This window comes from Burkholderia sp. lig30 (assembly GCF_000687455.2).
Lineage (GTDB): Bacteria > Pseudomonadota > Gammaproteobacteria > Burkholderiales > Burkholderiaceae > Burkholderia.
In genome coordinates this window covers 1-44,176 of the sequence record NZ_JGVW01000071.1, presented here as the reverse complement: position 1 = coordinate 44,176, position 44,176 = coordinate 1, and the positions used below count along the sequence as shown (strand labels likewise).

Sequence of the window (44,176 nt, the reverse complement as noted above, 5' to 3'; positions counted from 1 at the left end):
CGCGCGGGCCGCTGGGCGCAGGCGGACGGCGTGCATTTCGTCGCCGCGCCGGAAGATCCGCAGGCGTACGCGCGCGACCTGTACGGGATGCTGCGCACGCTCGACCGCGCTCAGGTGGCGCGCATCCTCATCGAAAAGCTGCCGGACACCGTCGAGTGGATCGCGGTCAACGACCGGCTCGGCCGGGCAGCGGCCGCGTTCGAGGCGCAGGGGTAGCATCGCGGCGCCTGTCGCACCGCGGCCGGCCTGACCGCCGGCGCAAGCCCGTCATGAGCGTGAACATCCGCTAGCGTTCGCCTCGCGATGTGGCGAGGGGCGCGGCGCCATGTCCGCTCGCCGCGCCGCCGCCGGCGGCGCGCGCGTGATACGCGCTCGCCCATTCGGGCGGGCCGAACACTGCGCGCAGCTTGTTGCGCCAGCCGGCGACACGCCACGCGTCGGCCGCCATCGAAAACCATTCGTGGAACGTCGCGACGAGCGGATTGTTCGAGCCGAGCGGCTCGACGATCCCGTAATCCGGCGGATCGTCCTGCGTTTCCTCGACGAAGCTGCCGAACAGGCGATCCCAGATCACCAGCACGCCCGCATAGTTGCGATCGATGTAGCGCGGGTTGCGCGCGTGATGCGCGCGATGGATCGACGGCGTGTTGAGCACGTATTCGAGCCAGCCGAGCTTGCCGATCGCCTGCGTATGGACGAAGAACTGGAACGCGAGGTTGACGAGCACGATGCCGACGATCTGCTGCGGGGGAAAGCCGAGGAAGGCGAGCGGCAGCCAGAACGCCCACATGCCGGCCACCGGATACATGAGGCTCTGGCGCATCGCGGTCGAGAAATTCATCCGCTCGGACGAGTGGTGCACGACGTGTGCGGCCCACAGCCAGCGCACGCGGTGGCTCGCCCGATGGAAGACGTAATAAAGCAGATCCTGCGCGACGAACAGAACGACGAACGACAGCCAGGTGTCGTGCCAGGTGAGCAATCTGTAGTGCTGGTAACAGTACGCGTACAACGGGATCACGAACAGCCACGCGATCTTGTCCGCGCCCTGGTGCATCAGTGCGAGCGCCGCGTTGCACAGCGTATCCCGCCAGCCGTAGACGCGATCCTGCGCGCGCGTGCGCGCGAAGTGCCATGCTTCCCAGCCGATGCACATCAGGAAAACGGGCGCGAGCGCGAGCAGCAGCCATTCGACGTCGAATCGCATGATGGTGTCTCCTCTCCTGTCCCCTGGCGAATCTTGTGACCGGGCAGCGCGCCCGGTGGTCGTTCCCGGGTCAGCTCGACAGCCTACGCAATCACGACGCGGCACGCGAGAGACGAGCGTAGAGGGTTCCCTCTGAGGACCGGGTTTCCACCGAACCCGCGTGGCGGGGGGCGGGGCGCCCGGGCCCCGCTTCGACGCTCAGCGCGCGCCCGCGTAAACCCATTCGAGCAGGCTGTCGTGCGCGGCGCGCGCGGCCTCCGCGTGATCGTCGTTGATGAAGCTGACGACGACGTAGCTCGAGCCGTCCGCGCCCGCGACGTAGCCGGCGATCGCGCGCACGTCGCGCAGCGTGCCGGTCTTGATGTGCGCGTTGCCGAGCACCGGCGCGTTGGTGAGGCGGTTCTTCATCGTCCCGTCGATGCCGGCGATCGGCAGCGAATCGATGAACACCTGCCCGACGGGGCTCGCGTTGGCCGCCTGCAGGAGCGCCGCGAGCGACAGCGCGCTCACGTGCTCGTCGCGCGACAGGCCCGAGCCGTTGTCGAGCGCGAGATCGGGCATCGGGATGCCGCTTTTCTGCAGGAACGCGTGGATCGCCAGGCTCGACTGCTCGGTCGTCGCGGGCGGCTTGCCCGCGGCGGCGCCGATGGAGAGGAACAGGTTGCGCGCCATCACGTTGTTGCTGAACTTGTTGATGTCGTAGACGACGCTCGCGAGCACCGGGCCGTGATGCACGGCGACCGGGCGCGCGTTCCCCGGCACCTTGCCTTCGCTGATCGCGCCGTCGAAGGTGCCGCCCGCCTGCTGCCACAGCGCGAGGAAGCCGCGCGTGAAGAACGTGCTGTGGTCGAGGATCGCGAGATTGGTCGTGCGCGGGCCGCAGCGCAGCGGATAGTCGCCCGCGAACGACGCGGTCAGCGTGCCGCTGGCGCCCGTCGCCAGCGCCGGGCGCGCGGCGGCGGCGGCCGCGCCGCACGAGCCGTTGCCTTCGACGAGCTGGTTGTCGACCGACAGGTTCGACAGCGCCGGCAGCACGTCGACGGCGACCTTGCCGTCCTCGCCCGGCGTCACCGTGAACGACAGCGCCTTGAACGCGTACATCAGCGGATCGGGGCCGACGTTGTACGGCGCGCTCGCGTCGTCGTCGAACGGCGGCAGATCGCGCGTGGACGCCGCGAAATAGCTCTTGTCGAGCACGAGGCCGCCGTCGATGCGGCGAATGCCCGCCTTGCGGATCTTGTCGACCAGGTCGATCAGTTCCTCGGGCACGAGCTTCGGGTCGCCGGTGCCCTTGACGTAGAGGTTGCCGTGCAGCGTGCCGTCCGGGTCCAGCGTGCCGTCCGCGTAGGCGCTGGTGCGCCAGCGGTAGTCGGGGCCGAGCATCGACAGGCCGGCGTAGGTGGTGACGAGTTTCATCGTCGACGCCGGCAGCATCGGGCGGTCCGCGTTCCACGCGACGATCGGCGCCGGGGCGCCGATCCGCTCGACGACGACGCTGATGGCCGACGCGGGCACCTTCGCGCGCTGCAGCGCGCCGAGCACGCTCGCGGGCAGCTCCGCGCGCGCGGCGGCGGTGGCGACTGGCGGCTTGACCTTCTTGCGGGCTTGCGCGGGCGGCGCGAAGGCGAGCGTGGCGGAGGCGACGAGGACGGCGGCGGCGCGCAGGCACAGCCGGGCGCGGGGCGCGAACCGGACGGCGGGGGCGAAAATCGGCATGTGACGGGTGACGGAAAAGCGGGGTCTGACGGAGTGCGCGTGGCGCGAAGCGCACATTGTAGAGACAAGCGCGGCCAGGTCCGATGAAATTGGCCGCGCCTGGCCGCCGGCTCCGGCGGCGGCGCTACAATGGCCAGCATGTTTGACTCGCTCGATGGACGCGGACCAGGATGCGGATTTTGCTTGTCGAAGACGACCGGATGATCGCCGAAGGCGTACGCAAGGCGCTGCGCGCCGACGGTTTCGCGGTCGACTGGGTGCAGGATGGCGACGCGGCGCTGACCGCGCTCGGCGGCGAGGCGTATGACCTGCTGCTGCTCGATCTGGGCTTGCCGAAGCGCGACGGCATCGAGGTGCTGCGCGCGCTGCGCGCGCGCGGGCTGTCGCTGCCGGTGTTGATCGTCACCGCGCGCGACGCGATCGCAGACCGCGTGAAGGGGCTCGACGCGGGCGCGGACGACTATCTCGTCAAGCCGTTCGACCTCGACGAACTGGGCGCGCGGATGCGCGCGCTGATGCGCCGCCAGGCGGGGCGCAGCGAGTCGCTGATCCGCCACGGCGGGCTGACGCTCGACCCGGCGTCGCACCAGGTGACGCTCGACGGCGCGCCCGTTGCGCTGTCGGCGCGAGAGTTCGCGCTGCTCGAGGCGCTGCTCGCCCGGCCGGGTGCGGTGCTGTCGAAGAGCCAGCTCGAGGAGAAGATGTACGGCTGGGGCGAGGAGATCGGCAGCAACGCGGTCGAGGTCTACATCCACGCGCTGCGCAAGAAGCTCGGCTCCGACCTGATCCGCAACGTGCGCGGGCTCGGCTACATGGTCGTCAAGGAAGTCTGACGCGTGAGGTCCATCCGTCATCAATTGCTGATCTGGCTGCTGGCGATCGTGGTCGCGGGCGTCGGCGTGGCCGGCTGGCTGATTTACCGGCAGGCGCTCGCCGAGGCGAACGAGCTGTTCGACTATCAGCTGCAGGAAATCGCCGCCGCGCTGCCGTCCGAGCCGTTCTCGCAGGTGTTCGGCTCGCGCACCAACGGCGACGAGGGCATCGTGATCCAGATCTGGAACCGCAACGGCGTGCTGATGTATTTCTCGCATCCGCGCGCGCCGATCGCGCCGCGCGCCGAGCTGGGCTTCTCGACCGAGCACACGGATCGCGGCGAATGGCGCGTCTATGGCGCGATCGTCGGTGACAACGTCGTGCAGCTTGCGCAGCCGGTGTCGGTGCGCAACCGGCTCGCGGCGAACGTCGCGCTGCGCACGCTGTGGCCGCTGATCGTGCTGTTGCCGTTCCTCGGCGCCGCGGTGTGGGTGATCGTCGGGCGCGGGCTCGCGCCGCTGCGCCGCGTGACGCGCGCGGTCGAGGCACGCCGGCCCGAGGCGCTCGATCCGCTGGCCGACGCGCCGCTGCCGCTCGAGGTGCAGCCGCTCGTGCGCGCGCTGAACCGCCTGCTCGCGCGCCTGTCGGCCGCGCTCGACACGCAGAAGGCGTTCGTCGCCGACGCCGCGCACGAATTGCGCACGCCGCTCGCGGCCGTGCAGATCCAGGCGCAGCTCGTCGCGCGCGCGAAAGACGACGATACGCGCCGCGAGGCGCTCGCCGATCTGCAAAGCGGCGTGACGCGCGCGACGCGCCTCGCCGAGCAGCTGCTCGCGCTCGCGCGGGCCGAGCCGGACGGCGGCACGGTGCGCGAGCGGATCGACCTGCAGGCGCTGCTCGCCGAATGCGTGGCCGCGCATGCGCCGCTCGCGCAGCGCCGCCGCATCGATCTCGGCTTCGAGGACGCGCGGCCCGCGGCGGTCGTCGCCGACGTGGCCGCGTTGCGCGTGATGTTCGGCAACCTGCTCGACAATGCGGTCAAGTACACGCCGGAAGGCGGTCGCATCGACGTGTCGCTGACGCGCGACGCGGCTGGCCGCGCATGCGTGCAGATCGGCGACAGCGGGCCGGGGATTCCGCCCGGCGAGCGCGAGCGGGTGTTCGACCGCTTCTACCGGGACAGCTCCGCGCGCGGGCGCACCGACGTGTCGGGCAGCGGCCTCGGGCTTGCGATCGTCAAGCGCGTCGCGGCGCAGCAGGGCGCGACTGTGTCGCTCGGCGAAGCGGCGGCGGGCGGCCTTCTCGTCAGCGTGGTGTTCCGGGAAGCCGAGGTGCCGGCCGACGAGGCGCCGGCTGCCGTTTGAACGCCTTCGCCCGGCAGCGCGCGTTCCGCGCCCGCGGAACGGTCCGTCGTTCGCGCAAACTGGCCCCGATCCGGTGCTTAAGCCCGGTTTAAGGCGGGTTAAGCCTCCTTTAAGTCAGCGCCGTTACGCTGCGGTGTAATGAACGAGGAGGTCAAGCGATGAATACCCGATTCCTGGCGCGCGGTGCAGTGGCGGTTGCCGTGGCGGCTGCGTTGGCCGCCGGCTATGTCGCGGGCACGCGCCATGCGGAGCCGCAGATCATCGCGCCGGCCGCAGCAGCAGCGCTGATGCCGGCCGAAGCCGCCGCCAAGACCGGCATTCCGGATTTTTCCGGGCTGGTCGAGACTTACGGCCCGGCGGTCGTCAATATCAGCGCGAAGCACGTCGTGAAGCAGGTCGCGCAGCGCGTGCCGCAGATCCCGGTCGATCCGGGCGATCCGTTCTACCAGTTCTTCCGGCACTTCTACGGGCAGATCCCCGGCATGGGCGGCGGCGCGCAGCCGGACGACCAGCCGAGCGCGAGCCTCGGCTCGGGCTTCATCACCAGCACCGACGGCTATATTCTGACGAATGCGCACGTGGTCGACGGCGCGAACGTGGTCACCGTCAAGCTGACCGACAAGCGCGAATACAAGGCGAAGGTGGTCGGCGCGGACAAGCAGTCCGACGTCGCGGTGCTGAAGATCGACGCGAACGACCTGCCGACCGTGAAGATCGGCGATCCGGCGCAAAGCAAGGTCGGCCAGTGGGTCGTGGCAATCGGCTCGCCGTACGGCTTCGACAACACCGTGACCTCCGGCATCATCAGCGCGAAGTCGCGCGCGCTGCCCGACGAGAACTACACGCCGTTCATCCAGACCGACGTGCCGGTCAATCCCGGCAACTCCGGCGGCCCGCTGTTCAACCTGCAGGGCGAGGTGATCGGCATCAACTCGATGATCTATTCGCAAACCGGCGGCTTCCAGGGGCTGTCGTTCGCGATCCCGATCAACGAGGCGATGAAGGTGAAGGACGAGCTCGTGAAGACGGGCCACGTGAGCCGCGGGCGCCTCGGCGTCGCGGTGCAGGGGATGAACCAGACGCTCGCCAGCTCGTTCGGCCTGGCGAAACCCGACGGCGCGCTCGTCAGCTCGGTCGACCCGAGCGGGCCGGCGGCGAAGGCCGGCCTGCAGCCGGGCGACGTGATCCTGTCGGTGAACGGCACGCCGGTCGGCGATTCGACGACGCTGCCGTCGCAGATCGCGAACCTGAAGCCGGGCTCCAGGGCCGATCTGCAGATCTGGCGCGACAAGGCCAAGAAGTCGGTCAGCGTGACGCTCGGCACGCTCGCCGACGGCAAGGCGGCGGCAAGCGACGGCGGCCCCGTCGAGCAGGGCCGCCTCGGCGTCGCGGTCCGCCCGCTGTCGCCGCAGGAGCGCAGTACGGCGTCGCTGTCGCACGGGTTGCTCGTGCAGCAGGCGAGCGGCCCGGCGGCGAGCGCCGGCATCCAGCCGGGCGACGTGATTCTCGCGGTGAACGGCCGGCCGGTGACGAGCCCCGAGCAACTGCGCGACGCGGTGAAGGGGGCGGGCAACAGCCTGGCGCTCCTGATCCAGCGCGACAACGCGCAGATCTTCGTCCCGGTCGACCTGAGCTGATCCGGCCGGGCGCGGCGGCGCCGTGCCGGCGAAGGGCCGCGACGGAGGTGTTCGCGTGGCGCGCGCAACAAGCGCACGACGGATGCGCAATTCGTGCGAGTTTCGCCGATAATGAAGCCACGGTCTTCGGGCCGTGGCTTTTTCGTCTTGATGCGGCCCTCGCTGGCATTCGGGCCGCCCGCAGGGGAGAACGATGTCCGCCACCGACTCTCGTATCGAAATCGTGCCGAACCGCCATCGCGTGCGCGTGATCCATCAGGGCATCACGTACGCCGATTCGCACGGGGCGCTGACGGTGCGCGAGACGGGCCTGCCGGACGTCCATTATCTGCCCCGCGCAGACGTCAACATGCACCGGCTCGTGTCGTCGGGCTTGAAGACCGTCTGCGCGCTCAAGGGGCAGGCGTGTCATTTCGACTTGCAGACCGAAGACGGCGTCGTCGAGAACGCCGCATGGAGTTACGAGGAACCGGTCGAGGCGGCACATGCGCTCGCATGCTATGTCGCCTTCGATGCCGCGCGGGTGGACAGGATCATCGAGACATCCTGACGCGGCGAGCGTTCATCGGGGAGACATCATGGAACTGAACGACGCGTTACGCATCCCGCTTGCGCCGTCGGTTGTCCGGGAGGCGCTACAGGATCTCGCGCTGCTGCGCGCGAGTTTCGATCATTGCGAATCGCTGATACGGCTCGCGCATGGCGAGTACGCGCTCACGCTGACCGTGCCGCTCGGCCCGCTGCGCGCGCGCTACGACGTGCGCGCGCACGTGGCGCGCCACGACGCCGATGCGTCCGGCGACGCGCAGACGCAGCGGACCCTGAACTTCAAGGCGCGCGCCGATGGCATCGGCGCGCTGCGCGGCCAGATCGACGTCGTGCTGCGTCCGGACGCGCCGGGCGCGGACGCGACCCGCATCGAGTACACGGTGTGGGCGACCGCGACCGGGCCGCTCGCCGAGCTGCCGGCCCGCCAGATCGAGCATGCGCTGCACGAATGGGTCGACGATTTCTTCGGCGAGTTCTGCGAGGTGGTGCAGGCCAAGCACGGCCTCGCGCCGAATCGCGCGCGCAGCGGCCAGCCGCGCCGGCAGCACGTGTTCCTGCGGCCGGCGCCGCTGACGGGCGCCGCGAAACGTTCCCCGCCGCACCACCTCGGCGGCGCGCTGACCGGCCGCGCGGCGAGCGCGCTGCATCATCGGGAATCCAATCCGGTGCCCGTCTGGGCATGGGCGGCGATGATCGTCGTGGTGGCGCTGCTGCTCTACGCGGCGCGCTGGTTCAACATCGGCTGACCGCCCGTCCTTTCTCCGGCCGCCGCCCGGCACCGTCGGGCGGCGGCGTTCAGCCGCGCAGGTTGGCGGCGCCACGAAACTCCCGCCGATAGGCCGACGGCGACGTGCCGAGCGCGCTCGCGAAATGCTGGCGCAGCGAAGCCGTCGAGCCGTATCCGGCCGCCTGGGCGATCGCGTCGATCGACTGCCCGGTCGTTTCGAGCAGATGCTGCGCGCGCGCCAGCCGCTCGGCCTGGAGCCATGCCGCGACACTGGTGCCGGTCGCCTGCCGAAAGTGGCGCGTGAACGTGCGCCGGCTCATCAGCACGCGCGTCGCGAGCGAATCGACACTGTGCGCGGTGTCGAGATGCGCGCGTACCCAGTCGAGGAGGGCCGCGAGGCGTGCGTCGCGCGGGTTCGCGGCGACCGGCTGTTCGACGAACTGCGCCTGCCCGCCCTGGCGATGCGGCGGAATCACGAGCCGCCGCGCGATCCGGTTGGCGGCGTCGGTGCCGTAGCGCCCGCGCAGCACGTGCAGGCAGCAGTCGAGGCCTGCAGCGGTGCCGGCAGACGTCGTCAGGTTGCCGTCGTCGACATACAGCACATCCGGATCGAGCCTCACGCGCGGAAAGCGCCGCGCGAAATCGTCCGCCCATGCCCAGTGCGTCGTGGCGCGTCGGCCGTCGAGCAGCCCGGCGGCCGCGAGTACGTACGCGCCGAGGCACAGTCCGACGATGTGCGCGCCGCGGGCGGCGGGCGCGCGCAGCGCGTCGAGCAGGGCAGCGGGCGGAGTTTCCGCCGGGTCGCGCCAGGTCGGGACGATGACGATCTGCGCGTCGGCCAGCGCATCGAGGCCGTGCGGGGCATCGATCGTGAAGCCGCCCGTCGTCGCGATCGGGGCGGGGTCGGCCGCGCAGACGCGGAAATCGAACACGGGCAGCCCGGCCGCCTCCCGATCTTCGCCGAACACGACGCATGGCACCGACAGGTGGAACGGGCTGATGCGGTCGAACGCGACCACGGCGACGACAGGGGGCGCAGGCGGCCACGGTGAAGCGGGGGCGGGGGACATCGCAGGCTCCGGGAATCGGTTGGCCCGATTTTATCGATTAATGACAATCGGGCCACTGTCGCGGGCGGCCGGCCCGCCCGACAATGCATCGCATCGCGTCGCTGGCCGCCTCCTTCCGGGGCGGGGCGAGGCGGCCCGGGGAGGCCCGGGCGACACCGGACCAGGAGCCTGCCATGCCGAATGCCGTTTCCCGCCGTGCCCTCATCGTGATCGACGTCCAGAACGAATACGTGACGGGCAATCTGCCGATCGAGTATCCGCCCATCGACGTTTCGCTCGCGAACATCGGGCGCGCGATCGACGCCGCGAACGCAGCCGGCGTGCCGGTGATCGTCGTCGAGCACGTGGCGCCGGCCGGCGCGCCGATCTTCGCGCCGGGGAGCGACGGCGTCGCGCTGCATCCGGTCGTCGCGTCGCGTCCGTATGCGCACCGGATCGAAAAATCGCTGGCGAGCGCGTTCGCGGGCACCGATCTCGCCGCCTGGCTCGATGCGCACGGCATCGACACGCTGACGGTCGCCGGCTACATGACGCACAACTGCAACGCGTCGACGGTGTACCACGCCGCCCATGCGGGACTGACGGTCGAATATCTCGTCGATGCGACGGGCGCGTTGCCATACGAAAACGCCGCGGGAGCGGCTAGCGCGGAAGAAATCCATCGCGCGTTCACGGTGGTGATGCAGTCGAATTTCGCGACCGTGATGACGACCGGGACGTGGATCGCGGGACTCGCAGGCGGCGCGCTGCCCACGCGCGATACGGTGATCGGGTCGAACCGGCGGGCGCGCGAGCGCCGGGCGATGGCGGCCTGACGCCGCCGCGCCGGCCGCCAGCAAGCGTGGCCGGCGCCGCAAGCCGGGGCGGCACGGCTGGCGGGGCAGTCGAAGATCAGTCGAGGGTCAATCGGGATCCTTCAGCATCGCCGGGCTGTAGCGCAGCATGTCGACGCAGCCGTCGACGAGCTTTACCGCATGCTGCTCGGCGTCGATCTCGTCGGGCAGCATCAGCATGTCGCGCACGAAGCCGCTGACGAGCGTGTGCAGCATCAGCGTCGCGCGCCAGGTGTCGAGCCGCTCCGGCAGCTGCTTGAGCGCGACGGCCGCGGCGAGGTCGGCCTCGATGTTGTGCAGTGCTTCGCTCATCCCCGTGCGGTTGCGCTGCAGCAGCGCTTCCATGTCCGCGACGTATTCGCACTTCATGAACAGGATGCTGAACACCCGCCGCAGCTGCGGATCGCGCGCGACGCCGAGCAGGCACCAGATCAGGATCGTCCGCACGTTGCCGAGCGGGTCGGCGCGCGGTGCGTCGGCCGGTGCCTTTTTCAGTTCGTCGATCGGCAGCAGCACGCGATCGAACATCGCGTCGAACAGCTCGCTCTTGTTCGCGAAATGCCAGTAGATTGCGCCGCGCGTCACGCCCGCATGCTGGGCGATGTCCGCGAGCGAAGTGTGCGACACGCCTTTTTCGAAGAAGACGTGTTCGGCGGCGTCGAGGATGCGGTTGCGCGTGGCAAGCGCCTCCTCCTTGGTGCGTCTGACCATGGAAAGGCCCGGGGTGATCAATCGGTGGGACGGAATAATAAGGTCTGTATCGCTCGCCGTCGCTGCCCAAACCCGCTATGCTTGCAATCGGTAATATTTCGTAAGACAAGGTGGTCGACAGGGCAGAAGGGCTTTTACATACATCCTTGAATGTATATACAATAGCACCCTACGATCGAACCGCCCACGGGGCAATCAGTTAAAGTCCCACTCTGCTGATTCCCGCCAAAGTATCTGCCGCATGTCGCGGCGTCTCGCCGGCACGGTAGTCGAGTGCCGCTTGCTGTATTAGCAGTCCCGCAATTCAGGTGTTCGATCTTGCGCCGCGAGGCGCATCCGTGCCGTGCTCCCGTGGAGCGTTGCACCAATTCCAATGGTTATACACAGAGGTCGCTCCATGCGCGTCGAACGGGTTCCATACCGCTTACTCACTGTCGCGACGGCCGCCGTTTTCCTGGCCGCGTGCGGGAAAAAAGATTCGGCTCCGCCGCCGCAAACGCCGGAAGTCGGCGTCGTCACCGTCCAGCCGCAATCCGTGCCGGTCTTCACCGAACTGCCGGGCCGCACCAGTGCGTTCCTCGTCGCGCAGGTGCGCGCGCGGGTCGACGGCATCGTGCAGCGCCGCGAGTTCGTCGAAGGCAGCGACGTGAAGGCGGGCCAGCGTCTCTACAAGATCGACCCGGCGCCGTACATCGCCACGCTGAACAGCGCGAAGGCGTCGCTCGCGAAGGCGAAGGCGAATCTCGCCACGCAGGACGCGCTCGTCGCGCGCTACAAGGTGCTGGTTGCCGCGAACGCGATCAGCAAGCAGGACTACGACAACGCCGTCGCCGCGCAGGGCCAGGCCGCCGCGGATGTCGCGGCGGGCAAGGCCGCCGTCGACAGCGCGCAGATCAACCTCGGCTATACCGATGTGGTGTCGCCGATCACCGGCCGTGTCGGCATCTCGCAGGTCACGCCGGGCGCGTACGTGCAGGCAAGCCAGGCGACGCTGATGTCGACCGTCCAGCAACTCGATCCGGTCTACGTCGACCTGACGCAGTCGAGCCTCGACGGGCTGAAGCTGCGCCAGGCGGTGCAGAGCGGCCGCCTCAAGACGAGCGGCCCGGGCGCCGCGAAGGTCACGCTGATCCTCGAGGACGGCAAGCCGTATGCCGAGCCGGGCAAGCTGCAGTTCTCCGACGTGACGGTCGACCAGTCGACCGGCTCGGTGACGATCCGCGCGATCTTCCCGAACCCGAAGCGCGTGCTGCTGCCGGGCATGTTCGTGCGCGCGCGCATCGAAGAGGGCGTCAACGACAACGCGTTCCTCGTGCCGCTGATCGGCGTATCGCACGATCAGAAGGGCCAGCCGGTCGCGCTGGTGGTCGGTGCCGACAACAAGGTGGCGCCGCGCACGCTGACGACGACCGGCATGCAGGGTCAGAACTGGATCGTCGAGGGTGGCCTGCAGCCGGGCGACCGCGTGATCGTCCAGGGGATCGACAAGGTGCGTCCGGGCGCGACCGTGAAGACGGTGCCGGCCAAGCTCGCGCCGGCGCCTGATGCCGCATCGGGTGCTGCCGCCGCGGCCGCGCCGGCCGCCGCATCGGCCGCGACGGCGTCGAGCGCGCCGGCGAGCGCCGCCGCGGGATCGCCCGCCGCGGGATCGCCCGCCGCGGGATCGCCCGCCGCGGGATCGTCCGCCGCCGCGTCGGGCGCGCAATAACAGGGAGCCTGTTTCATGGCAAAGTTCTTTATCGATCGCCCGATCTTCGCGTGGGTGATCGCCATCATTCTGATGCTGGCCGGCGTCGCGTCGATCTTCACGCTGCCGATCGCCCAGTATCCGACGATCGCGCCGCCATCGATCCAGATCACCGCGAACTACCCGGGCGCTTCCGCGAAGACGGTGGAAGACACGGTGACGCAGGTGATCGAGCAGCAGATGAGCGGTCTCGACAACTTCCTGTACATGTCGTCGACGAGTGACGATTCGGGTACGGCGACGATCACGCTCACGTTCGCGCCGGGCACCAACCCGGACATCGCGCAGGTCCAGGTGCAGAACAAGCTGTCGCTCGCGACGCCGATCCTGCCGCAGGTGGTGCAGCAGCTCGGCCTGTCGGTGACGAAGTCGAGCAGCAGCTTCCTGCTCGTGCTCGCGTTCGTCTCCGAAGACGGCAGCATGAACCGCTACGACCTCGCGAACTACGTCGCGTCGCACGTGAAGGATCCGATCAGCCGGCTCAATGGCGTCGGCACGGTCACGCTGTTCGGCTCGCAGTACGCGATGCGGATCTGGCTCGATCCGACCCGCCTGACCAACTACAGCCTGACGCCGGAGGACGTGTCGAGCGCGATCAGCGCGCAGAACGTGCAGATCGCGGGCGGCCAGATCGGCGGCACGCCGGCGAAGCCCGGCACCGTGCTGCAGGCGACGATCACCGAATCGACGCTGCTGCAGACGCCCGAGCAGTTCGGCAACATCCTGCTGAAGGTGAACCAGGACGGCTCGCAGGTGCGCCTGAAGGATGTCGCGAAGATCGACCGCGGCGCCGAGAACTACAACTTCGACACGAAGTACAACGGCAAGCCGAGCGCGGCGCTGGGCATCCAGCTCGCGACCAACGCGAACGCGCTCTCGACCGCGAAGGCGGTGCGCGCGCAGATCGACCAGCTGTCGAAGTATTTCCCGCACGGCCTGGTCGTCCAGTATCCGTATGACACGACGCCGTTCGTGCGCCTGTCGATCGAGGAAGTGGTCAAGACGCTGCTCGAAGGCATCGTGCTCGTGTTCCTCGTGATGTATCTGTTCCTGCAGAACCTGCGGGCGACGATCATCCCGACGATCGCGGTGCCGGTCGTGCTGCTCGGCACCTTCGCGGTCATGTCGCTCGTCGGCTTCTCGATCAACACGCTGTCGATGTTCGGCCTCGTGCTCGCGATCGGCCTGCTGGTGGACGACGCGATCGTGGTCGTCGAGAACGTCGAGCGGGTGATGGCGGAAGAGGGATTGTCGCCTCGGGAAGCGACCCGCAAGGCGATGGGCCAGATCACCGGCGCGCTGGTCGGCGTCGCGCTCGTGCTGTCGGCGGTGTTCGTGCCGGTGGCGTTCTCGGGCGGCTCGGTCGGCGCGATCTACCGTCAGTTCTCGCTGACGATCGTGTCGGCGATGGTGCTGTCGGTGCTGGTCGCGCTGATTCTGACGCCGGCGCTGTGCGCGACGATCCTCAAGCCGATTCCGCAGGGGCATCACGAGGCGAAGACGGGCTTCTTCGGCTGGTTCAACCGTACGTTCAACCAGAGCCGCGACAAGTATCACGTCGGCGTGCACCACGTGATCAAGCGTTCGGGCCGCTGGCTCATCATCTATCTGGTCGTGATCGTCGCGGTCGGCCTGCTGTTCGTGCGCCTGCCGAAGTCGTTCCTGCCGGACGAGGACCAGGGCCTGATGTTCGTGATCGTGCAGACGCCGTCCGGCTCGACGCAGGAGACGACCGCGAAGACGCTCGCGAACATCACCGACTACCTGCTGACGGACGAGAAGGAGATCGTCGATTCCGCGTTCACGGTGAACGGCTTCAGCTTCGCGGGCCGTGGCCAGAACTCGGGCCTCGTGTTCGTCCGCCTGAAGGACTACGCGGCGCGTCAGCACGCGAACCAGAAGGTCCAGGCGCTGATCGGCCGGATGTTCGGTCGCTACGCAGGCTACAAGGACGCGATCGTGATTCCGTTCAACCCGCCGTCGATTCCGGAACTCGGCACCGCCGCCGGCTTCGACTTCGAGCTGACGGACAACGCGGGTCTCGGCCACGACGGGCTGATGGCGGCGCGCAACCAGCTGCTGATGATGGCCGCGAAGGATCCGACGCTGCAGGGCGTGCGCCCGAACGGCCTGAACGACACGCCGCAGTACAAGGTCGACATCGACCGCGAGAAGGCGAACGCGCTCGGCGTGACGGCATCGGCGATCGACCAGACGTTCTCGATCGCGTGGGCGTCGAAGTACGTGAACAACTTCCTCGACATCGACGGCCGGATCAAGAAGGTCTATGTGCAGTCCGACGCGCCGTTCCGCATGACGCCGGACGACCTGAACATCTGGTACGTGCGCAACGGATCGGGCGGGATGGTGCCGTTCAGCGCGTTCGCGACCGGCCACTGGACGTACGGTTCGCCGAAGCTCGAGCGTTACAACGGCATCTCGGCGATGGAAATCCAGGGCCAGGCCGCGCCGGGCAAGAGTACCGGCCAGGCGATGGCGGCGATGGAGAAGCTCGCGGAAAAGCTGCCGAACGGCATCGGCTATTCGTGGACGGGCCTGTCGTTCCAGGAAATCCAGTCGGGCTCGCAGGCGCCGATCCTGTACGCGATCTCGATCCTCGTCGTGTTCCTGTGTCTCGCGGCGCTGTATGAAAGCTGGTCGATCCCGTTCTCGGTGATCATGGTGGTGCCGCTCGGCGTGATCGGCGCGCTGCTCGCCGCGACGATGCGCGGCCTCGAGAACGACGTGTTCTTCCAGGTCGGCCTGCTGACCACGGTGGGCCTGTCCGCGAAGAACGCGATCCTGATCGTCGAGTTCGCGCGCGAGCTGCAGCAGTCGGAGAAGATGGGGCCGATCGAGGCCGCGCTCGAAGCGGCGCGCCTGCGTCTGCGACCGATCCTGATGACGTCGCTCGCGTTCATCCTCGGCGTGCTGCCGCTGGCGATCAGCAATGGCGCAGGCTCGGCCAGCCAGCACGCGATCGGCACCGGCGTGATCGGCGGGATGATCACGGCGACGTTCCTCGCGATCTTCATGATCCCGATGTTCTTCGTGAAGATTCGCGCGATCTTCAGCGGCGAGAAGGAAGACGTCGACGAGGCGCTGCGTCTCGCGCACGATCACCTGCATCAGGCGGAGAAGGGCGGCCACGACGACGAGAAGAAGGGACAGTGATGATGCAAAAACACGCTTTGACTGCAATGGCGGTCGCGCTGTTCGCCACGGGCTGCACGATGGCGCCGCACTACGAGCGGCCCGCGGCGCCCGTCGCGGGGGCGTTCCCGTCGGGCGGTGTCTACGCGACGCAGCCGGCCGCCACGGCCGGCGCGCGCAGCGCGAACGGCCAGGCCGCCGCCGACATCGGCTGGCGCGAGTTCTTCGTCGATCCGCGCCTGCAGCACCTGATCGAGATCGCGCTGAAGAACAACCGCGACCTGCGGGTTGCGGTGCTGAACGTCGCGGCCGCGCGCGCGCAGTACCAGATTACGCGCGCCGACCTGATGCCGACGCTCAGCGGCGTCGGCAGCGGCACGATCCAGCGCTATCCGGCGGGCGTGTCGACGACCGGTGCGCCGACGATCACGCGCGTCTACAACGTGGGTCTGTCCGCGTCGTGGGAGCTCGACCTGTTCGGCCGAATCCAGAGCCTGAAGGACCAGGCGCTCGCGAAGTATTTCGCGACCGCGCAGGCACGCAAGGCTGCCGAGATCTCGCTCGTGTCGCAGGTCGCGGACCAGTACCTGACGGTGCTCGCGTACGACGATCTGCTGTCGGTCACCGAGGACACGCTGAGGGTCGCACAGGCGTCGTACGACCTGACGAAGCTGAAGTTCGACAACGGCACCGGTTCGGAGCTCGATCTGCGCCAGGCGCAGACGGTCGTCGAGACCGCGCTGGCGAACCAGCAGTCGCAGGCGCGCCTGCGGGCGCAGGCGCTCAATGGGCTGGTGCTGCTCGTCGGCGAACCGTTGCCGGAGGATCTGCCGGCCGGGCTGCCGCTCGACGCGCAGAATTTCCTGACCGACGTTCCGGCCGGGCTGCCGTCGGATCTGCTGACGCGCCGTCCGGACATCATGGAGGCGGAGCAGACCCTGCGCGCGGCCAACGCGAACATCGGCGCGGCGCGCGCGGCATTCTTCCCGCGCATCTCGCTGACGGGCGCATTCGGCACCGCGAGCCCGACGCTCGGCGACCTGTTCAGGGCCGGCACGGCGGCGTGGTCGTTCGCGCCGCAGATCGCGATGCCGATCTTCGAGGGCGGCGCGAACCTCGCGAACCTGGATCTCGCAAACGTGCAGAAGCGGATCGAAATCGCGAACTACGAGAAGGCGATCCAGTCGGCGTTCCGCGAAGTGTCGGACGGGCTCGCCGCGCGCGGCACCTACGACCAGCAGATCGCCGCGCTCGAGCGCAACGAGCACGCGCAGCAGCGCCGCTACGATCTGTCGGACCTGCGCTACAAGAACGGCGTCGACAGCTACCTGTCGGTGCTGACCGCGCAGACCGACCTGTATTCGGCGCAGCAGACGCTGATCACCGCGCGTCTTGCGCGCTGGACCAACCTCGTCGATCTGTACCGGGCGCTGGGCGGCGGCTGGGTCGAGCGGGCCGGCGAGACGCCGCGTCCGGCCGACCAGCCGGTGGACTACGGCAAGGCTGCCACGCCTGCGTCGAAGGCCGCGACGGCCGGCTGAGTCGGCCTGCCGCCGCGCCGCGTGCGGTTTTTGCCGCGCGCAGGCGCTTTGAACGAAAACGCCACGGATTCTGGCTGTCCGTGGCGTTTTTTTGCGTTCACGCCGCGCGCCACCTATCCGCCGCTTCATGGACGGTGCCGCCGAATCCGCGTGATCGCGAATCGGCATCCGGAACATCACCCGGCGGATTAGTCCGTAGGCCGACCCCCGCGAACACGCGTTTCCGGGGACGAATCGGGCGCGGCGTGCGCGTCCCGATATCATTTGTCTTTCTGTTTCCGGACGACTCTCTCAAATGCGCCTGCTTGGCATCGATCTCGGCACCGGCTCGGTGAAACTCGTGACGCTCGACGCGCGCGGCGTCGAACGGGCGGTCGCGAGCGAGCCGTATGCGCTGTCATCGCCGCAGCCCGGCTGGGCGGAAACCGCGCCCGACACCTGGTGGCAGGCACTCGTGCGCGCCGCCGCGCGCCTGCCCGCCGACGAGCGGGCGCAAGTGCGGGCGATCGGATGCGCGGGGCAGATGCACGGCGTCGTGCTGATCGACGCGTGCGGCCAGCCGGTGCGGCCGGCGCTGCTCTGGCCCGACACGCGCGCGGCCAGGCTCGCCGATGCCGGAGACTGGCCCGATGCGCCGAACCCGGTCGCGCCGGGGATGGCCGGCCCGCTGATGCGCTGGCTCGCCGCGCACGAGCCGGCGGCGTTGCGCGCCGCGCGCTGGGCGGTGCAGCCGAAGGACTGGCTGCGCGTCGCGCTCGGTGGCGAGATCGCGGCCGATCCGAGCGATGCGTGCGCGACCGCGCTCGCGACGCCCGCCGGCGAATGGGATGCCACGCTGCTCGACGCATTCGGCCTGCGCCGCGATCTGTTCGCGCCGGTGCGCGCGTCGACGGCGGTGTGCGGGGCGCTCGGCGCGCACGCCGCGCAGTCGCTCGGCCTGCCGGCCGGCGTGCCGCTTGCGACCGGCGCGGCGGATACCGCGTGCGCGGCGCTCGGCAGCGGCCTGTTTGCCGACGGCGACGCGTTGCTGACGACCGGCAGCGGCGGGCAGATCGTCGTGCTCGCCGAGCGCCTGCCGACAGCGCGCCGTGGCCTGCATCGCTATCGCGCGGCGACGGGCGGCGCGTACTACACGATGGCGGCGATGCAGAACGTCGGGCTTGCGCTCGAAACGGTGCGCGGCTGGCTCGGCTATCCGGACTGGCCTGCGGCCTACGACGACGCGTTCGCGCAGCCGCTGTCCGGGCGGCTCAGCTTCCTGCCTTATCTGACGGGCGAGCGTTCGCCGTGGATGAACCCGGACGCGCGCGGCGGCTGGCTCGGCCTCGGGCTCGGCGACACCCGCGGCGCGATGATGCGCGCGGCATTCGAAGGCGTCGCGTTCGCGCTGCGCGCCGGGCTCGACGCGATACGCGCGGCGGACGTGGCTGAGGAAATCGCATGCGCGTCCGGTGAAGGCGCGGCGGGCGATCGGCCGGCGAGTGCGGGTTTGGCCGACAGGCGCGCGGCGAGCGGCGCCGCGACGCGCATGCCGGTCGCGGCGCTCCGGCTCGCGGGCGGCGGCTCGCTCGAACCGCGCTGGCGGCAGTTGCTCGCCGACGCGCTCGGCGCATCGCTCGACGCGGTCGATTGCCCGAATGCGGCGGCACGAGGCGCCGCGCTGATCGCGGGCTGCGCGGTGGGACATTGGCGCGAGGACGGCCTGCGCGCGCTGGCGCCAGCGGCGTCGCCTGCCGCGGCGCCGCGCGACGATCCGGCGCTCGATGCGCGCCGCGCACGCTTCGACGACTTGTACGCGCGAGTCGATGCATGGTTCACGGCGGGCGTTTAAACTCTGGCACTTGTCGCGTTGCGTTGCCGGCGTCACCGATGACGCATTTGGGCAATGCGACGGCTGTTTCGCGCACGCGGCGCGCGCGTGAAACCGCCATCATGGCGAGCGCGATTTCATTTCGCCACGCCGTGCGCGAAGACGCGCGGCGCGGCCATGTCAGCTTTGCATGGGGACGCGAGCAAGCGCTGAAGCGCTAACGCGCGTCGACACACTTGATAGGAGCCACACGATGAAGACGAAAGCCGCGATTGCATGGAAGGCCGGCGCCCCGCTGACGATCGAGGAAGTCGATCTCGAAGGGCCGCGCGCGGGCGAAGTGCTGATCGAAGTGAAGGCGACGGGCATTTGCCACACCGACTACTACACGCTGTCGGGCGCCGATCCAGAAGGGATCTTCCCGGCGATCCTCGGCCATGAAGGTGCGGGCGTCGTCGTCGACGTCGGTCCGGGGGTCGGCACGGTGCGAAAAGGCGACCACGTGATCCCGCTGTACACGCCGGAATGCCGCGAGTGCAAGTTCTGCCTGTCGCGCAAGACGAACCTGTGCCAGAAAATCCGCGCGACGCAGGGCAAGGGGCTGATGCCGGATGCGACGTCGCGCTTCTCGCTCGACGGCAAGCCGCTGTTCCACTACATGGGCACGTCGACGTTCTCGAACTACATCGTGGTGCCGGAAATCGCGGTGGCGAAGGTGCGCGAGGACGCGCCGTTCGACAAGATCTGCTACATCGGCTGCGGCGTGACGACGGGCGTCGGCGCGGTGGTCTACTCGGCCAAGGTCGAGGCGGGCGCGAACGTCGTCGTGTTCGGTCTCGGCGGGATCGGCCTGAACGTGATCCAGGGCGCGAGAATGGTCGGCGCCGACAAGATCATCGGCGTCGACATCAACCCGAAGCGCGTCGACCTGGCGAAGAAGTTCGGCATGACGCACTTCATCAACCCGAACGAGGTCGAGAACGTGGTCGACCACATCGTGCAGCTGACGGACGGCGGCGCGGACTATTCGTTCGAGTGCATCGGCAACGTGAAGGTGATGCGCCAGGCGCTCGAGTGCACGCACAAGGGCTGGGGCCAGTCGTTCATCATCGGCGTCGCGGCGGCGGGCGAGGAGATCAGCACGCGGCCGTTCCAGCTGGTGACGGGCCGCGAGTGGAAGGGCTCGGCGTTCGGCGGCGCGCGCGGCCGCACCGACGTGCCGAAGATCGTCGACTGGTACATGGAAGGCAAGATCAACATCGACGACCTGATCACGCACACGCTGCCGCTCGATCGGATCAACGAAGGCTTCGACCTGATGAAGAAGGGCGAATCGATCCGCTCGGTCGTGCTGTACTGATCGGGCCTTGCATGGAATCAGAGTAAGCGTTGAAGCGCCAACTCTGATCGGCAGCCTTGCATGGGATCGGCGTAAGCGCTAAAGCGCCAACAGCTTTGCATGGGACCGAACTAAGCGCTAAAGCGCCAAGTTCGGTCGACAACCGATCGACAGCTTTGCATGAGGACAGCGATGCTTGAACTTGTTTCGTCACATGCTTGCCTCGGCGGTGAGCAGCGCTTTTACCGGCATGACTCGAAGACGATCGGCCTGCCGATGAAGTTCTCGGTGTACCTGCCGCCGCAGGCGGCGCACGGCCGCGTGCCGGCGCTGTTCTATCTGGCGGGCCTGACCTGTACCGAGGAAACCTTCGCGATCAAGGCGGGCGCGCAGCAGTACGCGGCGCAGCACGGCCTCGCGCTCGTCGCGCCCGACACGAGCCCGCGCGGCGCGGGCGTGCCGGGCGAGACCGACGCGTGGGATTTCGGCGTCGGCGCGGGCTTCTACGTCGACGCGATCGAGGCGCCATGGTCGACGCATTACCGGATGTATTCGTACGTGACTGACGAGTTGCGCACGACGGTGTCCGCCGAGCTGCCGATCGACGGCGCGCGGCTCGGCATCTTCGGGCATTCGATGGGCGGGCACGGCGCGCTCGTGCTCGCACTGCGCAATCCGGACGTGTTCCGCTCGGTGTCGGCGTTCGCGCCGATCGCCGCGCCGATGCGCTGCCCGTGGGGCGAGAAGGCGTTTTCCGGGTATCTGGGCGCCGACCGCGCAACGTGGAAGCGCTATGACGCGAGCGAGCTGGTGGCGCGCGCGGATGCGCGGAAGTTCGCGGAAGGCATCCTGATCGATCAGGGGCTCGCGGATCAGTTCCTGACGACGCAGTTGAATCCCGAGGTGTTCGAGGTGGCGTGCGAAGCGGCCGGGCAGCCGCTGACGCTGCGCCGGCATCTACGCTACGACCACGGGTATTACTTCATCCAGTCGTTCATCGAGGACCACGTCGCGCATCATGCGCGGGTGCTGGCGGGATAACGCACCGGATTGCCGCGCCGCTCGTATCGCCGGGCGGCGCGGCTAGCTTCGCAGCTTTCCCGCCAGACTCGTCCCATACACCGCCGCCGACAACGCGGTAATCCAGAAACTCGTCGGCCAGTCCGTGTAATAGGCGAGCACGATGCCGAGCCACGCCTCGCCGAGCGCGAACAGCGCCGCGAGCGCGACGCCCGCGCCGAGCCGCGTCGTCACGTTCTGCGCGGCCGCAGCCGGGCCCACCAGCAGCGTGAACACGAGCAGCACCCCGACGATCTGCGTGCAGGCCGCGACCGCGAGCGCGCACACGGCGAGGAACAGCATCGACACGGCGCGCAGCGACACGCCCTTCGCCTCGGCCAGCTCCGGCTGCAGCGACGCGAACAGCAGCGGACGCGCCATCGTCGCGAGCGCGGCGAGACTCACCGCGCCGATCGCGGCGAGCGTGACGAGCGTCGCGTGGCTCACGGCCAGCACGTTGCCGAACAGCAGCGCCGTCACCTGCGTCGCGAACGACGTGTAGAAATGCAGGAACAACAGGCCGCAGCCGAGCGCGCCCGACAGGATCACGCCGATCGCGACGTCGCGCCCCGCGAGCCGCTCGCCGAGCGCCCCCATGCCGATGCCCGCCGCGAGCGTGAAGCCGACCATCCCCCAGATCGGCGAGATGCCGAGCAGCACGGCCCCCGTCGCGCCGGTGAAGCCGACGTGCGACAGCGCGTGGCCGGCGAAGGTCTGCCCGCGCAGCACCAGGAAATAGCCGACGATGCCCGCGAGCACCGCGACGATCCCGGACGCCGCGAAGGCGTTGATCATGAAGTCGTATTCAAACATCGTGTGCGTGTCCGCTGTCGTGAGGATGCGCGTGGCCGTGGTGGTGATGGCCGTGGCCGCCGCCATGCGCGTGATCGTCGTCGCCTTCGTGCTCGTGGTCGTGTTTCTCGACTTCCACGTCGCCCGACATCACGAAGATCCGGCCGTTGACGCGCATCACGTCGATCGGCGAGCCATACAGGCGCGACAGCACCGGCTTCGTGATCACCTCGTCGACGGTGCCGAGCGCCGCGACCCCGTTGCCGAGATACAGTACGCGGTCGAGCGCGTTGAGCAGCGGATTCAGCTCGTGCGCGGAGAACAGCACGGTGATGCCGAGCTCGCGCTGCACGCGGCGCACCAGTTCGACGACGCCGCGCTGGTGGCTCGGATCGAGGCTGATGAGCGGCTCGTCGAGCAGCAGCAGCTTCGGGCTGCCGAGCAGGCACTGCGCGAGCAGCAGGCGCTGCCGTTCGCCGCCCGACAATTCCGACAGCGGCCGGCGCGCGAGCGCCGTGCCGCCGACCAGATCCAGCACGCGGTCGACGTCGCGGCGCGTCGCGTCGCTGGCGTGCGGCAGCCCCCAGCGATGCCCGTCGGCCGCCATCGCGACGAAGTCGTAGCCGCGCACGCGCCGGCCCGCGAGCGCGCTGCGGATCTGCGGCATGTAGCCGATCGACGGGTTGCCCCGCGCGACCGGCTCGCCGGCGACACGCAGCGAGCCGCCCGCGGTCGGCACGAGGCCGAGGATCGCGCGCATCAGCGTGGTCTTGCCCGCGCCGTTCGGCCCGAGCACGCCGACGAATTCGCCCTGCTCGATCGCGAAGGTGACGTCGCGCAGGATCGTGCGCCCGCCCAGTTCGAGCGTGACGTGATCGAGCGCGAGCGCGTGAGACGCGGCGTTCATGGCTTGCCTGCCGACAGCGCGTTGCCGAGCGCGTCGACCTCGCCGAGCATCCATTGCTGGAAGGTCTTGCCGGCCGGCTGCGTCTCGGTGACGCTCACGGCAGGCACGCCCGCGTCGCGCGCGATCTTCAGCATGCGCTTCGTCATCGGCGCCTCGGCCTGGCTGTTGTAGATCAGCACGCGCACCTGCTTATTCCGCAGGTCGTTCTCGAATGCGGCGACGTCCTGTGCGCTTGCCTCGGTGTTGTTCATCGTCGCGAGCTGGAAGCGCTGGTTGCGCATGTCGAGACCGATCGCGGCGGCCAGATAGCCGGCGACCGGCTCGGTCGCGGTCACCGATGCGCCCTTGTAGCGTGCGCGCAGCGCGGCGACCTTGTCGTCGATCGGCTTCAGCGATGCGATGAACCTGCCGAGGTTCGCGTCGTATTCGCCCTTGTGCGCGGGGTCGGCGCGGCCCAGCTCGGCGGCGATCGCGCGTGCGGCGGCGGGCATCGTCTCCGGGTCGTACCAGAGGTGCGGGTTGTCGCCCGCGCGCTTGCCGACGAGATCGGCGGCGACGATCGTCGCGCGCCCGGCCTGCTTCGACGCCGCGAGCAGCTTGCCCATCCACGGATCGTAATCGGCGCCGTTGTAGATCACGACCTTCGCCTGCTGCAATGCGCGCGCGGTTTTCGGGCTGGCCTCGAACAGGTGCGGGTCCTGGTCGGGATTGCTGAGGATGCTCGTCACCGCGACGCGGCCGCCGCCGATCTGGGCGGCGACGTCGCCGTAGAAATTCTCGGCGGCGACGACGTTGACGGGCGCGGCCTGGACGAATGCCGGCGCGGCGAGCGACAGCGCGGCGAGGCCGGCGGCAAGCCAGCGGAACGGACGCGACAGGGCGCGCATCGGGGCGAGGGTCATGAATGTCCTTGTGTGGATGGGGCGGCGCGGCGGCCGCGCGGCAGCGTCAGCCCCGTGCGGGCCGGGTCTTGCAGTGTCCGCACAGGCCGCTCAGCTCGACGACCTGATGGTGGACCTCGAAGCCATGCGCAGGCGGGCTCGCGGACAGCTGCTTCGCCAGCTCTCCGCCGGGAATCTCGACGGTTTCGCCGCACGATTCGCAGATCAGGAACTGGCCTTCATGCGGCTGGCCGATCTCGCAGCACGCGAAAAACGCGTTCTTCGACTCGATCCGGTGGATGAGGCCGTGCTCGACGAGGAAATCCAGCGCGCGATAGACGGTCGTGGGCGGCACCCGGCCGCGCTGCGGCTCGAGTTCGGCGAGCAGGTCGTAAGCGCCGATCGGGCGCTGCGCGGCGAGCACGCGCTCGTAGACCTGCCGGCGCAGCGGCGTCCATGCGAGGCCGTGCTCGGCGGCGAACGCGTCGGCGCGGGACAGGCGGTCGGCGATTGACGATGAGGTAGCCATGGCGCAATGCGGTGGAGCGAACGAGTCGTGATGATATAACGTATCGTTCGCGTGCGCACGTCCCCGTGCGCCGTGGCGGCCCGCCCGCCGCCGGGACGGCGTACGGGCGGACGATGGCGGCTTACAGGGTCGTGCGCACGTGCCAGAGCTCGGGGAACAGCACGACGTCGAGCATCTTGCGCAGGTACGGCGCGCCGCTCGTGCCGCCGGTGCCCTGCTTGAAGCCGATGATCCGCTCGACGGTGGTCATGTGCCGGAAGCGCCACTGGCGGAATGCGTCCTCGAGATCGACCAGTTCCTCGGCCATCTCGTACAGCTCCCAGTGCTGCTGCGGGTGGCGGTACACCTCGAGCCACGCGGCTTCGACCGATTCGTCGTGCTGCGTCGGCTGCGTCCAGTCGCGTTCGAGCCGCGCCGGCGCGATCGGGAAGCCGCGCCGCGCCAGAAGGCGAATCACCTCGTCGTACAGCGACGGCGCCTCGAGCGTCGCACGCACCTGCGCGAGGAGGTCCGGGCGATGCGCGTGCGGGTGCAACATCTGCGGATTCTTGTTGCCGAGCATGAATTCGAGCTGGCGATACTGATACGACTGGAAGCCCGACGACTGGCCGAGGTACGGCCGCATCGCCGAGTATTCGGACGGCGTCATCGTCGCGAGCACGTTCCACGCCTGCACGAGCTGCTCGAAGATGCGCGACACGCGCGCGAGCATCTTGAACGCGGGCGGCAGCGCGTCGCGATGGACCGCGTCGAGCGCGGCGTGCAGTTCGAACAGCGCGAGCTTCATCCACAGCTCGCTCGTCTGATGCTGGATGATGAACAGCATCTCGTTGTGATCCGGCGACAGCGGATGCTGCGCGTTCAGGATCGTGTTCAGCGACAGGTAGTCGCCGTAGCTCATCGATTTCGAGAAATCGAGCTGCGCGTCGTGCCAGGCGGCGGTTTCGCCGGCTTCGCCCGGCACGTGCGACGCTTCGTGCTGCGCACGCGTGCCCGAGAACGGACAGCCTGCCGGCGCGTCGTCGCCGGGGGGCTGCATATGACCAGAATTCACGACTTGTCTCCCAGAAATGAATGGCGCTTTGTCCGGCGCGCGTGCCGCGCGCCGGCACGGACGATCAGGTCACCGCGGACCGGCTGGCGAACTCGGGCGCTCGCCACGCACCGCTGTCGAGGATGTCGCGCAGCGTCTCGACGGCGTCCCACGCGTCGACGTAGCGGGTATAGAGCGGCGTGAAGCCGAAGCGCAGCACGTGCGGCTCGCGGTAGTCGCCGATCACGCCGCGCGCGATCAGCGCCTGCATCACTTCGTAGCCGTGCGGATGCTCGAAGCTCGCCTGCGAGCCGCGCTGGTGATGCGCGCGCGGCGTGACGAGCTTCAGCGCGTGGCCTTCGCAGCGCGACTCGACGAGCGCGATGAACGCATCGGTCAGCGCGAGCGACTTGCGGCGGATCGCGGGCATGTCGGTCTGCAGGAACACGTCGAGGCCGCATTCGACCATCGACATCGACACGATCGGCTGGGTGCCGCACAGGAAGCGCGCGATGCCGGGATCGGGGGCGAACCCGGGCTGCATCGCGAACGGCGCGCGATGGCCCCACCAGCCCGACAGCGGCTGCGCGAAGCGCGCGTGGTGGCGTGCCGGCACCCAGACGAACGCGGGCGAGCCGGGGCCGCCGTTCAGGTACTTGTAGGTGCAGCCGACCGCGCCGTCCGCATGCGCGCCGTTCAGGTCGACCGGCACCGCGCCTGCCGAGTGCGCGAGATCCCACAGCATCAGCGCGCCGGCCTGCTGGACGAGTTGCGTGACGGCCGCCATGTCGTGCATGTAGCCGGTGCGGTAGTTCACGTGCGTGATCATCGCGACGGCGGTGTCCTCGCCGATCGCGCCGGGCAGGTCGGCCGGGTCGTCGATCAGGCGCAGTTCGTAGTCGCCGCCGAGCTGCTCGATCAGGCCCTGCGCGATGTACAGGTCGGTCGGGAAGTTCGAGCGCTCCGACACGATCACGCGGCGCGCCGGCGCGTGCCGCGCCTGGTGGCGCAGCATCGCCGACAGGAGCTTGAACAGGTTGATCGAGATCGTATCGGTGACGACGATCTCGTCCTGAGCGCTGCCGATCAGCGGCGCGAGCTTGTTGCCGAGGCGGCGCGGCAGCGCGAACCAGCCGGCCGTGTTCCAGCTGCGGATCAGGCCTTCGCCCCATTCGGCGCCGATCACGGCTTGCGCGCGGGCGGCGGACGCGCGCGGCTGCGCGCCGAGCGAATTGCCGTCGAGGTAGATCACGCCTTCGGGCAGCGCGAACTGTTCGCGCAGCGGGGCGAGCGGGTCGTCGCGATCGAGTGCGAGCGCGTCTTCACGGGTCTTGATCATGATGAGCGGGGTGGGTCAGTGAGTCAGAGGGGGGCGGCGGGCAGCGCGCGCAGCACCGCGCGCACCGGGCTTGCATCGAGCGTCGTGAGCTTGAGCGGCAGCGCAATCAGCTCGTAGTCGCCCGCCGGCACGTCGTCGAGCACGATGCCTTCGAGGATCGCCATCTCGTGCGCACGGATGCGGCGGTGCGCGTCCATCGTCTTCGAGTCCTGCGGGTCGAGCGACGGCGTGTCGATGCCGATCAGCCGCACGCCGTGCGCGGCGAGCAGATCGACGGTGTCCGGCGCGACCGCGCAGAAATGCGGGTCCCATTGCGCGACGCTGGCCTGCTCGCAGGTGCGCAGCAGCACGCGCGGCGGGATGCCGTCGAGCGCGCCCGACAGGTGTTCGGGCCGCACGACGGGCGATGCGCCGATGCACGGGATCACGCGGCACGGGCCGAGATAGGTGTCGAGCGGCACCGCGCCGATCGGCGCGCCGTCGACGTCGTAATGGAGCGGCGCATCGGTGTGCGCGCCGGTATGGGGCGACAGCGTCAGCCGCGCGACGTTGACGGGCGAGCCGGCCTCGATGCGCCACACGCGTTCGACCGAAACCGGCGTGTCGCCCGGCCACACGGGGGTGGCGGGATCGACCGGCGGCGAGATGTCCCAGAGCTTGTCCATGCTGTTGCGAAACGGTGAATCGATGCTTCGCATGATAGGTGGACGCTCGCAGAAAGTGCTTGCGAAATAGACATGGACAAACGGCCGAATTGACAGATAATTCGAATCAGAGGGAAAACGGAGACCAGAAATGCATGCGATTACGCTCGATGCCACCGACTGCCGGATTCTCGCCGTCCTGCAGGAGGAGGGCCGTATCAGCAACTTGGATCTGGCTGAACGAATTTCACTGTCGCCGTCGGCGTGTCTGCGGCGGATGCGGCTACTGGAAGAGCAGGGGGTGATCGAACACTACCGCGCCTGCCTGAGCCGCGAGAAGCTTGGGTTCGAGCTGGAGGCGTTCGTGCAGGTGTCGATGCGCAACGAGCAGACGCAATGGCACGAGCGCTTCGCCGAGGCGCTGCGCGAATGGCCGGAGGTGGTCGGCGCGTTCGTGGTGACGGGCGAGAGCCACTACCTGCTGCGGGTGCTCGCGCACAACCTCAAGCACTATTCAGATTTCGTGCTGAACCGTCTTTACAAGGCGCCGGGCGTGATGGACATCCGTTCGAACATCGTGCTGCAGACGCTGAAGGACGAGGCGGGCGCGCCGGTGGCACTGGCGCGCACGGGGGCGATCAAAGTGATGTGAGGCTGTGGAAGCCGCCGCCGTGGAACACGAGCGGGGCGACGCCGGCGGCGTCAGGATGCACGCCGCAGCGCTCGACTTCGCCGACGAAGATCACGTGGTCGCCTTCGTCGTAGCGGCTGCGGTTGTGGCACTCGAACCACGCGAGCGCGCCGTCGAGCACCGGCATGCCGGAGTCGCCGGCCGCGTGCGCGATTCCTTCGAAGCGATCGCCCTTGTAGGTCGCGAAGCGCTTGCACAGATCGAGTTGCGACGCCGCCAGCACGTTGATCACGTAATGGCTGTTGCCGCGGAACACCGGCGTCGACGCCGATTTGTGCGCGAGGCTCCACAACACGAGCGGCGGGTTCAGCGATACCGAGTTGAACGAGCTGGCGGTGATGCCGATCAGTTGTCCGGACGGCGCGCGCGTCGTGATGACGGTCACGCCGGTCGCGAACTGGCCGAGCGCGTCCCGGAACGCGGCGGAATCGAAGTTCGGCGGGCTGGCGCGGGTCATCGGGCGGCCATCCGGGGCGAAACGTGCGGCAGGCGCGCGCGGCGGGCGCAACGGACGGGGCGGGCGGAGCGGACGAGAGGCGGCAAGGCGGTCATCTGTAAATGGGGCGAATGGTCCCGATTTTAGCGGAATCGCGCCGGCCGGGCCGATCCCCGGCGCGGCGGCGTTCGCGCAGGGCGTGCGGCGCGCCGCACGATGGCTTTGTTGCACAAAAGACGTCCAGGACGGCATAGCCCCCACCCCAGACCGATTTATGCCATAGCCACGGTCTGCGGCCGTCCGAGTTGGGTGAAGCAGTTGAGCAGGGCTACACGCACATGCAGCTCCGCCACCTGACGCTCAAACGTCCTGGCCATCACGCGCTCGCCCAGACGCTTAAAGCAGTACATCCTGGTCTCTACCAGGCTGCGCCGGTGGTAGCCACTCCACTTCTTCCATATCGTTCGACCCAGGCATTGGCATGCGCGCAGGGCTTCGTTGCGCGATGCCGCCCCCGCTTCCGTGCTCTTCCACGCCCGCGCATGCTTGCGCGGTGGAATGAGGGCGTGTGCGTTACGCCGGGCGATGGCCGCATGACACGCTTTTGTATCGTAGGCACCATCACCGCCCACACTGGCAATGGGCTCATCCTCTGGAATTTGACTGAGCAGTTCGGGCAGCATGGGCGCATCGCCGATGCGGTTATCGGTAACCTCGATGGCGCGGATTTCCAGCGTCTGGGCATCGATACCCAGGCGCAGCAAGCTTTCCACCATCCCCAGGCTCTGGCGCAGTGCCAGACCAAACAGGCATTTGAGGCTCAGGCAAAACTGGATGGCAGTGTCCGAGAACTTCCTCGGACGCCCTCGCTTGCCGCTGGCCGGGGCGGACCACTGCAGGTCCTTGTTCAGCCAAACGGTCAATGACCCGCGAGTCTTGAGCGCGGCGTTGTACGCCGCCCAGTTCGTCGTCTTGTACTTGCCACGAGGGCGCTTGCTTTCACTCATCCCGCAAGCCTACCCCCTGCAGCAGGGTTTTGTGCAACAAAGCCACTTCCGAAGCTGCGAGTCATCCGATGGGAACAATTGCAATCTGTCGAAGGCGAGCTTCGTCATTACGCCCAGGGTCAGCTAACCTGATGTCGATACCGGTTTTCAACGGGGCAGCGTTCGAGGTTACACGCCTTTTCGTCACACAGCCGGCAATTCCGGATGGAAGTCAACGCGTCAGCCGACATTTGGTCAAGAAGCTGTTCGCAGATCGCTGTCAAAGCAATTTGCGTGGCTTCAGGCAACCGCTCAGTCAGGGCTCCGATTGCCTTTCGACGCGCATCGAGGACGACGTTCGCTAGATCCTTCCCGGCCGGGGTGAGCGACAAAAACACTGCACGCCGGTCGGCACCTGAGTTTCGTTCGACGTAGCCGCCCTCATCTAACCGATCGACCAGCCGCACCACCGTGGAGTGGGCGAGCGCAAGCTGCTTCGCCAGTACGTCGATGGTTACGGCAGGGCGCTGGCTTAAAAGCACCAGAGCAAACACTGCGGTCTCGCTTTGCTCCGTGGCGGACGAGATCGCCCCCCGCAGCCGATCCATAAGCGCCAGCGAAACCGCGCCAAGCATGTTGTCGAGTCGTTGCTTTTCCATAAAGGCTGAATTAACATGTGTATGTACGACGCACATATATTGCGCCGCCCAAATTTACCGCAGAACTACCTAGGCGTCAGGGTAGTTCCGGGGTTGCCTAAGCGGAGAGTTTGATGATCTCGCGACTCGCGATTTCCCCCGCCCTCCCTAGGGTACCTCAGAGCGCCTGCCGTTCTATGTGTTCTGGTGCGCCACCGCTTGCTCCCTAACTAGCTTAGCAAAGCTTTCACTTCTTGCGCACTGTCCGGACCGGACGGTGGGGAGGCGTATTGCCTTTTGCCACGCAACCTGGAGAACCTATGCAACTGTTTGAGCTGATCGACGCTGCACCGTGCCAGGAAGGCAAACACGCTTCGTATGGACCGGACATTGATGAGGCTAACCGCCATCTGTTTTCGACGACGGACAAGGCCAAAAGGAAGGAGATTCTCTTTACGTGGGCGAGGAAATTTCAGCCGTGTATTCTAGGCCGGCTCGGTTCGTCGAAAAAGCGGGGGATTCAGATCTCTGTCGTTATCGTCGATGAACAAGATATTGCGAGGGGCGATGAGTATCTCAAGCAGTATCTGCGGCAACGCCGGCGCGACTGGAAAAACGAGTGTGCGCGAGGTGAAAGCGAGGCGGTGCTCTATTTTTTGTGCGTCGAGAAGCTGAGCCGTATTCCGCCGTCCAGTCATCTTCTGGAAATTTTCACCCGATTTTCGGATCTGATTTTTCACGAGTTTGGACCAATTCAGCCAGACGTTATTTACACCGAGGCCGCCCCGCTGAAAGTCGGAGAGAAGCTCTACCTCTTCAAGGCCGGCATCAACTTCTTCCACACCACGGCCCACCTTACATCGAACCACGACCGGCGCATTCCGGGCGGCGCGGTGGTCTCTGCCAATGCAGTCGGGCACTACGCCAACAACCTGGTAACCAGGGGCGTGTTCAAGGACGTCGACGAAGCCGTCGAGGATATTCGTCGGCTTGCGTGGCAATCAATCGGTAACGGTGGCGTCAGTGTGTCAGACGAAGCCACGACGAGCTGGCACAACATCGACCCGAAGAATACGTGTCCGTTCGGACAGCGCCCGTCGACGGTCCCCGAGAACTTCTCGATTGCAAACTACACCGCGCGTTACCACACTGACATCCTGATTCCGCAGTACCTGACGGAGGTACCAACCACACTTGGCGATCCGACCGTCGAGGATTGGAGGTGGCTGACGATCGAGTACTTCACGGCGCGCCAGTACGAACTCGGCTCAATCGATTTCGGAATGTTCCATGGATATCCGGTGGACAACGAGGCGATCTACTTCAATCCGTTCCCGCCAATTCGTGCGGTCAATTCGCCGGAGCTTATCTACTGATGACCATGATCATGCGAAGGAAGGAACGTAAGGGCATCGCGTTGACGGTACTGGCGACGCTCTGTTGGGGCGGCGGCATGGTTCTGAGCAAGCACAGCCTTCGTACCGCTGACGCGGCAACGCTGTTTGCGATCCAGCTTCTCGCTGCATGGGGATGCGTTCTTCTTCTTGTCGTGCTCGGCAGAAAGCTATCGACAAGAGAGCTGAAGCATGGCTGGCTCGGCGTCTTGGAGCCCGGTGTGGCGTTCTACCTCGTCCTGATTGGACTGGGCAGGACAAGCGCAATCAACGCCACTATCCTTCAGGCGATGGAGGGGCTGATGATCATCGGACTGGCGTTTCTCATTTTCCGGGACCGGGTCTCATCCAGAGTACTCATCTGGGGGGCGTTGGCCACACTTGGTGCGGTGCTTGTGACGACGAAGGAAAGTATTTTCTCCGGAATATCGATAAATTCTGGCGATGGATTGGTCTTGCTGGGAACACTTTTCGCAGCTGCATACGTCACGTTGTCGTCGCGAATCATCGTTGGAGATAGCAGCCCTGAGGCGCTTCTTTTCTGGCAGTTGAGCTTCTGCATGCTGCTTGTGTGGGGTTATCTGGTGGTAACTGGCGGTCTTTCATTCGAACGAGCACAGTTCAACGTCTATTCGCTCTCGTCCGGCGCACTGTCGTACGGCTTGTCGTTCTACTTCTATCTACTGGGGATGCGGTACATCCCAACAAGTCTGTCAGCCATCCTGCTGTGCCTGACACCCATATTCGGTGTGTCAATGTCCGTGTTGTTTCTCTTTGAAACGATCAATATTCAGAATTTCATTGGCTTCCTGATGATCCTCACCTCTTCAATCGCGGTGACGCTCAGTTCCCGCGCACACGATGCTGACCCGGTAAAAGTCTGATCTGCCGGCCATCAAACCCTTTCATGAACACCTTGACGACGGTATCTGCTTCCAGCCCCATTTCCTGCTTTTCCGATGGCGAGAGATAGCGAGTGGGGATACTCGTATTCTGGATCGTCTTAAGGAACGACAGAATGTTCGCACGGTTGCGTCGCTGCAGTTCGGTGTCGTCGGGGCGCGTCAGCACGCATTGCTCGATGTATTGCTGACAGAAGTGACCGAAGCTGTAGTCGGTAGTGCGCGACTCCTGCGTCTGCTCAGCCAGCTTTTTGACCCGTTCTTCTTCGGTGATCTTGAAGATGATCTCCTTCCCCTTTTTCGCCTTGCTGAGGGCGAGGAATTCTGTGGCTTCATCGAAGTCATCGAAATAGCGGTCCGCCTTGAAATCCTTCCGAACGATCCGCACACGATACTTCTCGACCTCCTGTCCGTCTGCGTTTGTATACTCGACTGTCTGGATGTCGCGAATCTTGGGGGAAGCCATAAATTCCAATCATCCTATGGGCGAATTGATGGGCAAATTTCACCATGATTTGCCCATCATGGGTGAATTTTTGGCCTTTCTAATTTTACGTAACACGTTGATTTAATGATGATTGATATGGTTGATATTGCAACGTTGGGCGGCGGATGTTTCTGGTGCCAGGAGGCGGTCTTTCTGGACGTCGACGGCGTGACGGCCGTCGAATCCGGCTACGCGGGCGGCCATACGCGCGAACCCGGCTACCACGACGTGTGCGATGGCGGCACCGGCCACGCCGAGGTCGTGCAGGTGACGTTCGACCCGGCGCGCATCGGCTACCGCGAGATCCTCGAGATCTTCTTCGCGACGCACGACCCGACCCAGCTCGATCGGCAGGGCAACGACGTCGGCACGCAATACCGGTCGGTCGTGTTCACCCATTCTGACGCGCAGCGCGACATCGCGCTCGACGTGATCCGCGCGCTCGAGGCCGAGCGCCTCTACGCGAGCCCGATCGTCACGCAGGTCGAGCCGCTGAACGGCAACTACTGGCCGGCCGAGGCGTATCACCAGAATTACTACGCACGCAATCCGGGGCAGGGCTATTGCGCGGTCGTGATCGGGCCGAAGCTCGCGAAATTCCGCCAGAAGTTCGCGCACCGCCTCAAGTCGCGCGGCGCGTGACGCGCGGCGGGCTCACGCCGCGTTGTCGTCCGGCTGCGCGCACGCGGCGGCAATCTCGCGCGCGAGCGCGATGCACGACAGCGGCGCGGAGCCTTCGGCCTTGTTGTTGATCGTGATGAACACCGGCTGGCCGGCCAGCGCGTAGCGCGCGGCCAGCTCGGCGAGCGCCGCGCGCGTGTGCGGGTCCTCGTCGACCAGGCGGTCGAACGGCTCGTACTTCGCCTTCGCCTGTTCGTACTTGAAGCCGCCGTGCAGGCTCCAGCGCACAATCAGCGGGCCGGGGGCGTCGCCGTCGAGCAGCGCGAGCGCGGCCGCCTGCCGCAACGGCTCGGGCATCCGCGCGTGCAGGCCGACGCAGTAGCGCGTGCCCGCGGCGGCCAGCGCGCGGATGAAGCGGGGCGTGAGCAGGCAAGCGTCGCGGATCTCGACCGCGTAGCGCGGGCCGTCCGGCCCGGGCGGCAGCGGCGGCAGCGCCGCGAGGAACGCGCCCAGCCGGTCGGTCAGCGCGGCGGGGTCGGCAAGCAGCGCGTCGAGCATCGGTGAAAACTGGAACACCAGCACGCCGGCCTTGATGCCGAGCCCGTCCAGGCATGGCCGCACGAACGTGTCGGTGGCGAGCTGCGCGTCGAGGAACGTCGGGTTCGGCCCGGACGGCTCGCCGCGCCGGCCGCGCACGACCGCATCCGTGACCGACGCCGGCGCCTTCACGACGAAGCGGAAGTCGTCCGGCACCTGCTGTGCATAGCGCAGGTAGTCGGCCACCGACAGCGGCGCGTAGAACGAGCGGTCGAGGCTGACGCTCCTCAGCAGCGGATGCGTGGCGTAGGCGGCGAGCCCGTCGCGCGACAGTGCCGGCTGCGCGTATTCGCCGTCGTAGACGATGCCGTCCCAGCCGGGGAAGAACCATGACGACGTGCCGAGCCGCAGGTTCGGCGGGAGCCCCGCCGCGGCTGCGGCGACGTCGGGCGCGACCGGCGCGGGCGCCACACTGCGGCGGCGCCTGGTGCGAGCGGGCGGCGGCGCGGGGTCGTCCCACAGCGTGCCGTTCGATTGCGCATCGGCGGGCGGCGGCGCGACGCGGGCCGCGCGGTGGGCGTGATGGGAATGTCCGTCCGATGGCGCGCGGTGCTCGCGCGCGCGTTGCGCCGGCTGCGGCGCATGCGCGGATTGCGCCGATGGCGGCGGCTGGAGCGGGGCGTCCGGCCCACCGGATGCGCTGGTCGCGTCATCCGGCGCCGCGCCGAACAGATCGAATTGGGCGTCTGAGCGTGCGCTGTGCGTCTCGCCGCGTTGCCGCCCGGGCGGCGCATTGCGCCGCGTCCTGCCGTTACCCATCTCTGCCGTGCTCGAGGCGCCGCCTAGCGCGGCAGCGCGTGTTCGTACATGTAGCGCCGCGACCACGACAGCGTCGTCGCGCTGCGCCCGGCCTTGCGGCACACGATCTGATAGATCGACACGTCGTCGTGCTCGAACGCAAATGCGCAGCCGGCCAGATACACGCGCCAGATGCGGAATTTTTCGTCGTCGACGAGCTTTCTGGCCGCTTCGGCGGTCGCCTCGAAGTTTTCGGTCCAGATGTCGAGCGTGCGCGCATAGTGCCGCCGCAGGCTTTCGACGTCAACCGCCTCGAGCCCGCCGCGCTGCGCGGCTTCGAGCGCGAGGCTGATGTGCGGCAGCTCGCCGTCCGGGAACACGTAACGGTCGATGAACTCGCCGCCGCCGAGTGCCGTCTCGCCGCTTTCCGCGTCGGTCGACGTGATGCCGTGGTTCAACGCGACGCCGTTGTCGGCGAGCAGCTCGCGGATGCGCGCGAAATAGAGCGGCAGGTTCTTGCGGCCGACGTGCTCGAACATCCCGACGCTCGTGATGCGGTCGAACTGGCCCTGCACGTCGCGGTAGTCCTGCAGCCGGATCTCGATCTGGTCCTGCAGGCCGGCCGCCCTCACGCGCTCGGTCGCGAGGTCGAACTGGTTCTGCGACAGCGTCACGCCGACGCAGCGCGCGCCGAATTTTCCCGCGGCGCGCAGCACGAGCGCGCCCCAGCCGCAGCCGATGTCGAGCAGGCGCTGGCCCGGCTCGAGCTGGATCTTGGTCAGGATGTGGTCGATCTTCTTGACCTGCGCGGTGGCGAGGTCTTCGTCGCCGCGTTCGAAGTACGCGCACGAATAGACCATGTTCTCGTCGAGCCAGAGCCGGTAGAAGTCGTTCGAGACGTCGTAGTGGTACTGGATCGCCTTCTTGTCCGAGCTCTTCGTGTGCGTGAAGTAGCGCCGCACGCGGGCGAGCTTGCCCGCGCTCGTCATCGTGCTGCGCGCAAGCGAGTAGCTGACGTTGATGATGTCCGAGAGCTTGCCCTCGATGTCGATCTTGCCCTTCACGTATGCCTCGCCGAGATTGTCGAGGCTCGGTTCGAGCAGCAGCGGCAGCGCGGCCGCCGTGTTGACCTTCAGCGTCACCTGTGGCGCCGCGAACGTGCCGAAATCGAGTTGATCGCCGTTCCACAACACGAGCCGTGCCGGCACGTTCGCTTTTGCCCGCACGTCGTTCACCCACTGTGCCAGTTTCTTTTCCCAGAACATTTGGAGTCTCCGTCGTTCGTTGAAACGAATACAGCCAGGATTCCTGACCGGCGCCCGCTTGCGAGGCGGGCGCCCGGATGCAACACGAAATGCGTATGGCGCGCGGGGTGGAACGGAACGGCGGCGATCAGGGCGAGAGCCGGGAGATCGTCCAGCCGTGCGGCGCGGTGTCGTCGCGCGTATAGAGCAGCCTGTCGTGCAGCCGCGACGGGCGGCCCTGCCAGAATTCGAGCGAGTCGGGCACGAGGCGGTAACCGCCCCAGTGCGGCGGGCGCGGCGGGTTGTCGCCGAACCGCGCGCTGACGTCCTTTTCGCGCGCCTCGAGCGTCGCGCGGCTGTCGATCACCGTGCTCTGCTCGGACGCCCACGCGCCGATCCGCGAGCCGAGCGGGCGCGACGCGAAATAGCGGTCGCTTTCCTCGTCGGTCGTTTTCTCGATGTGGCCCTCGATACGTACCTGGCGCTCCAGCTCGATCCAGTAGAAGAGCAGCGCGGCGTGCGGATTCGCGTCGAGATCGCGACCCTTGCGGCTTTCGTAGTTCGTGAAGAACACGAAGCCGCGGTCGTCGACGGCCTTGATCAGCACGATGCGCGCGGACGGACGGCCGTCGTCGCCGACGGTCGCGAGCGTCATCGTGTTCGGTTCGGGCAGCTTGGCGGCGAGCGCCTCCTTGAACCAGCGGTCGAACTGGGCGAAGGGGGACGGGGCGGCCTCGGCTTCGTCGAGCGAAGCGCGGGAGTAGTTGATGCGGAGATCGGCAAGTGTCGTCATGTTATGCGAACGCTTCAATCTGGATTGAGTATAGCGAAGGAGGAAGAATCGTGTGTGGCATCGGTGCGTGAGGCGGGCGGCGATCAGGCAGAATAGAGGGCTGTACGACTTTCGTTTTTCTTGCCGCCATGTCCGCCACCGACGCTACCTCGATGAGTCCCGATCTTACTCCGAGCCCATCGAATCAGTTTGACGTGGATCGCGCCCGGCGTTTCGGCGGCATCGCCCGCCTGTACGGGGCGCCCGCGCTTGCCGCGTTCGAGCGCGCGCGCGTCGCGGTGGTCGGGATCGGCGGCGTCGGCTCGTGGACGGCGGAGGCGCTCGCGCGCAGCGCGGTGGGCGAGCTGACGCTGATCGACCTCGACAATGTTGCCGAAAGCAACACGAACCGGCAGATCCACGCGCACGACGGCAATTACGGCAAGCCGAAGGTCGATGCGATGGCCGAGCGCATCGCGCTCATCGATCCCGCCTGCCGCGTGAACCGGGTCGAGGATTTCGCGGAACCGGACAATTTCGACGCACTGTTCGGCGGCGGCTTCGACTACGTGATCGACGCGATCGACAGCGTACGCACCAAGGTCGCGCTGATCGCCTGGTGCGTCGAGCACGGCCAGCCGCTCGTCACGGTGGGCGGCGCGGGCGGCCAGCTCGATCCGACGCGCATCCGAATCGACGATCTCGCGCTGACGATCCAGGATCCGCTGCTGTCGAAGGTACGCGCGCAGCTGCGCAAGCTGCACGGCTTTCCGCGCGGGCCGAAGGCGCGCTTCAAGGTCGCCGCGGTCTACTCGGACGAGCCGCTGATCTACCCGGAAGCGGCCGCCTGCGATATCGAGGACGGCGAGGAGCCGTCCGCCGCCGCGCACGTCGCCGGCCTCAACTGCGCCGGCTTCGGCTCGAGCGTGTGCGTGACGGCGAGCTTCGGCTTCGCGGCCGCCGCGCATGCGCTGCGGGCGATCGCGGCGCGCGCGGCCGGCTGATCGCCGCCACGCGCATCCCGGGCCTGCCCGCGTCAATACACGCCAATGGCGGCGCTGCGAACGTGCGCCGCCGGTCGTCCCCGACGGAGGCTTCCTCCGGGCGCCGCGCCGGTCAGTGAAGCGCCATGCCAAGCTTGCGCCGCCAGGCGGACACCAGCTCCGGGCGGTCGCCGGCCAGTTCGAACACCGAGATCATCGTCTTGCGGCCGAGGTCGTCGCCGAACGCGCGGTCGCGCTTGACGATCTCCAGCAGCTGCTCGAGCGCCCCTTCGTAAGCGCGCCGCGCGATCAGGCTCTGCGCGAGGTCGAAGCGCGCGTCGAGGTCGGCGGGATTGTCGGCGATGCGCGCCTCGAGCGCGTCCGTCGGCGGCAGGTCGGCGGTCGCGTCGAGCGCCTCGAAACGGGTCACGATCGCCTGGTAGCGCGGATCGCCGCTTTGCGTCGTCTGCGCAGACAGGCGCGCCGCCTCGTCGCGCGCGGCGTCGACGTGGTTGTGCGCGAGCAGCAGCTCGATCAGGTCGAGCCGGGCCATGTCGTAGCCGGGGTTCAGCGCGAGCGCGGCCTGCAGGTGTTCGAGCGCGTCGTCGACGCGCGCCTGCTCCAGCGCGAACTGCGCGGCGCGCCGCTCGGCTTCCTCGGGCGCGGGCAGCAGCCGGTCGAGGAACGCGCGCAACTGGCCTTCGGGCAGCACGCCGACGAACTGGTCGACCGGGCGCCCGTCGGCAAACGCGATCACGTGCGGAATGCTGCGCGTCTGGAAGTGGGCGGCCAGCTCCTGGTTCTCGTCGACGTTGACCTTGACGAGCTTCCAGCGGCCCGCGTAATCGCTTTCGAGCTTCTCCAGCAACGGGCCGAGCGTCTTGCAGGGGCCGCACCACGGCGCCCAGAAGTCGACCAGCACGGGCAGGTCCAGTGACGCCTCGATGACGTCTTTCTCGAAAGTGGCAAGCGTGGTGTCCATGGCGTTCTCTTGGGTTCGAATGTCGTCAGGATGGGGACGGATCGTCGTTTTTCAACGCGGCTTGCGTTCGGGCAGCGGCACCCATTCGGTTTCGCCGGGCACCTGGCCCATTTCCTGCAGCGTCCACGCCTGTTTGGCGCGCTCGATCGCGTCGCGGCTGCTCGCGACGAAGTTCCATTCGATGAAGCGTTCGCCGTCGAGCGTCGCGCCGCCGAGCAGCATCGCGCGCGCGCCGGTTTCGCTCGCCAGCGTGACCGCGACGCCGGGCGCGAGCACCGCCATCTGCGTCGCGTCGAGCGGTGTGCCGTCGATCGACAGCGTGCCTTCGACCAGATAGACCGCGCGCTCCTCGTGCTCCGCGTCGAGCACGAGGCGGCTGCCGGCCGCGAATTCGGCGGCGACGTACAGCGTGCGCGAGAAGGTCGTGACGGGCGAGCGCAGCCCGAACGCATCGCCGGCGATCACGGTCAGCGATACGCCGCCTTCGGTCAGCTTCGGCAACGTGGCCGCGGCGTGGTGCTCGAACGACGGCGCGTCGGTCTCGTGCGCGAGCGGCAGCGCGACCCAGGTCTGGATGCCGTGGACGGTGTGGCCGCGCTCGCGCAGCGCGGCCGGGGTGCGCTCGGAATGGACGATGCCGCGCCCGGCCGTCATCCAGTTGACGTCGCCGGGCACGATCTCCTGCAGCGAGCCGAGGCTGTCGCGGTGCAGGATCGCGCCCTCGAACAGATAGGTGACGGTGGCGAGCCCGATGTGCGGGTGCGGGCGCACGTCGAGGCCGGTGCCGGCGGGCAGCGCAGCCGGCCCCATGTGATCGAAGAAGATGAACGGACCGACGAGGCGGGCCGCCATCGCGGGCAGCGTGCGGCGGACCTGGAGGTTGCCGATGTCGCGCAGGTGCGGCTTCAGCAGGGCTTTGATGGCGACGGACATCGCGAGTCTCCTGTCGGATGCGGGGCGGCTGAATGCGGCCAGGGTGCGGCTCATTGTACTGGCGCCGGTGCCGCGTCGCGCGCCGGGATTCCATGCCGCCCGCGCGGATTTCTGAAACGCCCGCCATTCCCCGGTAGACTGCCCGATCTCGAGACAACGAACCAGGGAGACGAAGATGGCCCCGAAGGACTTGCTGCTGGCGCTGGTGGTGATCCTCGCGTGGGGCGTGAACTTCGTCGTGATCAAGGTTGGCCTGCACGGCATGCCGCCGATGCTGCTCGGCGCGTTGCGCTTCATCCTCGCGGCGGTCCCGGCCGTGTTCTTCGTGCGCCGTCCGCGGATCTCCTGGCGGCTTCTGGTGCTGTACGGGGCGACGATCCAGCTCGGCCAGTTCGTTTTCCTGTTTACCGGGATGTACGTCGGGATGCCGGCGGGGCTCGCGTCGCTCGTGCTGCAGTCGCAGGCGTTCTTCACGCTGGTGTTCGCGATGGCGTTTCTCGGCGAGCGGCTGCGCGTGCAGAACCTCGTCGGCCTCGCGATCGCCGCGACCGGGCTCGTCGTGATCGCGGCGCAGGGCGGGCGCGCGATGACGCTGGCCGGCTTCCTGCTCACCCTCTGCGCGGCCGCGATGTGGGCGCTCGGCAACATCCTGACGAAGAAGGTCGGTCAGGCCGATCTGGTGTCGCTCGTCGTGTGGGCGAGCCTCGTGCCGCCGGTGCCGTTCCTGCTGCTGTCGCTGTGGTTCGAAGGGCCGCAGCGCATCGCGAGCGCGCTCGGCGCGCTGACGGGCGCGTCGGTGTTCGCGGTCGTCTATCTCGCGTTCGTCGCGACGCTGCTCGGCTACGGCCTGTGGAGCCGCCTGCTGTCACGCTATCCGGCCGCGCAGGTCGCGCAGTTTTCGCTGCTGGTGCCGATCGTCGGGCTGGCGTCGTCGTCGCTGCTGCTCGACGAGCATCTGACGCGCGCGCAACTGGCCGGCGCGGCGCTCGTGATGGGCGGGCTTGCCGTCAACATACTCGGCGGCAGGCTGATGCGGCGCTTCGCATCGGCGTCGTGATCCCGATCCGCGCGGCGATGCGCGGATCGGGGCCGCCGCGCGTCACGCCATGCGGTTCTTCGCGAGCGGCGGGTTCGCCGAGAAATAGCGCTTGATGCCGCGGAAGATCGCGTCGGCCATCTGGTCGCGATAGCTGTCGTCGTTGAGCTTGCGCTCCTCCTCCGGGTTGCTGATGAACGCCGTCTCGACGAGGATCGACGGGATGTCGGGCGCTTTCAGCACCGCGAACCCGGCCTGCTCGACCGAGCCCTTGTGCAGCTTGTTGATGCCGCCTACTTCCTTCAGCACGTAGTCGCCGTAGCGCAGCGAATCGCGGATCTGCGCGGTGGTCGACATGTCGAACAGCGCGCGCGTGACCGCGGCGTCCTGCGTCTTGATGTTGATGCCGCCGATCAGGTCCGACGCGTTTTCCTTGTTCGCGAGCCAGCGGGCCGCGACACTCGACGCGCCGTGATCCGACAGCGCGAACACCGACGAACCGCGCGCCTCCGGCGTCGTGAACGCGTCCGCGTGGATCGACACGAACAGGTCGGCGCCGACCCGGCGTGCCTTCTGCACGCGCACGTTGAGCGGCACGAAGAAGTCGGCGTCGCGCGTCATCATCGCGCGCATGTTCGGCGCGGCGTCGATCTTCGCGCGCAGCCGCTTCGCGATGTCGAGCGCGACGTGTTTTTCGTAGGTGCCGCCGCCGCCGATCGCGCCGGGGTCCTCGCCGCCGTGGCCCGGGTCGATCGCGACCGTCAGCAGGCGCACGGTGCCGCCCTTGCCGGGCTTCGGCGCGGTGAATGCGTAGGTGTCGCCGTCTTCGCCGTCGTCCTTGCGCGCGACGACGGGCGGCAGCTTGACCGCGGGCTTCGCGGCCGTGGCGGGCGGATTGCCGGCCGCCGCAGGCTTGCGCGGCGCGGGCGCGTTCTGCGCGAAGCGCTGGAAGAACGCGTCGCTGTTGTCCGCGCCCGCGGCGCCCGGCACGGGTGGCGCGGCCGGGCCGGCGAGCGCCGTCGGCGGCTGCACCTGCTGCGCGCGCGTCGCTTCGTTGAACTGCTGCTCCTTGCGCTCCGTCTGCGTGATCAGCTCCGTCAGCGGATCGGGCGCGACGGCCGGATACAGGTCGAACACGAGCCGGTAACGGTAGGTGCCGACGGGCGGCAGCGTGAACACCTGCGGCTTCACCGAGCCCTTCAGGTCGAACACCATCCGCACGACGTGCGGCTGATACTGGCCGACGCGCACCGACTGGATCTGCGGATCGTTCGGCGCGATCTTCGACACGAGATCGCGCAGCGCCTGATCGAGATCGAGCCCGTTCAGGTCGACGACGAGCCGATCGGGCCCTTGCAGCAGCTGTTGATTGTTCTGCAGCGGCTGGTCCGATTCGATCGTCACGCGCGTGTAATCGCGCGCCGGCCACACGCGCACGCCGAGCACCGACGTCGCGCGTGCGAGCCGCGGCACCGCGAGGCCGAGCACCAGCGTCGACGCGCCCGCGCACAGGATCTGCCGGCGCCGCCAGTTATGCGTCGCGGTGGCCGCCGATTCGATCGAGCGGAACGGTTTGATCAACATCTTTCGAGACATGCCTTTCCTGATGCGCTGTACGCGCGGGCGGTGAGGGCGCGGCCGTCGCCGTCCACGTCGAGCGAGAAGACGAGATCCGGCACGCCGAGCAGCGTGCCCGCCTGTTGCGGCCATTCGACGAGGCAGATCGCGCTCGAATTGAAATACTCGCGAAAGCCGGCATCGGCCCACTCGGCCGGATCGTTGAAACGGTACAGATCGAAGTGATAGACCTCGAGTTCCCCGTCGCTGCGTTCGAGCGCGTACGGCTCGACGAGCGTGTAGGTCGGGCTGCGCACGCGGCCGCGGTGGCCGAGGCCGCGCAGGATCGCGCGCACGAGCGTGGTCTTGCCCGCGCCCAGGTCGCCGACGAGCTGGATCTGCAAGCCGTTGAACGCGCGCTCGCGGGCCAGCGCGGCGCGTGCCGCGTCGAGCGCATGCGCGAAGCGTTCGCCGAACGCATCGGTCGCCGTTTCGTCGGCGAGCGCGATCACGCGTTCCGCGAGCGGTGCGGGCAGCGTGGGAACGTGGCGAGAAGGAGTGGGCGTGGCTGGCATTCTCGTAAAATAGTGCGATGAACCGATTACCGGAAATCGCCGTTACCGACACGCCTTCGACACAACGCGAAGGCATGGCGCCGTGCGTCCTCGACGATGCGGCGCTGGCGGCGCTCGCGGCGCGCATCAAGGCGTGGGGGCGCGAATTGGGTTTCGGGGCGATCGGCATCAGCGACACCGATCTCTCGGATGCCGAAGCGGGGCTCGCCGCCTGGCTGGAAGCCGGATGCCACGGCGAGATGGATTATATGGCGAAACATGGGGTGAAACGCGCGCGCCCGGCCGAACTTGTGGCCGGTACGCGACGCGTGATCTCGGCGCGGCTCGCCTATCTGCCGGGCGAAACGCTCGCGGCCGGCGCACCTGCGGATGGCGTGCCACAGCCCGACTGGCGCGCGCTGGAGCGCGCCCGGCTCGACGATCCGCAGGCGGCGGTCGTGTCGATCTACGCGCGCGGCCGCGATTATCACAAGGTGTTGCGAAACCGCCTGCAGACCCTCGCCGAGCGCATCGAGCGCGAGATCGGCGCATTCGGCTACCGCGTGTTCACCGATTCCGCGCCGGTGCTCGAAGTCGAGCTCGCGCAGAAGGCGGGCGTCGGCTGGCGCGGCAAGCACACGCTGCTGCTGCAGCGCGATGCGGGTTCGCTGTTCTTCCTCGGCGAGATCTACGTCGACATTCCGCTGCCGACCGATGCGCAGACCGCGCCCGGCGCGGCGCCGGAGACGCCGGGCGCGCACTGCGGCAGCTGCACGCGCTGCATCGCCGCGTGCCCGACGGGCGCGATCGTCGCGCCGTACCGCGTCGATGCGCGGCGCTGCATCTCGTATCTGACGATCGAGCTGAAAGGCAGCATCCCGGAGCCGCTGCGCCCGATGATCGGTAACCGTGTGTACGGCTGCGACGACTGCCAGCTCGTCTGTCCGTGGAACAAGTTCGCGCAGGCCGCACCGGTGGCCGACTTCGACGTGCGGCACGGGCTGGACCGCGCGACGCTCGTCGAGCTGTTCGGCTGGAGCGCGCAGGAATTCGACGAGCGGATGCAGGGCAGCGCGATCCGCCGCATCGGCTACGCGTGCTGGCTGCGGAACCTGGCGGTCGGCCTCGGCAACGCGCTGCGTGCGCCGGCCGGGCAGCTCGCGCCGGATGCGCGCGACGCGATCGTCGCGGCGCTGCGCGCGCGCGCCGACGACGCGTCGCCGC

Annotated in this window: 42 protein-coding genes; 20 read left to right on the top strand and 22 right to left on the bottom strand. The window is 67.9% G+C overall.

The annotated features are described in order from the left end of the window. Positions 1 to 216: Sua5 family C-terminal domain-containing protein (locus LIG30_RS11080; protein ID WP_038712081.1), on the top strand; the 216-nt coding region annotated here is incomplete at its 5' end. 70 nt (positions 217 to 286) lie between these two features. Here LIG30_RS11080 and LIG30_RS11075 read toward each other — a convergent pair. Both LIG30_RS11075 and dacB read right to left on the bottom strand, forming a co-directional pair. Beyond that, positions 287 to 1,207: a sterol desaturase family protein gene (locus tag LIG30_RS11075; RefSeq protein WP_038712079.1), complete on the bottom strand. Its 921-nt coding sequence runs from the start codon at positions 1,205 to 1,207 to the stop codon at positions 287 to 289. A gap of 198 nt (positions 1,208 to 1,405) precedes the next feature. Further along, complete coding sequence (dacB, locus tag LIG30_RS11070; RefSeq protein WP_038712077.1) at positions 1,406 to 2,923, bottom strand: D-alanyl-D-alanine carboxypeptidase/D-alanyl-D-alanine endopeptidase; 1,518 nt, start codon at positions 2,921 to 2,923, stop codon at positions 1,406 to 1,408. 170 nt (positions 2,924 to 3,093) lie between these two features. On the opposite strand from dacB, the gene LIG30_RS11065 reads away from it, so the two are divergent. From LIG30_RS11065 to LIG30_RS11045, 5 genes are all read left to right on the top strand, one after another. After that, entirely contained in the window at positions 3,094 to 3,756 is a 663-nt protein-coding gene (locus tag LIG30_RS11065; protein ID WP_038712076.1) for a response regulator, read from the top strand. A gap of 3 nt (positions 3,757 to 3,759) precedes the next feature. After that, entirely contained in the window at positions 3,760 to 5,100 is a 1,341-nt protein-coding gene (locus tag LIG30_RS11060; protein ID WP_038712075.1) for an ATP-binding protein, read from the top strand. Positions 5,101 to 5,258: 158 nt separating this feature from the next. Then, positions 5,259 to 6,737, top strand: a complete 1,479-nt coding sequence (locus LIG30_RS11055) for a DegQ family serine endoprotease (RefSeq protein WP_038712073.1) — start codon at positions 5,259 to 5,261, stop codon at positions 6,735 to 6,737. 193 nt (positions 6,738 to 6,930) lie between these two features. Beyond that, on the top strand, positions 6,931 to 7,287 hold the full coding sequence (locus tag LIG30_RS11050; RefSeq protein WP_038712072.1) for a DUF427 domain-containing protein: 357 nt from the start codon (positions 6,931 to 6,933) through the stop codon (positions 7,285 to 7,287). Positions 7,288 to 7,315: 28 nt separating this feature from the next. After that, entirely contained in the window at positions 7,316 to 8,032 is a 717-nt protein-coding gene (locus tag LIG30_RS11045; RefSeq protein WP_038712070.1) for a CoxG family protein, read from the top strand. A gap of 49 nt (positions 8,033 to 8,081) precedes the next feature. On the opposite strand, the gene LIG30_RS11040 is transcribed toward LIG30_RS11045, so the two are convergent. After that, complete coding sequence (locus LIG30_RS11040; protein WP_038712069.1) at positions 8,082 to 9,083, bottom strand: helix-turn-helix domain-containing protein; 1,002 nt, start codon at positions 9,081 to 9,083, stop codon at positions 8,082 to 8,084. A 173-nt stretch (positions 9,084 to 9,256) separates the two neighbouring features. On the opposite strand from LIG30_RS11040, the gene LIG30_RS11035 reads away from it, so the two are divergent. Next, the gene (locus LIG30_RS11035; RefSeq protein ID WP_038712068.1) at positions 9,257 to 9,898 is read left to right on the top strand and encodes a cysteine hydrolase family protein; all 642 of its coding nucleotides are present in this window, start codon (positions 9,257 to 9,259) and stop codon (positions 9,896 to 9,898) included. 87 nt (positions 9,899 to 9,985) lie between these two features. Here the strand turns inward: LIG30_RS11035 and LIG30_RS11030 are convergent, their stop codons facing one another. Further along, positions 9,986 to 10,627, bottom strand: a complete 642-nt coding sequence (locus LIG30_RS11030) for a TetR family transcriptional regulator (RefSeq protein ID WP_038712065.1) — start codon at positions 10,625 to 10,627, stop codon at positions 9,986 to 9,988. A 397-nt stretch (positions 10,628 to 11,024) separates the two neighbouring features. Here LIG30_RS11030 and LIG30_RS11025 point away from each other — a divergent pair, with 397 nt between their 5' ends. The 6 genes from LIG30_RS11025 (at position 11,025) to fghA (ending at position 21,258) form a co-directional block, all read left to right on the top strand. Continuing rightward, positions 11,025 to 12,335: an efflux RND transporter periplasmic adaptor subunit gene (locus LIG30_RS11025; protein ID WP_038712064.1), complete on the top strand. Its 1,311-nt coding sequence runs from the start codon at positions 11,025 to 11,027 to the stop codon at positions 12,333 to 12,335. A gap of 15 nt (positions 12,336 to 12,350) precedes the next feature. After that, a complete protein-coding gene (locus tag LIG30_RS11020; protein WP_038712063.1) occupies positions 12,351 to 15,548 on the top strand; it encodes an efflux RND transporter permease subunit in 3,198 nt (1,065 codons plus the stop codon). Next, positions 15,548 to 17,068 carry an efflux transporter outer membrane subunit gene (locus LIG30_RS11015; RefSeq protein ID WP_038712061.1) on the top strand — a complete coding sequence of 507 codons (1,521 nt, stop codon included), beginning with the start codon at positions 15,548 to 15,550 and terminating at the stop codon, positions 17,066 to 17,068. Before LIG30_RS11020 ends, LIG30_RS11015 begins: the two co-directional genes overlap by 1 nt. 295 nt (positions 17,069 to 17,363) lie before the next feature. Then, positions 17,364 to 18,899, top strand: coding sequence for a xylulokinase (locus LIG30_RS11010; protein WP_038712060.1), 1,536 nt, complete (start codon positions 17,364 to 17,366; stop codon positions 18,897 to 18,899). A gap of 232 nt (positions 18,900 to 19,131) precedes the next feature. Beyond that, positions 19,132 to 20,238, top strand: coding sequence for an S-(hydroxymethyl)glutathione dehydrogenase/class III alcohol dehydrogenase (locus LIG30_RS11005; protein ID WP_038712058.1), 1,107 nt, complete (start codon positions 19,132 to 19,134; stop codon positions 20,236 to 20,238). A 159-nt stretch (positions 20,239 to 20,397) separates the two neighbouring features. Then, positions 20,398 to 21,258, top strand: coding sequence for an S-formylglutathione hydrolase (gene fghA / locus LIG30_RS11000; protein ID WP_152986066.1), 861 nt, complete (start codon positions 20,398 to 20,400; stop codon positions 21,256 to 21,258). A gap of 42 nt (positions 21,259 to 21,300) precedes the next feature. Here fghA and LIG30_RS10995 read toward each other — a convergent pair whose 3' ends face one another. From LIG30_RS10995 to kynB, 7 genes are all read right to left on the bottom strand, one after another. Next, entirely contained in the window at positions 21,301 to 22,089 is a 789-nt protein-coding gene (locus LIG30_RS10995; protein WP_038712055.1) for a metal ABC transporter permease, read from the bottom strand. After that, positions 22,082 to 22,975, bottom strand: coding sequence for an ABC transporter ATP-binding protein (locus LIG30_RS10990; RefSeq protein WP_038712054.1), 894 nt, complete (start codon positions 22,973 to 22,975; stop codon positions 22,082 to 22,084). Before LIG30_RS10990 ends, LIG30_RS10995 begins: the two co-directional genes overlap by 8 nt. Next, positions 22,972 to 23,877, bottom strand: coding sequence for a metal ABC transporter solute-binding protein (locus LIG30_RS10985; RefSeq protein WP_038712052.1), 906 nt, complete (start codon positions 23,875 to 23,877; stop codon positions 22,972 to 22,974). Before LIG30_RS10985 ends, LIG30_RS10990 begins: the two co-directional genes overlap by 4 nt. A 46-nt stretch (positions 23,878 to 23,923) precedes the next feature. Next, the gene (locus LIG30_RS10980; RefSeq protein WP_038712050.1) at positions 23,924 to 24,385 is read right to left on the bottom strand and encodes a Fur family transcriptional regulator; all 462 of its coding nucleotides are present in this window, start codon (positions 24,383 to 24,385) and stop codon (positions 23,924 to 23,926) included. Positions 24,386 to 24,506: 121 nt separating this feature from the next. Further along, entirely contained in the window at positions 24,507 to 25,424 is a 918-nt protein-coding gene (gene kynA / locus LIG30_RS10975; protein WP_038712049.1) for a tryptophan 2,3-dioxygenase, read from the bottom strand. A 79-nt stretch (positions 25,425 to 25,503) separates the two neighbouring features. Further along, positions 25,504 to 26,757, bottom strand: a complete 1,254-nt coding sequence (kynU, locus tag LIG30_RS10970; protein WP_038712048.1) for a kynureninase — start codon at positions 26,755 to 26,757, stop codon at positions 25,504 to 25,506. Positions 26,758 to 26,780: 23 nt separating this feature from the next. Beyond that, positions 26,781 to 27,422, bottom strand: coding sequence for an arylformamidase (gene kynB, locus LIG30_RS10965; protein WP_038712046.1), 642 nt, complete (start codon positions 27,420 to 27,422; stop codon positions 26,781 to 26,783). Positions 27,423 to 27,552: 130 nt separating this feature from the next. Here kynB and LIG30_RS10960 point away from each other — a divergent pair, with 130 nt between their 5' ends. Beyond that, complete coding sequence (locus tag LIG30_RS10960) at positions 27,553 to 28,053, top strand: Lrp/AsnC family transcriptional regulator (RefSeq protein WP_038712045.1); 501 nt, start codon at positions 27,553 to 27,555, stop codon at positions 28,051 to 28,053. On the opposite strand, the gene LIG30_RS10955 is transcribed toward LIG30_RS10960, so the two are convergent. The 3 genes from LIG30_RS10955 to LIG30_RS10945 all read right to left on the bottom strand — a co-directional run bounded on the left by LIG30_RS10955 (position 28,040) and on the right by LIG30_RS10945 (position 30,173). Then, positions 28,040 to 28,549, bottom strand: a complete 510-nt coding sequence (locus LIG30_RS10955) for a flavin reductase family protein (protein WP_038712043.1) — start codon at positions 28,547 to 28,549, stop codon at positions 28,040 to 28,042. The two genes, LIG30_RS10960 and LIG30_RS10955, sit on opposite strands and share 14 nt — an antisense overlap. A gap of 251 nt (positions 28,550 to 28,800) precedes the next feature. After that, on the bottom strand, positions 28,801 to 29,535 hold the full coding sequence (locus LIG30_RS10950) for an IS5 family transposase (protein WP_038712042.1): 735 nt from the start codon (positions 29,533 to 29,535) through the stop codon (positions 28,801 to 28,803). A gap of 119 nt (positions 29,536 to 29,654) precedes the next feature. Then, complete coding sequence (locus LIG30_RS10945; RefSeq protein WP_051994968.1) at positions 29,655 to 30,173, bottom strand: MarR family winged helix-turn-helix transcriptional regulator; 519 nt, start codon at positions 30,171 to 30,173, stop codon at positions 29,655 to 29,657. Between the two features lie 299 nt (positions 30,174 to 30,472). On the opposite strand from LIG30_RS10945, the gene LIG30_RS10940 reads away from it, so the two are divergent. After that, on the top strand, positions 30,473 to 31,528 hold the full coding sequence (locus tag LIG30_RS10940; protein ID WP_038712040.1) for a hypothetical protein: 1,056 nt from the start codon (positions 30,473 to 30,475) through the stop codon (positions 31,526 to 31,528). Further along, a complete protein-coding gene (locus LIG30_RS10935; RefSeq protein ID WP_038712039.1) occupies positions 31,528 to 32,430 on the top strand; it encodes a DMT family transporter in 903 nt (300 codons plus the stop codon). Before LIG30_RS10940 ends, LIG30_RS10935 begins: the two co-directional genes overlap by 1 nt. Here LIG30_RS10935 and LIG30_RS10930 read toward each other — a convergent pair. Next, positions 32,390 to 32,914, bottom strand: coding sequence for a hypothetical protein (locus LIG30_RS10930; RefSeq protein ID WP_038712038.1), 525 nt, complete (start codon positions 32,912 to 32,914; stop codon positions 32,390 to 32,392). The two genes, LIG30_RS10935 and LIG30_RS10930, sit on opposite strands and share 41 nt — an antisense overlap. Positions 32,915 to 33,022: 108 nt before the next feature. Here LIG30_RS10930 and msrA point away from each other — a divergent pair, with 108 nt between their 5' ends. Further along, positions 33,023 to 33,577 carry a peptide-methionine (S)-S-oxide reductase MsrA gene (gene msrA / locus LIG30_RS10925; RefSeq protein ID WP_442856851.1) on the top strand — a complete coding sequence of 185 codons (555 nt, stop codon included), beginning with the start codon at positions 33,023 to 33,025 and terminating at the stop codon, positions 33,575 to 33,577. Between the two features lie 12 nt (positions 33,578 to 33,589). Here the strand turns inward: msrA and LIG30_RS10920 are convergent, their stop codons facing one another. The 3 genes from LIG30_RS10920 to pdxH form a co-directional block, all read right to left on the bottom strand. Then, positions 33,590 to 34,912 carry a DUF72 domain-containing protein gene (locus tag LIG30_RS10920; protein WP_038712035.1) on the bottom strand — a complete coding sequence of 441 codons (1,323 nt, stop codon included), beginning with the start codon at positions 34,910 to 34,912 and terminating at the stop codon, positions 33,590 to 33,592. 23 nt (positions 34,913 to 34,935) lie between these two features. Continuing rightward, positions 34,936 to 36,156 (bottom strand): SAM-dependent methyltransferase, encoded by a 1,221-nt coding sequence (locus LIG30_RS10915; protein WP_038712033.1) that lies wholly within the window; start codon positions 36,154 to 36,156, stop codon positions 34,936 to 34,938. 127 nt (positions 36,157 to 36,283) lie between these two features. Continuing rightward, positions 36,284 to 36,928 carry a pyridoxamine 5'-phosphate oxidase gene (pdxH, locus tag LIG30_RS10910; protein ID WP_038712031.1) on the bottom strand — a complete coding sequence of 215 codons (645 nt, stop codon included), beginning with the start codon at positions 36,926 to 36,928 and terminating at the stop codon, positions 36,284 to 36,286. A 128-nt stretch (positions 36,929 to 37,056) separates the two neighbouring features. Here pdxH and LIG30_RS10905 point away from each other — a divergent pair, with 128 nt between their 5' ends. Beyond that, the gene (locus tag LIG30_RS10905) at positions 37,057 to 37,911 is read left to right on the top strand and encodes a tRNA threonylcarbamoyladenosine dehydratase (protein WP_038712030.1); all 855 of its coding nucleotides are present in this window, start codon (positions 37,057 to 37,059) and stop codon (positions 37,909 to 37,911) included. Positions 37,912 to 38,023: 112 nt separating this feature from the next. Here LIG30_RS10905 and trxA read toward each other — a convergent pair whose 3' ends face one another. Further along, on the bottom strand, positions 38,024 to 38,872 hold the full coding sequence (trxA, locus tag LIG30_RS10900; protein ID WP_038712029.1) for a thioredoxin: 849 nt from the start codon (positions 38,870 to 38,872) through the stop codon (positions 38,024 to 38,026). A 51-nt stretch (positions 38,873 to 38,923) separates the two neighbouring features. Then, positions 38,924 to 39,805, bottom strand: coding sequence for a pirin family protein (locus LIG30_RS10895; RefSeq protein WP_038712027.1), 882 nt, complete (start codon positions 39,803 to 39,805; stop codon positions 38,924 to 38,926). A gap of 175 nt (positions 39,806 to 39,980) precedes the next feature. Here LIG30_RS10895 and LIG30_RS10890 point away from each other — a divergent pair, with 175 nt between their 5' ends. Next, a complete protein-coding gene (locus LIG30_RS10890; protein WP_038712025.1) occupies positions 39,981 to 40,862 on the top strand; it encodes an EamA family transporter in 882 nt (293 codons plus the stop codon). Positions 40,863 to 40,904: 42 nt separating this feature from the next. Here LIG30_RS10890 and LIG30_RS10885 read toward each other — a convergent pair whose 3' ends face one another. Both LIG30_RS10885 and tsaE read right to left on the bottom strand, forming a co-directional pair. Then, positions 40,905 to 42,437: an N-acetylmuramoyl-L-alanine amidase gene (locus LIG30_RS10885; RefSeq protein ID WP_083493984.1), complete on the bottom strand. Its 1,533-nt coding sequence runs from the start codon at positions 42,435 to 42,437 to the stop codon at positions 40,905 to 40,907. Beyond that, positions 42,419 to 42,973 carry a tRNA (adenosine(37)-N6)-threonylcarbamoyltransferase complex ATPase subunit type 1 TsaE gene (tsaE, locus tag LIG30_RS10880; protein WP_038712023.1) on the bottom strand — a complete coding sequence of 185 codons (555 nt, stop codon included), beginning with the start codon at positions 42,971 to 42,973 and terminating at the stop codon, positions 42,419 to 42,421. Before tsaE ends, LIG30_RS10885 begins: the two co-directional genes overlap by 19 nt. Positions 42,974 to 42,990: 17 nt before the next feature. On the opposite strand from tsaE, the gene queG reads away from it, so the two are divergent. Next, a partial coding sequence (queG, locus tag LIG30_RS10875) for a tRNA epoxyqueuosine(34) reductase QueG (protein WP_038712082.1) occupies positions 42,991 to 44,176 on the top strand: 1,186 nt, incomplete at its 3' end.

Excerpts from the sequence above, each read along its gene's own strand:
- LIG30_RS11005 (WP_038712058.1), top strand. The coding sequence starts at position 19,132 with ATGAAGACGAAAGCCGCGATTGCATGGAAGGCCGGCGCCCCGCTGACG.
- LIG30_RS10950 (WP_038712042.1), bottom strand. The coding sequence starts at position 29,535 with ATGAGTGAAAGCAAGCGCCCTCGTGGCAAGTACAAGACGACGAACTGG.
- LIG30_RS10990 (WP_038712054.1), bottom strand. The coding sequence starts at position 22,975 with ATGAACGCCGCGTCTCACGCGCTCGCGCTCGATCACGTCACGCTCGAA.
- kynA (WP_038712049.1), bottom strand. The coding sequence starts at position 25,424 with ATGCAGCCCCCCGGCGACGACGCGCCGGCAGGCTGTCCGTTCTCGGGC.
- LIG30_RS10960 (WP_038712045.1), top strand. The coding sequence starts at position 27,553 with ATGCATGCGATTACGCTCGATGCCACCGACTGCCGGATTCTCGCCGTC.
- LIG30_RS10915 (WP_038712033.1), bottom strand. The coding sequence starts at position 36,156 with ATGTTCTGGGAAAAGAAACTGGCACAGTGGGTGAACGACGTGCGGGCA.
- fghA (WP_152986066.1), top strand. The coding sequence starts at position 20,398 with ATGAGGACAGCGATGCTTGAACTTGTTTCGTCACATGCTTGCCTCGGC.
- LIG30_RS11035 (WP_038712068.1), top strand. The coding sequence starts at position 9,257 with ATGCCGAATGCCGTTTCCCGCCGTGCCCTCATCGTGATCGACGTCCAG.
- kynB (WP_038712046.1), bottom strand. The coding sequence starts at position 27,422 with ATGGACAAGCTCTGGGACATCTCGCCGCCGGTCGATCCCGCCACCCCC.
- LIG30_RS11010 (WP_038712060.1), top strand. The coding sequence starts at position 17,364 with ATGCGCCTGCTTGGCATCGATCTCGGCACCGGCTCGGTGAAACTCGTG.
- kynU (WP_038712048.1), bottom strand. The coding sequence starts at position 26,757 with ATGATCAAGACCCGTGAAGACGCGCTCGCACTCGATCGCGACGACCCG.
- LIG30_RS11025 (WP_038712064.1), top strand. The coding sequence starts at position 11,025 with ATGCGCGTCGAACGGGTTCCATACCGCTTACTCACTGTCGCGACGGCC.
- LIG30_RS11040 (WP_038712069.1), bottom strand. The coding sequence starts at position 9,083 with ATGTCCCCCGCCCCCGCTTCACCGTGGCCGCCTGCGCCCCCTGTCGTC.
- LIG30_RS11065 (WP_038712076.1), top strand. The coding sequence starts at position 3,094 with ATGCGGATTTTGCTTGTCGAAGACGACCGGATGATCGCCGAAGGCGTA.
- tsaE (WP_038712023.1), bottom strand. The coding sequence starts at position 42,973 with ATGCCAGCCACGCCCACTCCTTCTCGCCACGTTCCCACGCTGCCCGCA.
- LIG30_RS10895 (WP_038712027.1), bottom strand. The coding sequence starts at position 39,805 with ATGTCCGTCGCCATCAAAGCCCTGCTGAAGCCGCACCTGCGCGACATC.
- LIG30_RS11075 (WP_038712079.1), bottom strand. The coding sequence starts at position 1,207 with ATGCGATTCGACGTCGAATGGCTGCTGCTCGCGCTCGCGCCCGTTTTC.
- LIG30_RS10945 (WP_051994968.1), bottom strand. The coding sequence starts at position 30,173 with ATGGAAAAGCAACGACTCGACAACATGCTTGGCGCGGTTTCGCTGGCG.
- LIG30_RS11055 (WP_038712073.1), top strand. The coding sequence starts at position 5,259 with ATGAATACCCGATTCCTGGCGCGCGGTGCAGTGGCGGTTGCCGTGGCG.
- msrA (WP_442856851.1), top strand. The coding sequence starts at position 33,023 with ATGATTGATATGGTTGATATTGCAACGTTGGGCGGCGGATGTTTCTGG.
- LIG30_RS10995 (WP_038712055.1), bottom strand. The coding sequence starts at position 22,089 with ATGTTTGAATACGACTTCATGATCAACGCCTTCGCGGCGTCCGGGATC.
- LIG30_RS11030 (WP_038712065.1), bottom strand. The coding sequence starts at position 10,627 with ATGGTCAGACGCACCAAGGAGGAGGCGCTTGCCACGCGCAACCGCATC.
- LIG30_RS10930 (WP_038712038.1), bottom strand. The coding sequence starts at position 32,914 with ATGGCTTCCCCCAAGATTCGCGACATCCAGACAGTCGAGTATACAAAC.
- dacB (WP_038712077.1), bottom strand. The coding sequence starts at position 2,923 with ATGCCGATTTTCGCCCCCGCCGTCCGGTTCGCGCCCCGCGCCCGGCTG.
- LIG30_RS11050 (WP_038712072.1), top strand. The coding sequence starts at position 6,931 with ATGTCCGCCACCGACTCTCGTATCGAAATCGTGCCGAACCGCCATCGC.
- LIG30_RS10890 (WP_038712025.1), top strand. The coding sequence starts at position 39,981 with ATGGCCCCGAAGGACTTGCTGCTGGCGCTGGTGGTGATCCTCGCGTGG.
- pdxH (WP_038712031.1), bottom strand. The coding sequence starts at position 36,928 with ATGACGACACTTGCCGATCTCCGCATCAACTACTCCCGCGCTTCGCTC.
- LIG30_RS10905 (WP_038712030.1), top strand. The coding sequence starts at position 37,057 with ATGTCCGCCACCGACGCTACCTCGATGAGTCCCGATCTTACTCCGAGC.
- LIG30_RS10980 (WP_038712050.1), bottom strand. The coding sequence starts at position 24,385 with ATGGCTACCTCATCGTCAATCGCCGACCGCCTGTCCCGCGCCGACGCG.
- LIG30_RS10940 (WP_038712040.1), top strand. The coding sequence starts at position 30,473 with ATGCAACTGTTTGAGCTGATCGACGCTGCACCGTGCCAGGAAGGCAAA.
- LIG30_RS10935 (WP_038712039.1), top strand. The coding sequence starts at position 31,528 with ATGACCATGATCATGCGAAGGAAGGAACGTAAGGGCATCGCGTTGACG.
- LIG30_RS11045 (WP_038712070.1), top strand. The coding sequence starts at position 7,316 with ATGGAACTGAACGACGCGTTACGCATCCCGCTTGCGCCGTCGGTTGTC.
- LIG30_RS11020 (WP_038712063.1), top strand. The coding sequence starts at position 12,351 with ATGGCAAAGTTCTTTATCGATCGCCCGATCTTCGCGTGGGTGATCGCC.
- LIG30_RS10885 (WP_083493984.1), bottom strand. The coding sequence starts at position 42,437 with ATGTCTCGAAAGATGTTGATCAAACCGTTCCGCTCGATCGAATCGGCG.
- LIG30_RS11015 (WP_038712061.1), top strand. The coding sequence starts at position 15,548 with ATGATGCAAAAACACGCTTTGACTGCAATGGCGGTCGCGCTGTTCGCC.
- LIG30_RS10955 (WP_038712043.1), bottom strand. The coding sequence starts at position 28,549 with ATGACCCGCGCCAGCCCGCCGAACTTCGATTCCGCCGCGTTCCGGGAC.
- LIG30_RS10985 (WP_038712052.1), bottom strand. The coding sequence starts at position 23,877 with ATGACCCTCGCCCCGATGCGCGCCCTGTCGCGTCCGTTCCGCTGGCTT.
- trxA (WP_038712029.1), bottom strand. The coding sequence starts at position 38,872 with ATGGACACCACGCTTGCCACTTTCGAGAAAGACGTCATCGAGGCGTCA.
- LIG30_RS10920 (WP_038712035.1), bottom strand. The coding sequence starts at position 34,912 with ATGGGTAACGGCAGGACGCGGCGCAATGCGCCGCCCGGGCGGCAACGC.